Source organism: Rhodoferax sp. SPJ21 (genome assembly GCF_058216335.1).
The window spans coordinates 170,570-216,903 of the sequence record NZ_JBYZMO010000005.1; the positions used below are offsets into that span (position 1 = coordinate 170,570).

The 46,334-nt window shown below is 62.1% G+C and carries 47 protein-coding genes (1 of these 47 cut by a window edge); 31 read left to right on the forward strand and 16 right to left on the reverse strand.

Translation table 11 applies throughout. The annotated features are described in order from the left end of the window. Positions 1-679, forward strand: the 3' portion of a protein-coding gene (locus AC4BBN_RS21795) for a LysR family transcriptional regulator (protein ID WP_490594128.1). 215 nt of this gene lie to the left of the window's left edge; only the last 679 of its 894 coding nucleotides appear in the window; the start codon falls outside the window, past its left edge; its stop codon occupies positions 677-679. Here AC4BBN_RS21795 and AC4BBN_RS21800 read toward each other — a convergent pair. Next, complete coding sequence (locus AC4BBN_RS21800) at positions 669-1,997, reverse strand: glycerate kinase type-2 family protein (protein ID WP_490594129.1); 1,329 nt, start codon at positions 1,995-1,997, stop codon at positions 669-671. The two genes, AC4BBN_RS21795 and AC4BBN_RS21800, sit on opposite strands and share 11 nt — an antisense overlap. Positions 1,998-2,003: 6 nt before the next feature. After that, positions 2,004-3,302, reverse strand: a complete 1,299-nt coding sequence (locus AC4BBN_RS21805) for an MFS transporter (protein ID WP_490594130.1) — start codon at positions 3,300-3,302, stop codon at positions 2,004-2,006. 268 nt (positions 3,303-3,570) lie between these two features. On the opposite strand from AC4BBN_RS21805, the gene AC4BBN_RS21810 reads away from it, so the two are divergent. Both AC4BBN_RS21810 and AC4BBN_RS21815 read left to right on the forward strand, forming a co-directional pair. Then, entirely contained in the window at positions 3,571-3,777 is a 207-nt protein-coding gene (locus AC4BBN_RS21810; RefSeq protein ID WP_490594131.1) for a hypothetical protein, read from the forward strand. Positions 3,778-3,792: 15 nt separating this feature from the next. Continuing rightward, complete coding sequence (locus AC4BBN_RS21815) at positions 3,793-4,722, forward strand: glutathione S-transferase family protein (protein WP_490594132.1); 930 nt, start codon at positions 3,793-3,795, stop codon at positions 4,720-4,722. On the opposite strand, the gene AC4BBN_RS21820 is transcribed toward AC4BBN_RS21815, so the two are convergent. Next, on the reverse strand, positions 4,719-5,450 hold the full coding sequence (locus tag AC4BBN_RS21820; RefSeq protein WP_490594133.1) for a DUF1223 domain-containing protein: 732 nt from the start codon (positions 5,448-5,450) through the stop codon (positions 4,719-4,721). The genes AC4BBN_RS21815 and AC4BBN_RS21820 overlap by 4 nt on opposite strands. Before the next feature lie 181 nt (positions 5,451-5,631). On the opposite strand from AC4BBN_RS21820, the gene pgm reads away from it, so the two are divergent. Together pgm and AC4BBN_RS21830 are read left to right on the forward strand one after the other, a co-directional pair. Beyond that, positions 5,632-7,272, forward strand: a complete 1,641-nt coding sequence (gene pgm / locus AC4BBN_RS21825; RefSeq protein WP_490594134.1) for a phosphoglucomutase (alpha-D-glucose-1,6-bisphosphate-dependent) — start codon at positions 5,632-5,634, stop codon at positions 7,270-7,272. A 94-nt stretch (positions 7,273-7,366) separates the two neighbouring features. Beyond that, complete coding sequence (locus AC4BBN_RS21830; protein WP_490594135.1) at positions 7,367-8,104, forward strand: sulfite exporter TauE/SafE family protein; 738 nt, start codon at positions 7,367-7,369, stop codon at positions 8,102-8,104. A gap of 1 nt (position 8,105) precedes the next feature. Here the strand turns inward: AC4BBN_RS21830 and AC4BBN_RS21835 are convergent, their stop codons facing one another. The 3 genes from AC4BBN_RS21835 to AC4BBN_RS21845 are packed head-to-tail and all read right to left on the reverse strand — an operon-like array spanning position 8,106 to position 11,487. Continuing rightward, positions 8,106-9,551, reverse strand: a complete 1,446-nt coding sequence (locus AC4BBN_RS21835; RefSeq protein WP_490594136.1) for an aldehyde dehydrogenase family protein — start codon at positions 9,549-9,551, stop codon at positions 8,106-8,108. Next, positions 9,548-9,970, reverse strand: coding sequence for a YybH family protein (locus tag AC4BBN_RS21840; protein WP_490594137.1), 423 nt, complete (start codon positions 9,968-9,970; stop codon positions 9,548-9,550). The genes AC4BBN_RS21835 and AC4BBN_RS21840 overlap by 4 nt, the downstream gene beginning before the upstream one ends. Positions 9,971-9,975: 5 nt before the next feature. Further along, positions 9,976-11,487 (reverse strand): purine-cytosine permease family protein, encoded by a 1,512-nt coding sequence (locus tag AC4BBN_RS21845; RefSeq protein WP_490594138.1) that lies wholly within the window; start codon positions 11,485-11,487, stop codon positions 9,976-9,978. Between the two features lie 201 nt (positions 11,488-11,688). On the opposite strand from AC4BBN_RS21845, the gene AC4BBN_RS21850 reads away from it, so the two are divergent. The 8 genes from AC4BBN_RS21850 to AC4BBN_RS21885 all read left to right on the forward strand — a co-directional run bounded on the left by AC4BBN_RS21850 (position 11,689) and on the right by AC4BBN_RS21885 (position 19,621). Then, entirely contained in the window at positions 11,689-12,621 is a 933-nt protein-coding gene (locus tag AC4BBN_RS21850; RefSeq protein WP_490594139.1) for a LysR family transcriptional regulator, read from the forward strand. Positions 12,622-12,628: 7 nt separating this feature from the next. After that, on the forward strand, positions 12,629-12,976 hold the full coding sequence (locus tag AC4BBN_RS21855) for a winged helix-turn-helix domain-containing protein (RefSeq protein WP_490594140.1): 348 nt from the start codon (positions 12,629-12,631) through the stop codon (positions 12,974-12,976). A 42-nt stretch (positions 12,977-13,018) separates the two neighbouring features. Continuing rightward, complete coding sequence (gene modB, locus AC4BBN_RS21860; protein ID WP_490594141.1) at positions 13,019-13,693, forward strand: molybdate ABC transporter permease subunit; 675 nt, start codon at positions 13,019-13,021, stop codon at positions 13,691-13,693. Positions 13,694-13,716: 23 nt separating this feature from the next. Continuing rightward, on the forward strand, positions 13,717-14,451 hold the full coding sequence (gene modA, locus AC4BBN_RS21865) for a molybdate ABC transporter substrate-binding protein (protein WP_490594177.1): 735 nt from the start codon (positions 13,717-13,719) through the stop codon (positions 14,449-14,451). After that, a complete protein-coding gene (locus AC4BBN_RS21870) occupies positions 14,448-15,227 on the forward strand; it encodes an ABC transporter ATP-binding protein (protein ID WP_490594142.1) in 780 nt (259 codons plus the stop codon). Before modA ends, AC4BBN_RS21870 begins: the two co-directional genes overlap by 4 nt. A gap of 105 nt (positions 15,228-15,332) precedes the next feature. After that, entirely contained in the window at positions 15,333-17,690 is a 2,358-nt protein-coding gene (locus AC4BBN_RS21875) for a Tex family protein (protein ID WP_490594143.1), read from the forward strand. A gap of 78 nt (positions 17,691-17,768) precedes the next feature. After that, positions 17,769-18,596, forward strand: a complete 828-nt coding sequence (locus AC4BBN_RS21880; RefSeq protein ID WP_490594144.1) for an HDOD domain-containing protein — start codon at positions 17,769-17,771, stop codon at positions 18,594-18,596. Between the two features lie 68 nt (positions 18,597-18,664). Next, complete coding sequence (locus tag AC4BBN_RS21885) at positions 18,665-19,621, forward strand: alpha/beta hydrolase (protein WP_490594145.1); 957 nt, start codon at positions 18,665-18,667, stop codon at positions 19,619-19,621. Here AC4BBN_RS21885 and ygfZ read toward each other — a convergent pair. Continuing rightward, positions 19,604-20,509: a CAF17-like 4Fe-4S cluster assembly/insertion protein YgfZ gene (gene ygfZ, locus AC4BBN_RS21890; protein WP_490594146.1), complete on the reverse strand. Its 906-nt coding sequence runs from the start codon at positions 20,507-20,509 to the stop codon at positions 19,604-19,606. The two genes, AC4BBN_RS21885 and ygfZ, sit on opposite strands and share 18 nt — an antisense overlap. 50 nt (positions 20,510-20,559) lie before the next feature. Here ygfZ and mltG point away from each other — a divergent pair, with 50 nt between their 5' ends. The 6 genes from mltG to AC4BBN_RS21920 all read left to right on the forward strand — a co-directional run bounded on the left by mltG (position 20,560) and on the right by AC4BBN_RS21920 (position 25,227). Then, positions 20,560-21,543, forward strand: a complete 984-nt coding sequence (mltG, locus tag AC4BBN_RS21895; RefSeq protein WP_490594147.1) for an endolytic transglycosylase MltG — start codon at positions 20,560-20,562, stop codon at positions 21,541-21,543. Beyond that, positions 21,540-22,196 carry a dTMP kinase gene (tmk, locus tag AC4BBN_RS21900; RefSeq protein ID WP_490594148.1) on the forward strand — a complete coding sequence of 219 codons (657 nt, stop codon included), beginning with the start codon at positions 21,540-21,542 and terminating at the stop codon, positions 22,194-22,196. Before mltG ends, tmk begins: the two co-directional genes overlap by 4 nt. Then, positions 22,193-23,194 carry a DNA polymerase III delta subunit-related protein gene (locus AC4BBN_RS21905; protein ID WP_490594149.1) on the forward strand — a complete coding sequence of 334 codons (1,002 nt, stop codon included), beginning with the start codon at positions 22,193-22,195 and terminating at the stop codon, positions 23,192-23,194. The genes tmk and AC4BBN_RS21905 overlap by 4 nt, the downstream gene beginning before the upstream one ends. Positions 23,195-23,215: 21 nt before the next feature. Then, positions 23,216-23,575 (forward strand): PilZ domain-containing protein, encoded by a 360-nt coding sequence (locus AC4BBN_RS21910; protein ID WP_490594150.1) that lies wholly within the window; start codon positions 23,216-23,218, stop codon positions 23,573-23,575. Between the two features lie 201 nt (positions 23,576-23,776). Further along, positions 23,777-24,571 carry a TatD family hydrolase gene (locus AC4BBN_RS21915; protein WP_490594151.1) on the forward strand — a complete coding sequence of 265 codons (795 nt, stop codon included), beginning with the start codon at positions 23,777-23,779 and terminating at the stop codon, positions 24,569-24,571. Further along, positions 24,568-25,227 (forward strand): ankyrin repeat domain-containing protein, encoded by a 660-nt coding sequence (locus AC4BBN_RS21920; protein WP_490594152.1) that lies wholly within the window; start codon positions 24,568-24,570, stop codon positions 25,225-25,227. The genes AC4BBN_RS21915 and AC4BBN_RS21920 overlap by 4 nt, the downstream gene beginning before the upstream one ends. A 9-nt stretch (positions 25,228-25,236) precedes the next feature. On the opposite strand, the gene AC4BBN_RS21925 is transcribed toward AC4BBN_RS21920, so the two are convergent. From AC4BBN_RS21925 to smpB, 6 genes are all read right to left on the reverse strand, one after another. Beyond that, complete coding sequence (locus tag AC4BBN_RS21925; protein ID WP_490594153.1) at positions 25,237-25,539, reverse strand: copper-binding protein; 303 nt, start codon at positions 25,537-25,539, stop codon at positions 25,237-25,239. A gap of 131 nt (positions 25,540-25,670) precedes the next feature. Beyond that, entirely contained in the window at positions 25,671-27,044 is a 1,374-nt protein-coding gene (locus tag AC4BBN_RS21930; RefSeq protein WP_490594154.1) for a multicopper oxidase family protein, read from the reverse strand. A gap of 1 nt (position 27,045) precedes the next feature. Continuing rightward, positions 27,046-28,026, reverse strand: coding sequence for a hypothetical protein (locus tag AC4BBN_RS21935; RefSeq protein ID WP_490594178.1), 981 nt, complete (start codon positions 28,024-28,026; stop codon positions 27,046-27,048). Positions 28,027-28,138: 112 nt separating this feature from the next. Next, complete coding sequence (locus AC4BBN_RS21940) at positions 28,139-28,555, reverse strand: hypothetical protein (protein WP_490594155.1); 417 nt, start codon at positions 28,553-28,555, stop codon at positions 28,139-28,141. 21 nt (positions 28,556-28,576) lie between these two features. Further along, a complete protein-coding gene (locus AC4BBN_RS21945) occupies positions 28,577-30,106 on the reverse strand; it encodes a methyl-accepting chemotaxis protein (protein ID WP_490594156.1) in 1,530 nt (509 codons plus the stop codon). Positions 30,107-30,212: 106 nt separating this feature from the next. Further along, positions 30,213-30,686: an SsrA-binding protein SmpB gene (smpB, locus tag AC4BBN_RS21950; protein WP_490594157.1), complete on the reverse strand. Its 474-nt coding sequence runs from the start codon at positions 30,684-30,686 to the stop codon at positions 30,213-30,215. Between the two features lie 60 nt (positions 30,687-30,746). On the opposite strand from smpB, the gene AC4BBN_RS21955 reads away from it, so the two are divergent. Further along, positions 30,747-31,187 (forward strand): type II toxin-antitoxin system RatA family toxin, encoded by a 441-nt coding sequence (locus AC4BBN_RS21955; RefSeq protein ID WP_490594158.1) that lies wholly within the window; start codon positions 30,747-30,749, stop codon positions 31,185-31,187. After that, complete coding sequence (locus AC4BBN_RS21960; protein ID WP_490594159.1) at positions 31,184-31,519, forward strand: RnfH family protein; 336 nt, start codon at positions 31,184-31,186, stop codon at positions 31,517-31,519. Before AC4BBN_RS21955 ends, AC4BBN_RS21960 begins: the two co-directional genes overlap by 4 nt. A gap of 14 nt (positions 31,520-31,533) precedes the next feature. Here the strand turns inward: AC4BBN_RS21960 and AC4BBN_RS21965 are convergent, their stop codons facing one another. After that, complete coding sequence (locus tag AC4BBN_RS21965) at positions 31,534-32,019, reverse strand: DUF4124 domain-containing protein (protein WP_490594160.1); 486 nt, start codon at positions 32,017-32,019, stop codon at positions 31,534-31,536. 130 nt (positions 32,020-32,149) lie between these two features. On the opposite strand from AC4BBN_RS21965, the gene guaB reads away from it, so the two are divergent. The 5 genes from guaB (at position 32,150) to AC4BBN_RS21990 (ending at position 37,737) form a co-directional block, all read left to right on the forward strand. Beyond that, positions 32,150-33,619, forward strand: a complete 1,470-nt coding sequence (guaB, locus tag AC4BBN_RS21970) for an IMP dehydrogenase (RefSeq protein ID WP_490594161.1) — start codon at positions 32,150-32,152, stop codon at positions 33,617-33,619. A 72-nt stretch (positions 33,620-33,691) separates the two neighbouring features. After that, a complete protein-coding gene (gene guaA, locus AC4BBN_RS21975) occupies positions 33,692-35,308 on the forward strand; it encodes a glutamine-hydrolyzing GMP synthase (protein WP_490594162.1) in 1,617 nt (538 codons plus the stop codon). A gap of 23 nt (positions 35,309-35,331) precedes the next feature. Then, positions 35,332-35,526 carry a hypothetical protein gene (locus tag AC4BBN_RS21980; RefSeq protein ID WP_490594163.1) on the forward strand — a complete coding sequence of 65 codons (195 nt, stop codon included), beginning with the start codon at positions 35,332-35,334 and terminating at the stop codon, positions 35,524-35,526. Positions 35,527-35,586: 60 nt separating this feature from the next. Further along, on the forward strand, positions 35,587-36,708 hold the full coding sequence (gene tadA / locus AC4BBN_RS21985) for a tRNA adenosine(34) deaminase TadA (RefSeq protein WP_490594164.1): 1,122 nt from the start codon (positions 35,587-35,589) through the stop codon (positions 36,706-36,708). A gap of 24 nt (positions 36,709-36,732) precedes the next feature. After that, on the forward strand, positions 36,733-37,737 hold the full coding sequence (locus AC4BBN_RS21990; protein ID WP_490594165.1) for an LD-carboxypeptidase: 1,005 nt from the start codon (positions 36,733-36,735) through the stop codon (positions 37,735-37,737). Positions 37,738-37,744: 7 nt separating this feature from the next. Here the strand turns inward: AC4BBN_RS21990 and AC4BBN_RS21995 are convergent, their stop codons facing one another. Beyond that, entirely contained in the window at positions 37,745-38,086 is a 342-nt protein-coding gene (locus AC4BBN_RS21995) for a hypothetical protein (protein WP_490594166.1), read from the reverse strand. 239 nt (positions 38,087-38,325) lie between these two features. On the opposite strand from AC4BBN_RS21995, the gene AC4BBN_RS22000 reads away from it, so the two are divergent. The 4 genes from AC4BBN_RS22000 (at position 38,326) to AC4BBN_RS22015 (ending at position 42,743) form a co-directional block, all read left to right on the forward strand. Continuing rightward, on the forward strand, positions 38,326-39,255 hold the full coding sequence (locus AC4BBN_RS22000; protein ID WP_490594167.1) for an FHA domain-containing protein: 930 nt from the start codon (positions 38,326-38,328) through the stop codon (positions 39,253-39,255). A gap of 111 nt (positions 39,256-39,366) precedes the next feature. Next, the gene (locus tag AC4BBN_RS22005) at positions 39,367-40,062 is read left to right on the forward strand and encodes a flagellar brake protein (protein ID WP_490594168.1); all 696 of its coding nucleotides are present in this window, start codon (positions 39,367-39,369) and stop codon (positions 40,060-40,062) included. A 566-nt stretch (positions 40,063-40,628) separates the two neighbouring features. Further along, positions 40,629-41,663, forward strand: a complete 1,035-nt coding sequence (locus AC4BBN_RS22010; protein ID WP_490594169.1) for an NADP-dependent oxidoreductase — start codon at positions 40,629-40,631, stop codon at positions 41,661-41,663. A 420-nt stretch (positions 41,664-42,083) separates the two neighbouring features. Continuing rightward, on the forward strand, positions 42,084-42,743 hold the full coding sequence (locus AC4BBN_RS22015; RefSeq protein WP_490594170.1) for a BON domain-containing protein: 660 nt from the start codon (positions 42,084-42,086) through the stop codon (positions 42,741-42,743). Between the two features lie 878 nt (positions 42,744-43,621). Here the strand turns inward: AC4BBN_RS22015 and AC4BBN_RS22020 are convergent. Next, positions 43,622-44,341, reverse strand: coding sequence for a Crp/Fnr family transcriptional regulator (locus AC4BBN_RS22020; RefSeq protein ID WP_490594171.1), 720 nt, complete (start codon positions 44,339-44,341; stop codon positions 43,622-43,624). A 1,017-nt stretch (positions 44,342-45,358) separates the two neighbouring features. On the opposite strand from AC4BBN_RS22020, the gene AC4BBN_RS22025 reads away from it, so the two are divergent. Beyond that, a complete protein-coding gene (locus tag AC4BBN_RS22025; protein ID WP_490594172.1) occupies positions 45,359-46,216 on the forward strand; it encodes a L,D-transpeptidase in 858 nt (285 codons plus the stop codon). Positions 46,217-46,334 lie beyond the last annotated feature (118 nt).

Below are 46,334 nucleotides of genomic sequence, written 5' to 3' on the forward strand. Positions count from 1 at the left end.
GGACTCGGTACAGGACATAGCGGCACTGGCCGCCTCGATGCGCGGCACCGTGGCTGGCGGGCTGCGCCTGGGCACCATCATCGACCCGGACTCCATCCGCCTCGGGGCCTTGCTGACGGCGCTTCTGCAGTATTACCCGCAGGTAGACGTGTCGCTGCAGCACGGTATCTCGGGCGGGGTGCTGCAAATGCTCCGAGACGGAGAGGTGGACGCCTGCTTCTACCTCGGGCCACTGAAGGACACCGACATCGCCGTGCGCCAGCTGCTGCTGGAGCATTACGTGGTCATCGGGCCAGCCGCCTGGGCCGAGCGCTTACATACAGCCGGCTGGGAGGAACTGGCCGCCATGCCCTGGCTGGCGTCGCCCCCAGGTGGCTCGCAGTACGGCCTGGTGACCCAGATGTTTGCGGAGCGGGGTTTGGCCTACCGCACCGTGGTGCAGGCCGACCAGGAGGCATCGATTCTGGAGCTAGTGCAGGCCGGCGTGGCCCTGGGCCTGATGCGTGAACGCACGCTGGCCTCGGCGCTGGAGACCGGGCAGGTGGTGGCTTGGCAGGGTGCGCGCCTGGCCTGCCCGCTGTCGCTGCTGTACCGACGCTCAAAAGAAGATTCGGCAACCTTGCAGGCCTTGCTGGCCACCATCGATAGGGTGTGGCCGGGGGATGGCGTCAGCCCTTAGCTGCGTCGATCACGATGGCGCGAAAGTCGTTCACATTGGTCAGCGTGGGGCCAGTGATGACCGAGTCGCCCAGCCCCTGGAAGAAGCCGTGGCCGTCGTTACGGTCCAGGCTGGCCTTGGGGTTGATTCCCTGGGCCCAGGCGCGCTCCAGGGTGTCCGGTGCCAGCGTGGCGCCGGCGATTTCTTCCACACCGTCCACGCCGTCGGTATCGCCCGCAATCGCATGCACGCCGGGCAGGCCGTCCAGCGCCACCGCCAGTGACAGCAAGAATTCCACATTGCGCCCGCCACGGCCGTTGCCGCGCAGGGTGACCGTGGTTTCACCGCCCGACAACAGCACGCAAGGCGTCTGGAAGGGCTGGCCGTGCAGCACGACCTGCCGGGCCATACCGGCCATGGCCTTGCCCAGGTCGCGCGCCTCGCCCTCCAGGCTGTCGCCCAGGATGTAGGGCGTGTAACCGGCCGCACGCGCCACCTGGGCAGCGGCCTCCAGTGCGATCTGCGGCGCGGTGATGGTGCGGGTAAGGTTGGCGTCCAGCCGTGCATCTTCGGGCTTGATGCTTTCGCCCTGGCCGCTTTCCAAAAGCGTGCGTGCCGCAGGTGGCAAGGCAATCTGGTAGCGATTGACGATGGCCAGCGCATCCGCGCAGCTGCTGGCATCCGCCACCGTGGGGCCGGACGCGATATTGCTGGGCGCGTCGCCCGGCACGTCGGAAATCAGCAAAGTGTGTACGCGCGCAGGGTAACAAGCTGCGGCCAGCCGCCCGCCCTTGATGCCGGACAGATGCCGGCGCACGCAGTTCATCTCGGAGATGCTGGCGCCACATTCCAGCAGCGCGCTGTTCACGGCCTGCTTGTCGGCCAGCGTTAAACCCTGGCCGGGTTCCACCAGCAGCGCCGAACCGCCGCCCGATATGAGGGCGATGACCAGGTCGTCAGCGCTCAGGCCCGCCACCAGCTGGCGTATGCGCTGGGTGGCGTGTGCACCGGCCGCGTCGGGCACTGGGTGGGCGGCTTCGACAATCTCGATGCGCTGGCAAGGCACGGCGTAGCCGTAGCGGGTGATGACCAAGCCCTCCAGCGGGCCGTCCCAATGCGCTTCCAGGCTGTGCGCCATGGCCGCCGATGCCTTGCCCGCACCGATCACGATGGTCCGGCCCTTGGGGCGGGCGGGCAGGTGCGGCGGCAGGCACAGCGCGGGCTGTGCGGCGGCGATGGCGGCGTCAAACAGGCTGCGCAGCAGAGCGCGGTGGTCGGCGGAAGAGGGCGTCACGGGGCGGTTTCCTTTCCGCACGATTGTCGGTGCAGCGCGGCGCATGCCGATTCAACGCCCTGCTTGCTTGCGGGTGGCCAGCAGTACCAGGATGCCGCCCAGGAACAGGCTGCCGGCCAGCACATACAACCCCGCCGTGGTGCTTCCGGTGGCGTCCTTGATGCTGCCCACCATGAAGGGGCTGACGAAGCCGGCCAGGTTGCCCAGCGCGTTGATCAGGGCGATACCAGCGGCGGCCGCCGAGCCGCGCAGCATGGCGGTGGGCAGGGTCCAGAACAAGGGCAGGCTGGTCAGAATACCCATGGTGGCCAGGCTGAGTGCGGCCATAGCCAACACAATGTCGTTGCCAAATAGGCCACTCAGCACCAGGCCCAGGCCGCCAATGAAGGCCGCGCCAGAGGTATGCAGGCGGCGCTCGCCGCTGCGGTCCGAGCTGCGGCTGGCGACCACCATGGCCACAGCGGCCAGGCCATAGGGAATCATGGTCAGCAGGCCCACGTCCAGCACGTCCTTGACGCCCGCGCTCTTGATCAGCTGCGGCAGCCAGAAGCTGATGCCATACAGGCCCATGATGCTGCAGAAATAAATGCTGGCCATCAGCCACACCTTGGGGTTGCCAAACACCTGCTTCAGGCTGTGGTCGCCCCGGCCGCTTTCGTCACGGCGGATGTTGTCTATCAGCAGCTGCTTTTCCTCCTTGGTCAGCCATTTGGCACCAGCGATGGAGTCCTCCAGGTAGAAGAAGACGCAGATGCCCATGAGGATGGAGGGAATGCCTTCCAGCAGGAACAGCCACTGCCAGCCATGCCAGCCGTTTACACCGGCAAAAGCCTGCATGATCCAGCCTGACAGCGGCCCGCCCACCACACCCGACAGGGCAATGGCGGTCATGAACAAAGCCACCACGCGGGCACGCCGCTCCATGGGGAACCAGTAGGTCAGGTACAGGATGATGCCGGGGAAGAAGCCAGCCTCGGCAATGCCCAGCAGGAAGCGCAGCACATAGAACATAGCCGGCGTGGTGACCAGCATCATGGCGGACGAAATCACGCCCCAGGTCACCATGATGCGGGCAATCCACACCCGGGCGCCGGTGCGGTGCAGGATCATATTGCTGGGCACTTCAAACAGAAAGTAACCCACAAAGAAAATGCCCGCACCCAGGCCGTACACGGTTTCGCTGAACTTCAGGTCGGTCAGCATCTGCAGCTTGGCAAAGCCAACGTTTACCCGGTCCAGATAGGCCACGACGTAGCAAAGAAACAGGAAGGGAATCAGCCGCCAGGCGACTTTGTTGTACGCCGATTTTTCGAGCGCGCTGCCCGAGGCGGTGGAGGGTAGGGGGGCCATTGTTGTTTGTCTCCGTAAGAGGGAAATGTGTCTGCTGCCATCAGCTTGCGCGCAGTCTAGTGGCGTCTGCTCTGGACATCGCATGACATATCGGCAACCACATCTGGATGCGGCGGAATACCCTTGCTGGACAAGGACTTACGCGGCTCCTCAAATTGCCCATTAGCGCAAACCCCTAGGCGCACCCCGTGCCAGGTGCCCAGGTAAACCCTGGGTAAAAACGGCCGAACCGTGGCGAACCGAACCTGCTTTCGTTACAGTGGTTGGCATGTTGAACCCTAAAACCATCGCCAGGCTTGAAAACACCATCTGGGTCCTGTTGTACGGCGGGTTTCTGACCCTGGTGCTGGGCCTGTTCACCCAGCGCGCAGACGACGAGCTCGGCCTGAACCTGGTGGTGGGCGGTGGTGCTGCTGCGGCACTGGGCGCGGTGCTGATCTATGTACGCTCCCGCGTACGCTCTAGCGACGAATAGCGGAAGGTATTTGCCATGGCCGACCTGATCCTGCACCACTACACCATCTCGCCGTTCTCTGAAAAAGTCCGCAAGGTACTGGCCTACAAGCAGCTGGACTGGCAGTCGGTCACCGTGCCCAGCATCGCGCCCAAGCCGGACGTGGTGGCCCTGACTGGCGGCTACCGCAAAACCCCGGTGCTGCAGATCGGCGCCGACATTTACTGCGACAGCGCGCTGATCTGCGACGTGCTGGAGCATCGCCAGCCCAGCCCATCGCTGTCGCCCCCGTCGCACAAGGGCCTGGCCCGGGTGCTGGCGCAGTGGGCAGACACCACCTTGTTCACCGCCGCCATGGCCTATTGCTTCCAGCCGCGCGGGCGCGAACAGCTGTTTGGCCACGCGCCGCCAGAGGTGGGCCTGGCTTTCGCCGAGGACCGCGCCAAGATGCGTGGCGGCGTGCCGCACCTGCGCCCGGGCGATGCCACGTCGGCCTACAAATCCTATTTACGCCGGCTGGCCAGCATGCTGGAAGACTTGCCCTTTCTGGTGGGCACAGCGCCCTGCCTGGCGGACTTTGCCGCCTACGCGCCGTTATGGTTCACCCGCTTTAACGTGCCAGCGCTGGCGCCCATTCTGGATGCCACGCCGAACGTGCTGGACTGGATGGACCACATGGCGGCGCTGGACCACCCGCCCGTACAACAGCTGAGTGCGGAGGATGCCGTCGCGCTTGCTGCGCAATCCACGCCGCTGCCGCTGGCGCCCGAAGTGTTCCAGGACGACCATGGCATCCCGCTGGGCAGCCGGGTCAGCATCCAGGCCGAAAGCTTTGGCCCAGAAGCCAGCGAAGGCGAGCTGGTGGCCGCCACCCGCATGCACATCACCCTACGCCGCGAAGATGGGCGGGCCGGCACCGTGCATGTGCACTTCCCGCGCATAGGCTATGTGCTGAAGGCAATTTAACAAGGCGCAGTGATGGCCTGCAGCGTCTTGCCCGTCTGCGGGTCGAACACCACCAGATTGATCTGCCGGCTGTGATCCGGTGTGCTGGTAATGCTGCGGAAAGTCAGTCGCTGCGCAGCCTCGCCGGTGTAGACGCCTGCACCGGTGTATTGGCGCACCACAAAATCGTGCTGCAGAAATTCGCCCGCGTTTTCACCGGCCTGCACCTTGGAGCTGTAGCCGTTCTCCGTCACCGTCCAATACGCCGACCAATGTGCGGGCGCACCGGCCACCGGCGTCACCGTGGCCTCGAACTGGTCAGGCCCCAGCTGGCGCAGGCTGATCTGGGCCAAGCCGGGCTCGGCGGCCTGCTTGTCCAGCGTGCCGCCCCAGTTTCGCCAGTCCTTGCCGTCCAGTACCGCCTGCGGCGTGTAGATGGAGCTTTGCCGGTTCCACGCGGCCACCTGACGCTGCCGCACCGTGTGGGCGGGTGTGGCGAACCGGTCCACCCAGCCCAGCTGGTCCCAGTAGCCCACATGGAAGGCCTGCACCACGGCTGACTGGCCCTTCAGGTGGCTGAGCCACCGGTCGGCCGGCGGGCAGGAGCTGCAACCCTCAGAGGTGTACAGCTCCACCACCGGCAGCTTGTTGCGGCCAGACTGCAGGCTGCAAGTATTCTCTGAAGAAAAAGCGGCTCCAGCGCAGACAATACCTGCGCTAGCAGCTACGAACTTGATAGCACCCCACATAGACGGCTCCTGAAAATAGTCATAGGCTTTGGTCGCAGCAGGCCGCAAAGTCTTACAGGCTTACAACTGGAAACACATGCGCAGGTAGATACCCTGCGATCGGCCAAGCTCCAGAGCTTGGGCACCGGATTGCTGTGGTTCAATATTGTCGAGAACCACCCATCCAAGAACAGGACACTCCATGCCCAACAGCCCTCTGGCCGGACACATTGCGCCCACATCCATGCTGGTCAACCTGCCCCGGCTGGTAACCGCGTACTACAGCCTACAGCCAGACCCGGCCGAGTCCACCCAGCGCGTGGCTTTTGGCACCTCGGGTCACCGGGGCAATGCATTCAATGCCAGCTTCAATGAACACCACGTGCTGGCCGTGACCCAGGCCATCTGCATGTACCGTGAAAAAAACGGCATCACCGGCCCGCTGTTTCTGGGCATAGATACGCATGCGCTGTCCGAGCCGGCCGGTGCCACCGCGCTGGAGGTGCTGGCCGCCAACGGCGTACAGGTCATGCTGGCGGTGAATGACGACTACACGCCAACCCCCGCCGTGTCGCACGCCATCCTGGTCTACAACCAGGGCCGCACTACCGGCCTGGCCGACGGCATTTTGATGACGCCGTCGCACAACCCGCCCGAAGACGGCGGCTACAAGTACAACCCCACCAACGGCGGCCCGGCCGACAGCGACATCACCGGCTGGATCGAAAAAGCCGCGAACGAAATTCTGCAAAACAAGCTCCAAGGCGTGAAGCGCATGCCCTACGCCCAGGCGCTGAAGGCCAGCACCACGCACCGCCACGACTATCTTGGCCATTACGTGGCCGACCTGGGCAATGTGATCGATATGGATGCCATCCGCAGCGCCGGTGTGCGCATGGGCGTGGACCCGCTGGGCGGCGCAGGGGTGCACTACTGGGCCCGCATCGCCGAGAAATACCAGCTTAACCTGAGCGTGGTGAGCGAGCAGGTGGACGCCACCTTCCGCTTTATGAGCGTGGACTGGGACGGCCGTATCCGCATGGACCCTTCCAGCAAGAGCGCCATGGCTTCGCTGATCGGCCTGAAGGATAAGTACGACATCGCCTTTGCCTGCGACACCGACCACGACCGCCACGGCATCGTGACCAAGAGCGGCGGCCTGATGCAGCCCAACCACTACCTGGCGGTGTGCATCGACTACCTGTTCCAGAACCGCCCCGGCTGGAGCGCCCAGGCCGGCGTGGGCAAAACCCTGGTCAGCAGCAGCATGATCGACCGTGTGGCGGCCCGCCTAGGCCGTAACTTGTACGAGGTGCCGGTGGGCTTCAAATGGTTCGCAGCCGGCCTGTGCGATGGCTCGCTGGGCTTTGGTGGCGAAGAGAGCGCCGGCGCGTCCTTCCTGCGCCGCGACGGCAGCGTGTGGACCACCGACAAGGACGGGCTGATTCCATCCCTGTTGTCGGCCGAGATCATCGCCCGCACCGGCGACGACCCGCACCAGGCCTACCAAAAGCTGACCCAGGCCTTCGGCGCACCCGCCTATGACCGCATCGACGCACCGGCCACGCCCGAGCAGAAGAAGAAACTGGGCAAGCTCACGCCACAGCAGATCACCAGCTCGGAACTGGCGGGCGAAGCCATCACCCAGGTGCAAACCACGGCCCCCGGCAACGGCGCCAGCCTAGGTGGGCTGAAGGTGTCCACCGCCAATGGCTGGTTTGCCGCGCGCCCGTCTGGCACGGAAAACATCTACAAGATCTACGCCGAAAGCTTCCACGGTGAAGAGCACTTGCGCCGCATCACCCAGGAAGCGCAGGGCATTGTGGACAAGGCGCTGGCGTAACATAGCCACACTTTTGCTATGGTTTGGATAGCTTCTCGCGTAGGTAAATACTGCGCCAGAAGCTATTTTTATATATGAAATTTGAGGGGCCTGTGTGCTTGTATTGATTCTGGTGGCCGGGCTGTGGGCCGGTTTGCAAAATTCGCTGGCCGGTGGCGGCTCTTTTGTGACCTTGCCCGCGCTGATCTTGTCGGGCATGTCGCCTCTGGCGGCCAATATCACTTCCACGGTGGCGCTGTTTCCGGGACAGGTGACGTCCGGCTTTGCGGGCCGCAAGCTGGTCACGGGCGCGGGGACATTGCCGTTCTGGGCATTGCTGCTGGTAAGCGTGTTGGGCGGGGCGCTGGGCGGCCTGTTGTTGTTACACACCCCGTCGGACATCTTTACCCGCCTGGTGCCCTGGCTGGTACTGTTTGCCACCACGGTGTTTGCCTGGGGCAGCTTCTTTCGCAAGCCGGGTGAGGCTTCGGTACACATTGGCCCTGCGGGCGCGGCGTTGGCGCAATTTTTTATCGCCATCTACGGCGGCTATTTCGGCGGTGGCATTGGGTTTCTGATGATGGCGGCACTGACCATGGCCGGCTTGCCCACCCGCAATGCCGGCGCCACCAAGAATGCGCTGGCCGGGGTGATGAACGCCTCTGCCGTGGCCTTGTTCATCACCTCGCCGCAGGTGCAATGGCAGCCCGCGCTGGTGCTGGGCGCAGGAGCCATCGTTGGCGGCCTTGTCGGCTCCTGGGCGCTACACCGGGTGAACGAGCGCTACCTGCGCATCGCCATCGTCTGTATCGGCGTGTGCCTGACCATCGGCCTGTTCGCCAAACCTCTATGAACTAGCTGGGTGCCACGGTGTGGCGCAGCTCCTGAAAAGCCTGCAAACCCCAGGGCCCCAGTTCCCGGCCCAGGCCGCTGTGCTTGAAGCCACCCCAGCTGGTTTGCGGGAAGATCAGCTGTGGCGTATTGATCCACACCGTGCCCACCTCGAGCCCGGCAGCCACCTGGCGTGCGCGCGCCACGTCGCCCGCGACGATGGTGGCCACTAGGCCGTAGTCGCTGTCGTTGGCCACCGCCACGGCTTGGGCATCGCTGTCGATAGCGCGCACGCAGGCCACCGGACCGAAGACTTCTTCTTGCCACAGGGCCCGACTGTGCTCGGCGTGGCTGAACACCGTGGGCGCGATGGCGAAGCCGCCCAGGCCGGGCAGGGCGCTGCCGCCGGTGAGCAGCCGGGCACCGTCGGCTACGCCGGTCTGTATGCGCAGCAGCACGGCCTGCTGCTGTTTGCGGCTGATGATGGGCCCCAGCGTGGTGTCGGCATTCTGCGGGTCGCCGTGGCGCAGCGCTTGGGCGGCGGCCACAAAGCGCTCCACAAAGTCGGCGTACAGCGGCCGCGCTACGCTGATGCGCGAAGTCGCCGAGCACATCTGCCCGGCGTTGAAGAAGGCCCCGCCCACGGCCAGGTCCACCGCCTGGTCCAGGTCGGCATCGTCTAACACCAGCAACGAAGATTTGCCGCCCAGCTCCAGGCTGACGCGCTGCATGCGCGGCCCGCAAGACTGCAAGATGCGCTGGCCGGTGGAGTTGCTGCCGGTGAAAGACACCTTGGCAATGGCCGGGTGCTGTACCAGCGCCTGGCCCACAGCCCCAGCGCCATAGACCAGGTTGACCACGCCCGGTGGCAGCCCGGCGCTTGCGAAGATCTCCAGCAGAGCGATCTCGGCCAGGGGCGTGAGCTCGGACGGCTTCAGCACCACGGTGCAGCCCGCCGCCAGCGCCGGGGCCAGCTTCCAGGCGGTGGTGACCATGGGGAAGTTCCAGGGCACGATCAGGCCCACCACTCCAACCGGCACCCGCTCCAGCGTGGCCTGGAAAGCACCGTCCGGCAAGGCCACGGCCTGGGGCAGTAAGCCGGTACCGGTGCTACACAGGTCGGCGTAATAGGCCAAAGTAGCCACCACGTCCGACACGTCCAGCCCGGCTTCAAAGGCGGGTTTGCCGCTGTTCAACTGCTGCAAGGCTTCCAGGCGCGGGCGCTGGGCCTCCACCTGCTCGGCCATGCGGCGCAGCAGGGCACCGCGCTCGGCGGGTGCGGTGCTGCGCCAGGCCGGCAAGGCCCGCTGGGCGGCGCGCACGGCGGCATCCACCTGGGCAGTGCTGGCGCAGGCCACCTGGGCGATGGGTGCGCCAGTGACCGGGTTGGATATGCCGAACAGCTCGGCCTCGCCGGTGTGCCATTGGTTGTCAATCAGCACGCCCGTCACAGCTGTCTGCGCGCTCATACTGTCACCTCGGCGGCCACCGGCATGGGCGACAGGTGCTCGTGCACCGCCAGCCACTGGCCGTCGGCATAGCGCTGGAAGACGATGGTTTCGCGCTCGTCCAGGGCTATTTCTCCATCGTGCGTGCCCACCACGGTGTGTACCTGGTGGCAGAACACGCCCACCTCACCCAGCATCTGCACCGTGGCATCTTGCGAGCGGCACGACAGCACCCGAAAGCCGATGGCGCGCTCCCATTCGGCCCACAGCGCCTGGTAGGCCGCCCGCGTGGGCAGCACCGTGGCGTAGGTATGGAAGATAAAGCTGGCCTCAGGTGCAAAGGCCGCAAAGTAAGCCTGCGTATCGTGGCGAGAAAATGCATCTACCAACGTTCGGGCAGCTTGCAGTACGCCATCGGCGTGCGAAGGGGTTGTTGCCATGTTGCTCACGCGCGATATCCGACTGGGTTGCCCACCGCAACGGCCTGCTCTTCTGTGCGGGTGGGGGCAAAGTGCTGGGTCTTCAGCTCACGCTCGCTTTGCGCCACCACCACGGCCTCGGCGGCCAGGTCGAGCGAGCGGCTCAGGCCGTAATACACCAGGCCTGACAACACCAGGCCGACCAACCAACCCAGGTCCACGCCGCCTAACGCTTCAGCCGCCGGTCCGGTGTAGATGCCGGGCAGCACGAAGAAGGGCACGGTGGCCACAAAGCCAAGCAGGTAGGCCGCAATACCCCGTGCACCCCACAGGCCGTAGATGCCCTCGGGTTTAAACAAGTGGCTGATGGCGTAGCGGCCCCGGCGCACAAAGAAGTAGTCCACCAGGTTGATGGCCGTCCAGGGCACCAACAGGTAGAGCATTACCGTCAGCACGGCAAACAGGATGCCGATCGCGTCGCCGCTGATCGACAGCGAGATCACCAGCCACACCAGCGCCAGCGCCAGAATCGTCAGCACCCGCAGGCCTTTGCTGGGCGTGACCTTGCGTAATGAATCGATGGCCGTCACCACGGTCAGCATGCCGCTGTAGGCGTTCAGCCCCATGGTGGCCACCATCGCCGCCACCGAAGCCAGCGCGATGGCCGTGCCAAAGCCGGGGAACACCGCATTGCCCGAGGCATGCAGGGCCACCAGGCCGTCGGCTGCGCCCAGATGGGTTGCCAGCCAGGCACCTAGCGCAATCAGCCAGATGGCAGACGTGGACGCGCCCAGAAACACCGAGGCAATGATGGCCGACGGCCTGGTGTTGCGCGGCAGATAGCGCGAGTAGTCCGACACATAGGGTGCGTAGGTAATGTTGTAGCTGGCGCTGGCCGCAATCTGGGCCACAAATGCCACCCAGGTAAAGCCGCTGACAGCCGGAGCCGTGCCGCCCGCATGGCCCAGCAGGATGGCCAGCGTCAGCACTACATACAGCGGCAGGCTGATGACAAAGCACCACTGGAAGATGCGGTGCAGCCAGTCGTGGCCGTAGATGGCCAGCAGTGTGCCGACCACGGTGATCACCATCGCCACCTGGGTCTCGCCCCAGCCAAAAATCCCGTGCAGCCCACCGGCAACGAGCACCGTGTCCACTACATTGAAGCCAACAAATGTGAACAGCGTGCCGATCAGCACCAGCACCACCCCGCGGTAGCCAAACTGCGCCCGCGACTGGACCATTTGTGGCAGACCCAATTCGGCCCCCTGAGAGGCGTGGAAGGCCATGAACAGCGTACCGAACAAAATGCCGATAGCTCCTGCCAGCGCGGTGTAGCCCAGCGACAAGCCCATGCCCGGGCCGATGAAGCCGATTGCGATGGTGAAGAACTGGAAGTTACCCAGGAACCAGAACGGCCCCTGGTGGCTGACCTTGCCGTGGCGCTCGTTCTCAGGCACATAGTCGATGGAGCGGGTCTCGATGCCGCTCGCGGGGCCGGGAGGTTTGGGCGCGGTGCCGGAGGGATGTGCTGCCATGTTGCGGTGTTCCTTGGTGTTATGCGGGTGTCGAAATAAGCGCATTGAATGCCGTGGGAATGATAGGAATGGATGCCGCTTCGGGTCCATGTCAGCCTGCGTATGTAAACATCGATCCGCATCGATGTAAAAATAGTGGGAACCCTGTGAGTGCAGGGACCGCGTGTACCTATCCTTCTAATTTTTTAAGCGCCACATCCTATGCTGACCACCGTTTCCGACATGGACCTGCGGTTGATCCGCGTCTTTTTGGCCATCGTGGAGGCAGGCGGCCTGTCGGCAGCACAGGCCAGCCTGAATGTGGGTCAGTCCACCCTCAGCAGCCAACTGGCCACGCTGGAGACGCGCCTAGGCTTCACCCTGTGTGAGCGCGGGCGCGGCGGCTTCCGGCTGACCACCAAGGGCGAGCGCTTCGTGCAGTTGGCCCAGCGCCTGGTGTATTCGCTAAACGATTTCAGCGCCGAGGCCCGCAACATGGACCGCCAACTGGTCGGCGCACTGACCGTCGGCCTGATCGGCCATGCGCCCATGAACCAAAACGTGCGCATCGGCCAGGCGATTGCGCGTTTTCGCCAGCGCGACGAGGCTGTACGCTTTTCGCTGCTGGTGCGCGGCCCTAGCGAGCTGGAGGTGCTGCTGCTGGGCGGGCAGATCCAGGTGGCGGTGGGCTACTTTTGGCACCGCGTGCCCACTCTGGACTACACCCCCTTGTTCGTCGAGCGCCAGATTGCCTACTGCAGTCCCTCTCACCCGCTGGCCGCCCGCGCGGGCCAGGTGGCTCTGGAGGACCTGGTCGATGCCGACTGGGCCTGGCGCAGCTACCCGCTGCCCGAAGCCCGCCTGTCGGCCCCGAGCCGGCGTGTCACCGCCGTGGCCGACAATATGGAAGCTGTGGCCGTACTGGTACTGTCGGGCCGCCACCTGGGCTATCTGCCCGAGCATTTTGCGGCTCCTTATGTGCAGGCCGGCCTGCTGCTGGCACTGAACCCCAAAGAGCTGCACTACAACGTCACCTTCCACATGGCTGCGAAAAAGCGCGCCTACCTGGACGACATAGCCCGGGCCTTCATCGAAGACATGCGGCATGTGCACCTGGGCCTGCTGGCAGACGAAGATGTGCCCCAGAAAGAATAGGGCCACCATGCAATCCACCGTCCAGTTCCGCCTGCGTATTTACCGCGATGCCAGCATTGCCATCGGGCCGGGCAAGGTCGATCTGCTCGAAGCCATTGCCGCAACCGGTTCCATCTCCGCGGCCGCCCGGCAGCTAGGCATGTCTTACCGGCGCGCCTGGGTGCTGGTGGACGAGATGAACCGCGCCCTGGTGTCGCCCGCCGTGACCACTGCGGCTGGCGGCGCGCAGGGCGGGGGCACCGCGCTGTCGCCCCTGGGTGAACAGTTGGTGCAGCACTACCGCGCAGTGGAGCAGGCCGCCCGCACGGCAGCCGCTGCCGACATCGCCGCGCTGCAGGCGCTGCTGGCGCCCTGAACATTTCTTTCTCGCTATATACGGCTGGATACAATGCCTGCCATGCCCGCGCTCCTCGCCTCCATGGACTGGTTCCCCCTCGTCTTGTCGCTGAAAGTGGCGGCGGTGGCGACCTTGCTGGCAACGCTGCTGGGCGTCGCGCTGGGCTGGGTATTCGCCCGCAAGCAGTTCCCCGGCAGCACCGTGCTGGAGGCCTTTTGCATGCTGCCGCTGGTGCTGCCGCCCACCGTGATCGGCTACGCAATTCTGGTGGCCGCCGGGCGGCGCAGTCCGCTGGGCAGCTGGCTGCGGGCGCACTTGGATTACACGATTATTTTCAGCTGGCATGGCGCGGTGGTGGCGTCCAGCGTCGTCGCTTTACCGCTGGTGCTCAAGTCGGCCACTGCAGCGTTTGCGGGCGTGGACCGCTCGCTGGAAGCGGCTGCCAGCACGCTGCGCCAATCGGCTTTCTCGGTTTTCATGCGCGTCACGCTGCCGCTGGCCTGGCCGGGCATCCTGGCCGGCACGCTGCTGGCGTTTGCGCGGGCCATGGGCGAGTTCGGCGCCTCGCTGATGGTGGCTGGATCGATCCCGCAGCAGACGCAAACCCTGTCCATGGCCATCTACGACGCGGTACAGGCCGGGCAGGACGACAGGGCGCTGCTGCTGGTGCTGGTGACCTCGGTGCTGTCGATTGCGGTGCTGGTGCTGTCGAACCGATTTTTTTCTCTACGCTAACTGTCACGTTAAGGAAACCCATGATGCGTCTTTTCAGCCTGCTGTTGCTCTTGCCGTTTGCCGTGGGTGCCCAGCAGATCACAGTCTCCACCGCCGCCAGCCTGACCGATGCGTTCAAGGAACTCGGTCCCAAGTTCGAGGCCATCCAGCCTGGCGCCACCGTGCGCTTCAACTTTGCGGCCTCTGGCGTGCTGCTGCAGCAGATCAACCAGGGTGCGCCGGTGGACGTGTTCGTCAGCGCCGACCAGGACACCATGGACCGGGGCGCAGCCCAAAAACTGATCGACACCGACACCCGCAAGGACTTCGTCAGCAACAGCCTGGTGCTGATCGAGCCCGGCAAAGATGGTCTGGGCCTGAAAAGCCTGCAAGACCTGGCCGGCGCCAGCGTACGCAAGATCGCCATCGGCAAGGTCGCCACCGTACCCGCCGGCCGTTACACCAAGCAGGTGCTGGACAGCGCCCACCTGTGGACCGCCCTGGAGCCCAAGTTCGTGCAGGCCGACAACGTGCGCCAGGTGCTGGACTATGTGAGCCGTGGCGAGGCCGAGGCCGGCTTCGTCTACCGCACCGATGCCACGCTGCTGGGCGACAAGGTGAAGATCGTGCTGACCACCACCGGCCACAGTCCCGTGTCATACCCCTTAGCCATCGTTGCCGACAGCAAGCAAAAGGCCTTGGCCAAGAACTTCATCGCCTTCCTGTTCACCGATGCGGCGCAGCAAGTTCTCGCTAAATACGGCTTCGCTAAACCTTGATCGACATAGACATCCAGCTCACGGTCGCCGACCGCCGCCGGCGCTTTGACCTGGCCGTGCGCTTTTCGACAGACGCGCCGTTTGCAGCTCTGTATGGTCCCTCGGGCGCGGGCAAGTCCCTGACCCTGCAGGCCATTGCCGGCCTGCTCAAGCCCCAACGGGGCCATATCCGACTGGACGGCCGCAGCTTGTTTGACGCAGGGCAGGGCGTGTACATCCCACCGCCCCAGCGCCGCGTGGGCTATCTGCCGCAAAACTACGCGCTGTTCCCACATCTGTCGGTGCATGAGAACATTGCCTTCGGCCTGAAGTCCTGGCGCAAAAAGCGCCTTTTGCCGATTGAGCAGACCCATGTGCAGGCCTTGATGGACAGCTTCGGCCTGGCCGCCCTGGCAGACAGCCGGCCCATCACCCTGTCTGGCGGGCAGCAGCAACGTGTGGCGCTGGCCCGCGCCCTGGCCTGCCAGCCGCAGGTGCTGCTGCTGGACGAACCCTTTGCCGCCTTGCACCCCAGTCTGCGCCACAGCCTGCGCGAAGAGCTGGCCCAGGTGCGCCGCCAATGGGGCATACCGGCGCTGATGATTACCCACGACGTAGAAGACGTGCTGGCCCTGGCCGATGTGGCCTTTGTCTTCGAGCAGGGCCAGGTGGTGCAGCAGATTGATCTGCAGGACGCCAGCAGCCGCAGCCTGGCGCGGCAGGAGCTGGGCGGAGCAGGCCCTGCAGAGCCCACGGCTTTGCAACATAAGGTACGCAGTTTGCTATTGAATAAATAGCTGCTTGTGCAGGTTCTATCTGCGGCAGAGCTACTTTTTATATACAAAATATAGGGCAGGGCGGCTGTGGCAAACTCACGCCCCTTGCCTTATTAGTTCCCGCCCATGCAGAAAATCATCCGCCAGCTGGCCACCGAGATCCAAGTCCGAGAAGAACAAATCCGCTCCGCTGTAGAGCTGCTGGACGGCGGTGCCACCGTACCGTTCATCGCGCGCTACCGCAAGGAAGTGACCGGCGGGCTGGACGACATCCAGCTGCGCGAGCTCGAAACCCGCCTCGGCTACCTGCGCGAGCTCGAAGACCGGCGCGAGGCTATCGTTTCCAGCATCGAAGAGCAGGGCAAGATGACCGACGCGCTGCGCGTAGCGATCTTTTCCGCCGCCACCAAGCAAGAGCTGGAAGACCTGTACCTGCCCTTCAAGACCAAGCGCCGCACCAAGGGCCAGATCGCCCGTGAAAACGGCATCGAGCCGCTGGCCGACAAGCTGTTTGCCAATCCCACGCTGGTGCCGGCCGATGAAGCCCAGGCCTTCGTCAAAGCTGAAAAGGGTGAAAACGGTGACGACTTCACTACCGTGCAAGCCGTGCTGGACGGCGTGCGCGACATCCTCAGCGAGCGCTGGGCCGAAGACGCTGCGCTGATCCAGAACCTGCGCAGCTGGCTGTGGAATGAAGGCCTGCTGCGCAGCAAGCTGGCCGCAGGCAAGGACGAAAACAACCCCGACATCGCCAAGTTCCGCGACTACTTTGACTACGACGAGCCGATTGGCCGCGTACCCTCGCACCGCGCACTGGCCGTGTTCCGTGGCCGTGGGCTGGAATATCTGGACGCGAAATTGGTGCTGCCGGTCGAGCCGGAACCGGGCAAGCCGTCCCTGGCCGAAGGCCGCATTGCCATCCACCTGGGCTGGAGCCACCAGGCCCGCCCGTCCGATGATCTGATCCGCAAATGCGTGGCCTGGACCTGGCGCGTCAAGCTCAGCCTGTCCACCGAGCGCGATCTGTTCGCCAAGCTGCGCGAAGACGCCGAGAAAGTGGCCATCAAGGTGTTCGCCGACAACCTGCGCGACCTGCTGTTGGCCGCACCGGCCGGCCCGCGCGTGGTGCTGGGGCTGGACCCGGGCATCCGCACCGGCGTGAAGGTCGCCGTGGTGGATACGACGGGCAAGCTGGTGGAAACCGCCACTGTGTTCCCGCACGAGCCGCGCAAGGACTGGGAAGGCTCGCTGCACACCCTGGGCAAGCTGTGCGCCAAACACGGCGTGAACCTGATCGCCATCGGCAACGGCACGGCCAGCCGCGAGACCGACAAACTGGCCGCCGACCTGATCAAGCTGCTGGCCAAAATGAGCGAGCAAGCTGGTCTGCCGCCGGTGGAGGTGCAGAAAGTGGTGGTCAGCGAAGCCGGCGCGTCGGTCTATTCGGCCAGCGAATTCGCTTCTCAAGAAATGCCCGATGTAGACGTAAGCCTGCGCGGCGCCGCCAGCATTGCGCGCCGCTTGCAAGACCCGCTGGCCGAGCTGGTGAAGATAGACCCCAAATCCATCGGCGTAGGCCAGTACCAGCATGACGTGAGCCAGAACGACCTGGCGCGCAGCCTGGAAGCCGTGGTGGAAGACTGCGTGAACTCGGTGGGTGTGGACCTGAACACCGCCAGCGTGCCGCTGCTGAGCCGCGTCTCCGGCCTGTCCGCCAATGTGGCCAAGGCCGTGGTGCGCTGGCGCGAAGCCAACGGCGCTTTCAAAAACCGCAAGCAGCTGATGGACGTGAGCGGCCTGGGCGCCAAGACCTTCGAGCAAAGCGCCGGCTTTTTGCGCATTCGCGGTGGCGACAACCCGCTGGACATGACCGGCGTGCACCCCGAGACCTACCCGCTTGTCGAGCAAATCATTGAAGTGACCAAGAAGCCGGTCAGCGAGCTGATGGGCCGCGCCGAGATGCTGAAGACCCTGCGGCCCGAGCTGTTTGCCAACGAGAAATTCGGCGTCATCACCGTCAAGGACATCCTGGGCGAATTGGAAAAACCCGGCCGCGACCCGCGCCCGGACTTCAAGGTGGCCCGCTTCAACGACGGCGTGGAAGACATCAAGGACCTGGTCGAAGGCATGGTGCTGGAGGGCACGGTCAGCAACGTGGCGGCCTTTGGCGCCTTTGTGGACCTGGGCGTGCACCAGGACGGCCTGGTCCACGTCAGCCAGCTCAGCCACAAGTTCACCACCGACGCACGCGAGGTCGTCAAGACCGGCGACATCGTCAAGGTGCGCGTGGTCGAGGTCGATGTGGCCCGCAAGCGCATCGCCCTGAGCATGAAGCTGGGCGAAGCACCGGCCCGCCGGGATGGCCCTCGCGACAACCGCTTCGAAGGCGCCAGCCGTGGCCAGCAGCAGCCGCGCCGCGACAACGGCCCGGCGCCCCAGTCCGCCATGGCGTCGGCCTTTGCCAAGCTGCAGCCCAAGCGCTGATCGACTCGGTAAACCCCGCGCGACCATAGCGCACAGCAGGCGGTTTGCCGTACCATGTATACAAATGGAGACACAACCATGGAGTTGAAAGCGCTGCTGGCCTCTGAGCTGGCCTTGCCCTATGCGCCCAAGGTGGTGGCCATGTTTCTGAACGAGCTGGCCCATCCGGACCCCAACCTGCGGGTGCTGGGCCAACTGGTCGGCGCAGACCCGGTGCTGACCGTGCGCCTGCTGGCGCTGGCCAATGCAGCTGGCACGCCCATGGCTGGCCATGTCTACAGCATCCCCGAGGCGTTGGCCATCCTGGGCACCGAGCAATTACGCGGCCTGGCGCAAACTGCCACGCACAGCCTGGGCCCGCAGACGCTGGCCAGTTTGTCGCTGCCGCAGTTCTGGCATTTCAGTGTGGACGTGGCCAAGCTGTCCCGCGCATTGGCCGGCACCATACGCAACAACCCCTGCACCGCCTATGCGGTTGGGCTGGTACATGCGGTGGGCGAATTGGCAATGCACATCGCCATGCCCGAGGAGATGGAGGCGCTGAACCAGACCCAGCCGCCATTCGACCTGCGCCGTGCCCGGCTGGAACACAAGCGCCTGGGCTATAGCTATGCCGATGTATCCGCCGGCCTGGCGCGCCAATGGCAGCTGCCTGAGCGCCTGGTGGACGCGCTGCAGTACCAGATCGCACCGTTCGACAACGAAAGCTACGAACCCCTGGCGGGCGTGCTGCACCTGGCCGCCTGGCGGGTACGCGCCAAAGAGGGCGCGCTGGACGACAACGCGCTGGCCGTCAGCTTTCCCGGAGAAGTCGGCGTGCCCCTGGGGCTGGACATCGACATCGTGCTGCAGCAAGACCCGCTGGACTGGCACGACCAGAGCGCACCGTTCCTGCCGCGTCTCTAGTTCTATTTGCTATTTATTTGATAGCTACTTGCGCAGGATTTACCTGCGTCAGAGCCGGTTTTAACTACATGCCTTCTGATTCCCACCTGACTGCGCAGATGCGTTCCGTGTTGAGCCGCATGGCCCGTGCCCGGCGCCCAGCACTACACAGCCTGACTCCGGAGCAGGCGCGTGCCGCCTATGCCCAGGGGGCGGGCGTGCTGGAGATCCCTTCGCCCGCCCTGGCCCGAGTGCAAGACTTGCAGATTCCGGCGCGCGATGGCCATGCGCTGCAGGCCAGGCTGGTAGCGCCGTCTTTCGAGCCGCTGCCAGTGCTGCTGTACCTGCACGGCGGCGGCTTTACCGTGGGCAGTGTGGCCACGCACGACATACTGTGTCGCGAACTCAGCCGCTTGAGCGGCTGCGCCGTGGTCTCGCTGGACTACCGGCTGGCGCCGGAGCACCGTTTTCCCACCGCCGTGCACGACACCTGGGACGCGCTGGCCTGGCTGGCCGCCGAATCCCACCGCCTGGGTCTGCAGCCCGGCAAGGTGGCCGTGGCCGGGGACAGCGCCGGCGGCACGCTGGCTGCCGTGGCCGCCATCCAGGCGCGCGACGCGGGCCTGCCGCTGGCGCTGCAAATGCTGTTCTACCCGGGCACGACCTCGCATGGCGATACCGCATCGCACACCCGCTTTGCCAGCGGTCTGGTGCTGGAGCGTGAACACATTGATTTCTTTTTCGGCCAGTACCTGCGCAGCCCGGTGGACCGGGAGGACTGGCGCTTTGCGCCGCTGCAGGCACAGGACGTAGAGGGCGTGGCCCCAGCCTGGTTCGGCCTGGCCGAATGCGACCCGCTGGTAGACGAAGGCCTGCAGTACGCCGACAAACTGCGCCTGGCCGGCACGCCGGTGGATTTGGAAATCTACCGTGGCGTGACCCACGAATTCATCAAAATGGGCCGCGCCATCCCTGAGGCGCGCCAGGCCCATGCCGATGCGGCCAGGGCCTTGCGCGCAGCGTTTGCTTTAGATGTCGGCGAGTAGCTCGTAGGGCAGGGGCAGCAGGCTCAGTGCGGCGCCATCCGCTGCGCCCACATGCAAGCTGCCGTCCTGCATGGCGGCCAGTTGCAGGGACACGATGGCATCCCAACCACCCTCCGGCGCTGCAGCCGCTTGCACCACCACGCCGCAAGGCTGCTCGGCATCGCTGGAATGGAAGATTTCCTGCCCCGGCAGCATGGCCAGGTCGGCATGGCCTATGGCCGCACGGCGCTTCAGCGTGCCACGGAACTGGCTGCGTGCCACAACTTCCTGGCCGGGGTAGCAACCTTTTTTGAAGTTCACCCCGCCGACCGACTCATAGTTCAGCATCTGGGGCACCAGGGCTTCAAAAATCGGCTGTGACACGGTGGCCACGCCACTGCGCACCTCGCTCCACAGCCACAGCTCTGGGCTGAGCGCAGGGCCGGCGGGCGGCGGGGTTTGGGCGGGCGCAATCCACAGCGCGCGAGCCTGGCCATCGGCCGGGTACAGGGCGATGGTGGTGGCGTCGCCAGCGCTGGCCAGGGTCCAGGCGGGCTGGGCGGTAGCAATGCCGTCGCCTACCAGGCCGTACAGCGCGAAGTCGGCCGTGGCGTCGGTCAGCTTGGCTTTGGCGCGCATCACAAACATGCTCAGGCGCTTCAGCGTGGGGGCCAGCAGGTCACGGTGGCATAGCAGCAGGATCTCGGTCGGGCTGCTTTTGAAGCCGATAAAGCTGGCCTGCATGCGGCCCTTGGCGTTGCAGAACGCAGCCAGGCGGGCCTGGTCCTGGCCCAGCAGGGCAAAGTCCTGGGTCAGCTGGCCGTGCAGAAACTTGGCGGCGTCAGCGCCTTCGGCGCGTATCACGCCCAGGTGGGACAAGGGTGCAATTCCGATAGGTAAGGTGGTCATGGGCTGAATTATCATCAATGGCTATTTGTCCGGTTTCACAAAGGTCTACTGTGCGTCGCCTGTTTTTGAGTTTGTTGCTGGTCGTGGGCGTATGCGCGGCAGTGGCCGCATGGTGGTTGCACCAGCCCTTGTCCCTGACTAGCGCTACGCTGGATCTGTCCATCGAGCCCGGCACCAGCCCGCGTGGCGTGGCCCAGGCGGCGGTGGATGCGGGCGTGCAAACCCCGGCCGTGCTGCTGTTCACCTGGTTCCGCGCCTCGGGCCAGGCCCGCCAGATCAAGGCCGGCAGCTATGAAATCACCAGCGGCACCACGCCCCTGGAGCTGCTGTCCAAACTGGTACGCGGCGACGAAGCCATGCGCGCCGTCACCCTGGTAGAGGGATGGAACTTCCGGCAGGTGCGCACAGCACTGTCACGGGCCGACCAGCTCAAGCCCGATAGCGCCGTGCTGAGCGACGACTCCGTGATGACAGCCCTGGGCCGCCCCGGCGTGGCGCCCGAGGGCCGTTTCTTCCCCGACACCTATACCTATTCCAAGGGCAGCAGCGACCTGGCCGTGCTGAAACGGGCGCTGCACGCCATGGACAAAAAGCTGGAGGCCGCCTGGGCCCAGCGTAAAGCGTCCACCCAGGCGCGTACGCCGGACGAGGCCCTGATCCTGGCCAGCATCGTCGAGAAAGAAACCGGCCAGCCGGGCGACCGCCCCATGGTGTCCGGCGTGTTCAACAACCGGCTGCGCATAGGCATGCCGCTGCAGACCGACCCCACCGTCATCTACGGCCTGGGCGCGAACTTTGACGGCAATCTGCGCAAACGCGACCTGCAAACCGACGGCCCCTACAACACCTATCTGCGCGCAGGCCTGCCGCCCACGCCCATCGCCATGCCGGGCAAGCAAGCCCTGCTGGCGGCGGTGCAGCCGGCCCCCACGGCGGCGCTGTACTTTGTGGCGCGTGGCGACGGCAGCAGCCAGTTCAGCGCCACGCTGGAAGAGCACAATCGCGCGGTGAGCAAATACATCCGAATGAAATGACCCAGCACGGCCTTTTTATCAGCATCGAAGGCATAGACGGTGCGGGCAAATCCAGCCATATCGAGGCCCTGGCCGCGGCGTTCCGGGCGCAGGGCAGGGCGGTCACGCTGACGCGCGAGCCCGGCGGCACGCCGCTGGCCGAAAAGCTGCGCGCCATGGTCTTGAACGACAGCATGGACCCGCTGACCGAAGCCCTGCTGGTCTTCGCCGCCCGCCGCGACCACCTGCAGCAGGTGATAGAGCCGGCGCTGGCGCGTGGTGACGTGCTGGTCTGCGACCGCTTTACCGATGCCACCTTTGCCTACCAGGGCGGCGGGCGCGGCTTCCGGCTCGACGTGCTATCACAATTAGAGCGCTTTGTGCAGACAGTATCTGCGCCAGAGGCAGATTTCATCCGCAATCCTGATCTGACCCTGTGGTTCGAGCTGGCGCCTGAAATCGCCGCCGAACGGCTGGCCGGCGCCCGGATGCCCGACCGATTTGAATCCCTGCCCACCGAATTCTTCCGCCGCGTGTCAGACGGCTACGCACGCCGCGCTGAAGGCTCGCCAGCCCGCTTTGCGCGCATCGATGCTGCGCAGCCGCGCGAGGCCGTCTGGCAACAAGTGCACGCGGTGCTGGTGCAGCGCGGTTACCTGGAGGCCCGCGTATGAGCGAAGCCCTGGTGCCCCCGTGGGTGGCGCGGCAGCGCAGTACCCTGCTGGCCCAGCGCGGCCACGCCTGGCTGCTGCAGGGACCGTCCGGCCTGGGCCAATACCGGCTGGCGCTGGAGCTGGTGCGTGCCTGGCTGTGCGATGCGCCCGGCGAACACGGCGCCTGCGGCCAGTGCGCCAGCTGCCACGCCATCGACGTACATGGCCATGCCGACCTGTGCCTGCTAATGCCCGAAGCCATGATGCTGGAGCTGGGCTGGCCGCTGAGCGAAAAAGCCCAGTCGGAGATCGACAACAAGTCGCGTAAACCCAGCAAGGAAATCCGCGTCGATGCCATGCGCGATGCGGTGGAGTTCTCGCAGCGCACCAGTGCGCGTGGCCGAGGCAAGGCGGTGCTGGTGTATCCGGCCGAGCGCATGAACCACATCACGGCCAATGCGCTGCTGAAAACCCTGGAAGAACCACCGGGTGACGTGAAGTTTGTGCTGGCCACGGGCGCCGCCCACCAGCTACTGCCCACCATCCGCAGCCGCTGCATGGGCCACAACATGGTCTGGCCCGACACGGCCGAATCCACCACCTGGCTGCAGGCCCAGGGCGTACCTGCCGCCGATGCACCGGTGCTACTGGCTGCCGCCGGTGGCCGCCCCGAAGATGCGCTGCAGTGGGCCCAGGCCGGCCGCACGGCACAGAGCTGGTCTGCGTTGCCACGCGCCGTGGCCCAGGGCATATTGACCACGTTTGCCGACTGGGCCCCGGCCCAGGTGGTGGACGCGTTGCAAAAGCTTTGCCACGACCTGCTGCTGGTGCGCGTGGGCGCTGCGCCGCGCTTTTTTGCCGCCAAGGATCTGCCGTCGGCACCGTCCGGCAAACTACTGACCCAGTGGGCCAAAGACCTGAACGCCACTGCACGTACGGTGGAGCACCCGTTCAACGCAGGGCTGCTGCTGGAGTCTTTGGTGGGCCGAGCCCAAAACGTCCTAAACTCGCGTCTTTAACGCTATCCATGGTGCTTGCCAATGAGCAGTAACAACGCCTCGCCCCGTCCCAGCGTCATCCAGCTTGCCATCAAGGAAAAGGGTGCGCTGTATGCCGCCTACATTCCGATGTTTACCCAGGGCGGACTGTTTGTGCCGACCACGCGGGAATACCAGCTGGGCGACGATGTGTACGTGCTGTTGTCCCTGCCCGATGACCCGCAGCGCCACCCCATTGCCGGGCGCGTGGCCTGGGTCACGCCACCGCGCGCCGCCGGCAACCGCACCCAGGGCGTGGGCATCCAGTTCCCCAAGGACGAAAAAGCCCGCTTGCTCAAGCTCAAGATCGAAGAGATCCTGGGCGCCCACCTGGCCTCGGACCGGGCTACGCAGACCATCTAGTTGCGCATCCCCAGGCTGCAGTGCTGCGCATCTTTCGCCCACCCCCCTCGCATCGGTTTGAAAAACCGATGCGACAAGCAGGGGGCAACACCTGCAGCCTGGCTAAGCCAGTTCTGCGGTGTTCCTGGAAGGGCTGCGTTCTGGCTCAAAGCTGGTTTTAGGCCTTACGATTTCCTATTTTTCGCCCGCTGGGCGACCGCCATGTTCACCGATTCCCATTGCCACCTCAGCATGCCCGACCTGGTCGCGCAGCTCCCCGCCATCCGTACCGCCATGGTCGCCGCGCGTGTAGACCGCGCCCTGTGCATCTGCACCACGCTGGAAGAGTTTGCCGACGTGCATGCCCTGGCCACCGGCTACGACAACTTCTGGTCCACGGTGGGCGTGCACCCCGACAACGAAGACGTGCAGGAGCCCACGCTGGACGATCTGTTGCAGCGCGCCGCCCTGCCGCGCGTAGTGGCCATAGGCGAAACCGGGCTGGACTATTACCGCCTGGGCGAGCGCACCGTGGCCGATATGGAATGGCAGCGCGAGCGCTTCCGCACCCACATTCGCGCCGCACGCCAGACCGCCAAGCCGCTGGTGATCCACACCCGCAGCGCCTCGGACGACACCCTGGCCATCCTGCGGGAAGAGGGCGAAGACGGCTCGGCCGGTGCGGCAGGCGGTGTGTTCCACTGCTTCACCGAGACCGATATGGTGGCGCGCGCTGCGCTGGACCTGGGCTTTTACATTTCCTTCTCGGGCATCTTGACGTTCAAGACGGCGCAGGACATACGCGATGTGGCGGCCCTGGTGCCCATGGACCGCATCCTGATCGAGACCGACAGCCCGTATCTGGCGCCCGTGCCCTTCCGTGGCAAAACCAACAATCCTTCGTACGTGCCCTATGTGGCGCAGCAGATCGCGCAGATCAAAAACATCCCGGTGGAAGAAGTGGCGCATGCCACCAGCGCCAATTTTGACCGGCTGTTCAGCGGAGTTTTGGCATGATGCAGTACTTTAAGAAACTGGCTTATCTACTTGTTTTAATAAGCTTTAGTGTTGCGCATGCGGGCTCTTTTGAGGACTTTTTCACCGCCATCAAACGCGACAGTGCCAGCGACGTGCGGGCCCTGCTGCAGCGCGGATTCGATGGCAACACCAGCAACGAGCAAGGCCTGTCCGGCCTGTTCCTGGCCATCAAGAACGAGTCCTACAAGGCGGCTGACGCCTTGCTGGACTGGCCCCAGATCGCAGCCGAAACCCGCAACCGCAAGGACGAGAGCGCGCTGATGATGGCCGCGCTGGCCGGCGAACTGGATCTGTGCAAGAAGCTGATCGACAAGGGTGCCGACGTCAACAAGGTCGGCTGGGCGCCGCTGCACTACGCCGCCACGCGCGGGCAGGTGGCCGTGATGCGCCTGCTGCTGGACAACGACGCCTATATCGACGCCGCGTCGCCAAATGGCACCACGCCGCTGATGATGGCGGCGCGCTACGGCAGCATTGACGCCGTGCGCCTGCTGCTGGACGAAGGCGCTGACCCGTCGCTGAAAAACCAGCAAAAGCTCAGCGCCATCGATTTCGCCCAGCTGGGCGTCCGGCCAGACGCGGTGACCGCCATCTCGGCCGCCGTGCGGGCAAAGCAGCCCAAAGGGACTTGGTAAGACCTTTGACTAGGGAGCGATACGCTCCAGCGTCACCACCGTTAGCGCGCCGTTCACGTCCTCGGCGGTGAATTGCACGCGGTCGCCGGCCTTCACCTTGTCCAGCAAGGCCGGGGCTTTCACCTTGAACACCATGCTCATGGCCGGCATGTCGAGGTTTTTGATTTCGCCATGTTTCAGCGTGATCTTCTGGGCGGACAAGTCCACCTTGCGGACCTCGCCATCCACCAGGGGCAGAGCGGCCTGGGCCAGCACGCCAGCACTGAAGACGGCAGATGCGAGAGCGGTAAAGAGTCGGTAGCTATTGCGCATGTGAATTTCTTTCAGGCTTGGCTGGAATGTGTGCGCGGCTTTTGGCAGCGCTGTATGGTTTAAGCGAAACAGGGCTCTGGCGCAGGTAGATCCTGCGGGAGTAGCTATGGTTTTAATAGTGGACATGGAACTCAATGGTTTTCATGGCTGCTGCCGGGTTTGCGGATTTGCACGGCCTCACCCGGTGGTGTTGGGGCCGGGCGTACCGGCTCCGTCAGGGCGCCGGTCCATTCGAACGCCTGGCTGGCGCGGGGCTGGGTGTACCAGCCTGGGTCGGCGTAGCTACCCGGCTTTTGGTCTTTGCGTACCTTCAGCGTGGTGAACATGCCGCCCATTTCCAGCGGGCCGTAGGGGCCGGTGCCGGTCATCATGGGCAGGGTCTGGTCGGGGATGGGCATTTGCATCGCGCCCATGTCGGCCATGCCGCGCTCGCCCATCAGCATGTAGTCGGGCACCAGCTTCTGGATCTTTTGCACCAGGCCCCGGTGGTCCACGCCGATCATATTGGGCACGCTATGGCCCATGGCGTTCATGGTGTGGTGGCTTTTGTGGCAGTGCAGGGCCCAGTCGCCTTCCTCGTCGGCCACGAATTCCAGCTGCCGCATCTGGCCCACACCAATGTCGGTTGTGACCTCAGGCCAGCGGGCGCTGGCAGGTACCGGGCCGCCATCGGTGCCGGTGACCATGAACTCGTGGCCGTGCAGGTGGATGGGGTGGTTGGTCATGGTCAGGTTGCCGACACGGATGCGCACCTTGTCCCCCAGGCGCACGTTCAGGCTGTCTATGCCGGGGAAGGCGCGGCTGTTCCAGGTCCACAGGTTCTGGTCCAGCATGGTGTTGGGCCGGGGCGTGGTGCTGCCAGGGGCGATGTCGTAGGCGTTCAGCAGAAAGCAAAAGTCGCGCTGCACGCTGCTGATTTGCGGGTGGCTGGCCTTGGGGTGCGTGACCCAGAAGCCCATCATGCCCATGGCCATCTGCACCATTTCATCCGCATGCGGGTGGTACATGAAGGTGCCGGGCCGGCGCGCCACAAATTCGTAGACAAAGGTTTTGCCGACCGGTATCTGCGGCTGCGTCAGCCCGCCCACGCCGTCCATGCCATTGGGCAGGCGCTGGCCGTGCCAGTGGATGGTGGTGTGTTCGGGCAGGCGGTTGGTGACGAAGATGCGCACCCTGTCGCCTTCCACCACCTCAATGGTGGGGCCGGGCGACTGACCGTTGTAGCCCCATAGCGTGGCGTTCATGCCAGGGGCGATTTCACGCACCACTGGCTCTGCCACCAGGTGGAATTCCTTCACTCCGGCGTTCATGCGCCAGGGGCAGGTCCAGCCATTCAGGGTGACCACCGGGTTGTAGGGCTGGCCGGTGCTGGGCTGCAGCGGCGGCGCGGTATCGGGTGTGGTGGCGATCACCGGCTCGGGCAGGGCGGCCAAAGCAACCCGGCTGACGCTGGCAGCTGCTACGGCGGAGAAAGCAGCGCCGCCGAAAAAGGTTCTACGGTCCATGTCAATGTCCTTGCGATGTGGGTGCCTCGGCACTGGCGCCAGAGGTGGAGGGCGACAGCGCGGCGGGCGACGTGTCGTTGAGGGCAGCCTGCAGATCGGCCTCGGCCAGCCAGAAGTCGCGCTGGGCTTCCAGAGCGTTGTTGGCGGCCAGAACCTGCTGGCGGGTATCGGCCAGCAGCTCCCACACACTGGCCAGCATGCCGCTGTAGCGCAGCACCATCTCTTCCTGGATCAGTTGGCGCAGCGGCACCACGTCGTCGCGGTAGTGCACGGCCAGGTCATACGCGGTGCGGTAGCCAAAGTAGGCCTCACTGGTTTCAGTGGTTTCGTAGGCTTTGGTGTCGTCCACCACGCTGGCTGCCTTGGGGAGGTCGGGCAGGTGTTCGGCCAGGATAAAGCCGGTTTGCATGCTCCGCAGGCCCAGCAGGCGGCTGAGTTGTGCACGCGCGCTGAAGGCTTTTTGTTCTGCGCGGGCCAACTGCGTTGTGGCGTCGGACAGATAGAGCTGTTCGCGCGCCTGCTCCAAGCGGCTCCAGTTGCCGGTACGGACCATACGCCTGGCCAGCTCGGCGCCGGCCTCGGCCGCCTCTTTGGCATCTCGCAGATAGCGGGCACTTTGCTGGGCGGCCACGGCGTTGATCCAGGCCTTGCGGGTGTTGGTGGCGAGCTGCATCACGTCCCTGGCTGCCAGCGGCTGGGGGGTGTTGCGCAGCGCGATGCGCACGGCGGCTTCGGCCTGCAGCAGCTCGGGCCCGTCCCCTAGGCTGCCATCGGGTTGGGGGGCGGCGGTTCGCATACTGCGTTCCCACTTCAAAACATCCGCGTGGCCTCTGGGAAACTGGCCGACCTGGGCGTTGGCCGCCTTCCAGTCGCGGGTCTGCATCTCCACGTCGGCATGGGGCTCTGAAACCTGGGGCGCCGCCGCTGAAGGCAGCTGGGCAAATACGGGCGCGCACAACAGCGCGCCCGCCACGAAAGACATTTTTTTCACACAATTCTCCTGAACAACACAAGCGAGGTGGCCGGCAGGCCACCGTGATCCGCCCCGCACAGGTGCCATCAGGCAACGTACAGACGGACTACGGCTAGCGAGTTCAGGAAATGGGTGGTTTTAGCGCCAGTGCGGCGGCGGCGCTGGCATACGGCGTGCCGCCCGCATGGGGCCGCACATGGGGTGTCCAGGCCAGAGCAGGGACCGGTATGGACGCCACCGTTGCCACGGAATGGCAGACCTGGCACAGGCTGCAGCTGCCATCGCCGCAGTGGGCCGCAGCGTCGGGATCAGGCTGGCTGGAGTGGCCGGCGCAATCCATGTGTTCGGCTGGCATATCCTCATCAAAATCAGCGCTAGCGCTGGTAATAGCTGCGCCAGTAGCTATATTTTGCATAGCAGATGGATGGGGCTTCAGCATTTCCAAAGCCATGGCATCACCCACCCAGGCGCGCAAGGGCAGCGAGATGATGAGCAGAAACCAGAGCCAATAACGCATGCCCAGGATGATACGGCGCACGCGCTGAAGTTCCCGCACTGATCAAGCCAGTTTGAAAACGGCCACGGCTTGCACCAGGCCGTCGGCCTGGGTCTTGAGCCCGCTGGCGGCAGCGGCCATTTCTTCGACCAGGGCTGCGTTCTGCTGGGTGGCCTGGTCCATCTGGGTCACGGCTTCACCGACCTGTGAAACCCCGGCGGACTGTTCGTTGCTGGCCCGGCTGATTTCGCCCATGATGTCGGTGACCTTGCGAATCGCGCCCACCACTTCGGTCATGGTGCTACCGGCCTGGTCTACCAGACTGGTTCCCCGGGCCACCCGCTCCACACTGTCGCCGATAAGCAACTTGATCTCCTTGGCCGCGTTGGCGCTGCGCCCGGCCAGGCTGCGCACCTCGCTGGCCACCACAGCAAATCCGCGACCTTGTTCACCCGCACGCGCGGCTTCCACAGCAGCATTCAAGGCCAGGATATTGGTCTGGAAGGCAATGCTGTCGATCACGCTGATGATGTCGGCAATCCTGGTCGAACTGTCGTGTATGCCCTTCATGGTCTCCACCACCTGGCCCACCACTTGACCGCCTTGCACAGCCACGGTGGAGGCGTTCTGCGCCAGCTGGTTGGCCTGCTGGGCATTGCTGGCGTTTTGTTTGACGGTGGAGCCCAGTTCTTCCATGGACGCTGCGGTCTGCTCCAGCGCGCTGGCCTGGCTTTCGGTACGTGCGCTTAGGTCGTTGTTGCCCTGCGAAATTTCAGCACTGGCCGTGGCCACACTTTCAGCATTGCTTTTGACGCGGTGCACGATGCCCGCAAAGTTGGTTTGCATATGCGCCATGGATTTGAGCAGTTGCACGGTTTCTTCGTTGCCGGCGGGGTGCACAGCGACCGACAAGTCCCCATTGGATAGCTGGTCGGCGATGTGCATGGCGTGGGCCATAGGTTGCCCCAGGTATTTGGCCAACCAGAGCGCCGCCGCCACCAGCACGGCACTAGACAGGGCCAGGGCCAGACCGATTTGCATCACGGATTGGTTGGCCTGGTCTTGCGCCTCCTGGTTCATGTCGTGGCCGCTTTTCTCGATAGCGTCAGATTGTTCGGCCATTTGCTTTTCCAGGTCGGTGAAGGCTTTCTGGAAGGCGGGCACAGCAGCTTGTGCTGCGGCCAGATCGGTGGATGCCTGGCCCAGTACTACAGCGGCAGAGTCTGTGTAGCTCTTCACCATCGGCAAGGTCTTGTCGATGACGGCCTTGACCTCAGGCGAAATGGGCAGGCCTTGCAGGGTCTTCAGCGCATCGTTAAATGTCTTGGCGTGTTCGGGCAGGCCCTTCTTCGCCTCTTCGATCTGGGCTTCGTCCTTGCTCGTGGCTCCCAGCAGGGCTAACAACACGTCGCCACGCACGGCGTCGTGCATCATGTCTGCCTCCTGGCTGCTTTGCAGCGCAACTTCCATGTCGATGGAGCTGTTGATGGCGGCAGTCAGGCGTTTGGCATTGAGCAAACTTATGCCCCCCACCAATCCGGCCATAAGAATACCGACCAAACCCAGAGAAAGAATTTGGTTACGCAATTTCATGGTGACCTTTCGTTGCACAGTGCCATTCCCATGCTAACGAACATCCAGGGCAGAAGCCAGTGGCTTTTACCAGGGGATAAACGGCTGTAGCGCCGCCCAGACGCGCCTAGCGCTGGCGGGACTTCATGGCGCGTTCCACTTCGCGCTTGCCTTCGCGGTCCTTGATGGTGTCGCGTTTGTCATGCTCGGCCTTGCCTTTGGCCAGCGCAATTTCACATTTGATCTTGCCGCCTTTCCAATGCAGGTTCAGCGGCACCAGGGTGTAGCCCTTTTGTTCGGTCTTGACTATCAGCTTCTTGATCTGCTCCTTGTGCAGCAGCAGCTTCTTGGTACGCACTTTGTCCGGGCTGATGTGGGTGGAGGCCGAATTCAAAGGGTGTATCTGGCAGCCGATAATGAACAGCTCGCCATTGCGCACGACGACATAGCCGTCGGTCAGCTGCACCTTGCCTTCGCGCAGCGACTTGACCTCCCACCCTTCAAGCACTAGCCCGCACTCAATGCGCTCCTCAAAGAAGTAGTTGAAAGCGGCCTTTTTATTGTCGGCAATGCGGGTGTTGGTATCGGGTTTTTTGGCCATGGGGTACAAGTCGGAAAGCGTGCGGTGCAGGTTTTACAATTCCGCGCAGCCTTCCATTCTATGAAAAACGTCCATAAGTCCGTCTTGATCTGGTACAGCGCCGAGGAAATGTTCAAACTTGTGACCCAAGTTGAGCTATATCCGCAGTTTTTACCCTGGTGCGACCACGCCTCTGTGCTGGCCCGGGATGAGAACGGCATGACCGCCGAAGTAGGTATTGCCTTCAGCGGCCTGCACCAGAAGTTCACCACCCAAAATACCCATGTGCCGGGGCGCCGGGTAGGTATGAAGCTCGTCAAAGGTCCGTTTTCCAACCTGGACGGCGACTGGCAATTCACACCCGTGGGCGACGGCCAGCAACGCGCCTGCCGCGTGGACCTGCAATTGAACTACGGCTTTGACAGTATGGCCTTGTCGGCCCTGGTGGGCCCCGTGTTTGATCGCATCGCCGGCAGCCTGGTGGATGCTTTTGTCAAACGCGCCGAGCAGGTGTACGGGTGAATATCCACATCACGCTGGTGTATTCGCCGGCGCCGCGTGAAGTATTCGAAACTATCTTTTCGTTGGTGCAAGGCGCCAGCCTGGAAGATGCCGTGCGTGCTAGTGGTGTATTGACGCGGTTCCCCGACATCCAACTTGCCGAAGCTGCACTGGGGGTTTGGGGCCGTAAGGCGCAATTGGAGCAAGTGCTGGAAGACGGCGACCGGGTGGAAATTTACCGGCCCCTGACAGCAGACCCCATGGAAGCCCGGCGTACACGCTTCAAACGCCAGGGTGCACGTACCACCGGTTTATTTGCCCAGAAGCGGGCAGGGGCTAAATCAGGTTACTGAGTTGGCTTTGCAGATTACTTGCAATCGGCGTTAATCACGTCCTGGATGCGCTGTGATTCGGCGTTGCGCGCTGCGTCGTCCAGGATTTCCCGCTCACCTTTTTCATTGACGCGCGCGATGCGCATGCCTGAGTCGTAATTGGCTTTGGACTGGCGCGCTCGGGCGCAATTTTCAGCCTTGGCTGCGGCATTTTTATCAGTCTCGGCCTTGCGTTTGGCGGCCTCGGCGTCATCCGCTTGCTTCTTTTTCTCCTCCAAAGCCTTGTCCACGCCACTGATCTTGGGGGCGGATGCAGCCGAAGCCGGCAGTTCTGGCGTTGCGGCCTTCAACTTCAGTGAGCCGCCCGGCTGCTTCAAAATATTCTTGGCCGGAATGTCGGGCGGCGGCGGGCGGTCGCTAAAAACCTTGCTTCCAGCGTTATCTATCCACTGCCATTGCGCAAAAGCCGCCAACGACAGCCCACATCCCAAAGCGACTACGAGCGTTTTGTGCAATTTCATACTGCTAGTTTAGCGGTCGCATGCCTGCGTGGATATGAATGCTTTGGCCCTACAGCTTCTCCGGGCGCTGCTGTCTCGCAAAAAATACCCCTGCGGCGGGCTAGTACAATACGACTTTTGGAGCTTTGATATGCGCCTGCTAGGAAAAGCGCTCACTTTCGACGATGTGTTGTTGGTGCCAGCGTTCTCCCAAGTCCTGCCCAAGGACACGTCTCTTGCGACCCGTCTATCCCGCAACATTACCCTGAACCTGCCCCTGGTGTCTGCCGCCATGGACACGGTGACAGAAGCCCGCCTAGCTATCGCCATGGCACAAGAGGGCGGCATGGGTATCGTGCACAAGAACTTCACCCCCAAGCAGCAAGCCGCTGAGGTGCTGAAGGTCAAGCGCTACGAATCCGGCGTGCTGCGCGACCCGGTCATCATTACCCCGAGCCACACGGTGCGCCAGGTGATCGATATGTCGGCCCAGCTGGGTATCTCAGGCTTTCCTGTCTGTGATGGCGGCAAGGTGGTCGGCATTGTCACCAGTCGCGACCTGCGCTTTGAAACTCGCTACGACGTGCCTGTCAGCCAGATCATGACGCCACGCGAAAAGCTGGTCACCGTGACAGAAGGCGCTTCCTTGGCAGAAGCCAAGGCACTGCTGAACAAATCCAAGCTCGAACGATTGCTGGTAGTGAACGACGCATTCGAGCTCAAGGGCCTGATCACCGTCAAAGACATCACCAAGCAAACCAGTTTCCCCAACGCGGCACGTGATGCCCAAGGCCAGTTGCGCGTGGGCGCGGCAGTCGGCGTGGGTGAAGGCACCGAAGAGCGCGTCGAAGCCCTGGTGCGCGCTGGCGTGGACGCTATCGTGGTGGACACCGCCCATGGCCATAGCAAGGGTGTGATCGACCGTGTGCGCTGGATCAAGCAAAACTACCCTCAAATCGACGTGATCGGCGGCAACATCGCAACCGGCGCAGCCGCCTTGGCGCTGGCTGAAGCTGGTGCCGATGCGGTCAAGGTTGGCATCGGCCCCGGCAGCATCTGCACCACCCGCATCGTTGCGGGCGTAGGTGTGCCACAAATCATGGCCATCGACAACGTGGCCACCGCCCTGCAAGGCTCCGGTGTACCGTTGATTGCCGACGGTGGCATCCGCTATAGCGGCGACATCGCCAAGGCCATTGCGGCTGGCGCCAGCACCGTGATGATGGGCGGTATGTTCGCCGGAACCGAAGAGGCTCCAGGTGAGGTCGTGCTATTCCAGGGCCGCAGCTACAAGAGCTACCGTGGCATGGGCAGCATTGGCGCCATGCAGCAAGGCAGTGCAGATCGCTACTTTCAAGAAGTCAGCACGGGTAACCCGAACGCCGACAAGTTGGTGCCAGAAGGCATTGAAGGTCGTGTGCCCTACAAAGGCTCTATGGTGTCCATCATTTTCCAAATGGCCGGCGGTATCCGCGCCAGCATGGGATATTGCGGCTGCGCCACGATCGACGACATGAAGAACAAGGCTGAGTTTGTGGAGATCACCTCTGCCGGCATCCGCGAAAGCCATGTCCATGATGTGCAGATCACCAAAGAAGCCCCGAACTACCGCTCGGAATAAGGCATTCGGTAAGTAACCCCATCCGGGCAGCCCACGCGCTGCCCGTTTTTGATTTTGACCCCACGTCCGCCCATGTCTACGCACCAAAAAATCCTCATACTTGACTTCGGCTCCCAAGTCACTCAGCTTATCGCCCGCCGCGTACGCGAAGCCCATGTATTCTGTGAAGTCCATCCCTGCGATGTGACGGACGAGTGGATTCGCAATTACGCCGCCGATGGCAAGCTGAAGGGCATCATCCTGTCCGGTAGCCACGCCAGCGTGACCGAAGAAAGCACTGACCGAGCGCCCCAGGTGGTGTTCGAACTTGGCCTACCGGTGCTAGGCATTTGCTACGGCATGCAGACCATGGCCCAGCAACTGGGTGGCAAGGTGGAAACCGGCCACACCCGCGAATTCGGCTTTGCCTCCGTGCGCGCCCGCGGCCACACCGCTTTGTTGAAAGATATTGCCGACTTCACTACGCCGGAAGGCGAGGGCATGCTGAATGTGTGGATGAGCCACGGCGACAAGGTGACCGAGCTGCCACCGGGCTTCAAGCTGATGGCCAGCACCGACGGCTGCCCGATTGCCGGCATGGCCGATGAGGCGCGTAATTTCTACGCCGTGCAATTCCACCCCGAAGTCACGCACACCGTGCAAGGCCAGGCGCTGCTGAACCGCTTCGTGCTGGGCATCTGTGCCACCAAGCCCGACTGGGTGATGGGCGACTACATCAGCGAAGCCGTAGCGCATATCCGCGAGCAGGTCGGCGACGAAGAGGTAATTCTGGGCCTGTCCGGCGGCGTGGACTCATCGGTGGCCGCAGCCCTGATCCACCGCGCCATCGGCGACCAGCTGACCTGCGTCTTCGTGGACCACGGCCTGCTGCGCTTGAACGAGGGCGACATGGTGATGGACATGTTCGTCGGCAAGCTGCACGCCAAAGTGATCCGCGCCGATGCTTCCGATCTGTTCCTGGGCAAGTTGGCCGGGGTGAGCGACCCCGAAGCCAAGCGCAAGATCATCGGCGGCGAGTTCGTCACCGTCTTCAAACAAGAGGCCGCAAAGCTGAAAGGCGAGGGCGCCAAAGGTGCCAAATGGCTGGCCCAAGGCACGATTTACCCCGACGTGATCGAGTCCGGCGGCGCCAAAAGCAAGAAGGCCGTCACCATCAAGAGCCACCACAACGTCGGCGGCCTGCCCGCCGAGCTAGGCTTGAAACTGCTGGAGCCGCTGCGCGAGCTGTTCAAGGATGAGGTGCGCGAACTCGGCGTAGCCCTGGGGCTGCCTTACAACATGGTCTACCGTCACCCATTCCCCGGGCCCGGCCTGGGCGTGCGGATTCTGGGTGAAGTGAAGAAAGAGTACGCGGATCTGCTGCGCCGTGCCGACGCTATCTTCATTGAAGAACTGCACAACTTCAAGGACGAAGCCACGGGCAAGACCTGGTACCAGCTGACCAGCCAGGCCTTCACCGTGTTCCTGCCGGTGAAGAGCGTGGGCGTAATGGGCGATGGCCGCACCTACGATTACGTGGTGGCCCTGCGCGCCGTGCAGACCAGCGACTTCATGACTGCCGACTGGGCCGAGCTGCCCTACGCGCTGCTGAAGAAGGTATCTGGCCGCATCATCAACGAAGTACGTGGCATTAACCGCGTGACCTACGACGTATCCAGCAAGCCACCAGCCACCATTGAGTGGGAATAAGCCGGATACACCGGGCCTGGAGCATGCGCGCCATTTTTAGCCTCCTGGGTTTGCTGCTGGTAGTGCTGTTTCTTGGTCTGCTGGCCAAGAACCAGCTGGCGCCTGCGGTGCAAACGCCTCAGGCGGCCGTCTCTGCGCAGAATATGCCTCAGCAAGTCAAACAAGCCGTGGATGCTGCCTTGCAGCAGCCACGTGCCGTGCCCAATGAAAACCCTTGATGTTTTTGGCAGTTGGCGCAGGTTTTATCTGCGGCAGCCGCTACTTAATTCATAGCAAATATGGTCTTGAGCGACGCCGATGCAATGCAGCTGGCCTTGGCTGAAGCAGATCTTGCCGCCGCTGCAGGCGAGGTTCCCGTCGGCGCCGTGGTAGTGAAAGATGGAAAGGTGATTGCCAGCGGCCGTAATGCGCCCGTGGATGGCCATGACCCTACAGCCCATGCCGAAATCGTCGCCCTGCGTGCGGCAGCCCAGGTGCTGGGCAATTACCGGCTGGACGGCTGCGAAATGTTCGTCACGCTGGAGCCCTGCACCATGTGCAGCGGAGCCATGCTGCACGCACGGCTGCAACGCGTGGTGTTTGGTGCGGCCGACCCGAAGACCGGCGCCGCCGGATCGGTATTGAACGTATTTGCCCACCCTCAGTTGAACCATCAGACCCGGGTGCAAGGTGGTGTGATGGCAGAAGAATGCGCCCAACTGCTGCAAGACTTTTTCCAGCACCGGCGTGCTGCGCAACGACAGGCGCGCCATGTGCTGCGTGAGGATGCTTTGCGCACGCCAGAAGGGCGGTTTACCGATCTGGTCGATTTTTCATGGACTACGCAGTACATCAGCGACCTGCCAGCGCTTGCAGGCTTGCGCATGGCGTATGTGGATGAGGGGCCTCAGGCTGCGGGCCTAAACTATGTTTGCCTGCACAGTAAGACCGGGTGGGGCTACCAGTACCGGCAGATGCTGGCACCATTGCTGTCCGCAGGGCACCGGGTGCTGGTGCCCGACCTGATTGGGTTTGGCCGCAGCGACAAGCCCAAGAAAGAGGCTCAGCACAGTCTGGACTGGCATGGTCGCATCCTGCGGGAATGGATGCAGCACCTGGCGCTGCACCACGTTGTGCTAGTCGTGCAGGCGGCAGATCCCTTAGGCCAAGCCTTGCTGACAGCGATGCCCGAGGTTTTTCACGGCTTGTTGGTGTTGCAGCCTGCCGCCGCACACGAGGCAGACAATGCACCGTTTCCAGACCTGGGGCACCGTGCAGCTCCGCGTGCATGGGCCCGCAGGGCAGCAGAGCAGGGCGCTGCAGCTGCAACCGGCATATCGCATGAAAAAATGCGGCAACTGGCTTGCCCGCCGGGCTCGCAAGCGGCGCAACAGGCTGCTATCTATTTCAACCTAGCCTGATTGGCCAATGGGATACTCCTGCGCGTGACCAAACATATCTATATTTATTCTCCCTCTGGCGCAGTGCGCGACAAGGCTGCTTTCAAGCGCGGCGTAGCCCGGCTCAAAACCCTGGGCCATACGGTTGAAATCGACACCGATGCCCTAAAGAGCCATATGCGCTTCGCCGGCGACGATGCCACCCGCGTTGCCGCCATCCACCGTGCGGCCGCTAGCGGTGCCGACGTGGCACTGATTTCACGCGGCGGCTACGGGCTGACGCGCTTGCTGGGTCAGATTGACTACGCGGCCGTGGCCCATGCCATCCACCACGGCACGCAGTTTGTCGGTTTTAGCGATTTCACGGCTCTGCAAAATGCGGTGCTGGCCCAAACCGGTGCCATCACCTGGGCAGGGCCGGCACTGGGCGAAGACTTCGGCACGGCGGAGCTGCCGGACGACATCATGGAAGCCTGTTTTGACGACTTGGTCGAAGGGCAGGGCGAGGGCGCCGGCTGGCGACTGGGTCGCGAAGATGCCCAACTCGCTATTGATTCAGTAGCTGTCGGTGCTGATGCTGATTGCGCTAGCGGCAGTTTTTATATCAAAGATGCCACGTTGTGGGGCGGCAATCTTTCGGTCCTCGTGTCGCAGATCGGTACGCCGTATTTCCCGGACATCCAAGGCGGCGTGCTGTTTCTAGAAGACGTGGGAGAGCACCCCTACCGCATCGAGCGCATGCTGACCCAGTTGCTGTATAGCGGTGTGCTGGCGCGCCAAAGTGCGGTGGTGCTCGGGCAGTTCACCAGTTTTACCAAGGTGCCGCATGATGGCAACTTCCGAATGGCAACCGTGCTGTCCTGGCTGCGCAGCCAGCTGAAAGTGCCAGTCTTGACGCAGCTACCCTTTGGACATGTCCCCACCAAGGTCTTGCTGCCGGTCGGTGCCAAGGTGGAACTGGCCGTGGAAGGGCGCGAAGCACTGATCGTATGGGGTCATTTACCCTCTGGATGCACGGATACCAGTCACGACCACAGCCATCACCACTGAAAGTCGTTCAAGTGCCCAGGGAGCTGGGGCGAGCTTTCAGGCTTCTGGGTAACGAGCCGTGGAACAGCCGAGTGACATGCTCCATCTTGGCGCGCGCATCTATTTCTCCACTCTGGCTGGCCAAGGTGGCCATCAGGTCCGCACGCAGGTACCACAAGACCTGCACATCCTTGGCGTTGCGTATCTTGCGTTCCAAGTAAGAGGGTTCTGACGCTTCTGGGGTCAGGCAAGACAGCATCGTCGAGCGAATCAACTCCAACTGCTGCTCCTGCCGACCATCCACCCGGCCAGACTCCGGGCGGAGAAAGCTGAACAGGCTGAACAGTACGGAGTTTTTAGGGGCGGCCATGGGCAGACAAGCGGGTATTACACAAGAGATAGGACCCTGCGTTTATACCAAGACCTAATGCCCGCGCGCAGCGTTTATGAAGCCAGTCATCATTTGCCGGCTTGATACATACTTGGGCCGTGTGCTCTCCCACCATTGCCCTCGAATACTGTAGATCTAGGCTGCGGAACAACGCTTTGCACGCATAATTTCACGTAGCTATCGGATTTTCTTTTCGCAACTACTACACCGCTACCACTATGGGCGTTCAGGCTACCGTCGTATTTGTCGATCTCACCGGAAGTACTGCTTTCTATGAAGCTCTGGGCAATGCCAAAGCGGCCCAAACGGTGACGCGGCTGACGCAGTGGATAAGTGATGTCTGCGCGGCCTACCAGGGCCGCGTGGTGAAAAAGTTAGGCGATGGCGTATTGGCCGTCTTTGTGGGGGCAGAAAACGCGGTGCGCGCAGTGATCGACATCCAGCGTGGCCACCAACTTCGACTGCTGAAATGGCCGGCAGTGATTCGCATGGAAATCAAGGCCGGCATAGCCTATGGCGAGGTGGTGGAGGTGGAGGGGGATTGCTATGGCGACGCTGTCAATGTTGCCTCACGGTTGAGTGATCTTTCGGGCGCCAATCAGGTCTGGGTGACCGAAGCCTTGGTCGATGAGTTGGGTGACGACGCTGGTCTGCGCTTTTTGCGCCTGGGGCCGGTGAGCATAAGGGGCAGGGCAGAACCCTTGCCGTTGTACCGGCTCGAATGGCAGGACGGCGCGGTGTCAGAATTTTTGACCATGCAGGCCACGTTGCTGCAAACCGAGCACCCCGTCGAGCGCTCCGCTGGGCAAATCCATCTGTCTTATTTGGACCACAGCAGCAGCTTTTCGTCCGCAGCCATGCCTGTGCACCTGGGGCGGGCGGAGACTGCCGAATTCTTCATCGAGGACCCCCGCGTATCCCGCCTGCACGCCAGGATTGAATGGCGTAACGGGGCATTCTTCCTGACCGATATGAGCAGCTTTGGCACTTGGGTTCGGTTTGCCGGTAGCGATAACGATGTACCTTTGCGTCGCAATGACTGCGTGTTGCATGCATCCGGCGAAATTGCACTCGGCGTACCTTTTAATGATTTCAGTACGCCCACGGTGCGCTTCTCGCTGTCGCAATCGCATTTCTCTTTTTTTTAAACTGCACGGTGGGTTTGCGGTGCCAACGAGCAACCAAGCCTGCGGGACTAAAATTTGCGGCATGGATATAGCGCCATACTTCATCGCTGGGTGGCCGGCCAAGCAGTACATATGACCAAGAAGAACACCATTGAATTTGAAGACATGAATCTACAAGTCGGCGTACGACTCCAGATTCTTTTGAACCATAGCGACAACTCCGTGGCGCACTACTCGACGCTGATCGGCTATGTTGCCGGCGAATATCTGTTGCTCACGATTCCACAAGACAGCCGTGCCATGGTTGGCTTGCAACAAAGTATGACGGTGGTCATACGGGTGTTTACGGGCGTATCCGTTTTTACCTTTGAAAGCAGAATCGAGGCTTTGGTGCAAACGCCTCGCGCCTTCATGTTGCTTGCGTTTCCCGTCGCGATCCAAAAAGTAGGTTTACGCAAAGCCGTTCGTGTCAAAGCAAATTTACCCGTGCGCGTAAAAAGCCCGGTAGATGCAGAAGACGTTACAACAGCCACGCTGTCTGACATCAGCCTTTCAGGTGCCTTGATCTCCACCAGCAAGCCCTTAGGCACTATGGGAGACATGGTATCTATTGAGTTTTCACTGACTGACCAAACGGTAGACCAACTAGTCACCATCACAACGACAGCTTCAATCCGTAGTCTGCAGCAATCGGCCGGTAGTACTGCAGACGGGGCCACATTCCAGACTGTGTATTCCCACGGCATCAACTTCCACGATATTGACGCAGCCAAGCAAGTCGTGCTCCAAAATTTTGTGTATGAAACATTGCTGGTGCATCGCAGTTGAGGCTGGATCGTCTTACGGGACGATCCAGCAATTCCATTTATTAACATAATATACATCGTATTAAGTAATTACAACCACGAAGGCAGTCGGATTGATTGCTGCGCACGCACGTAGGTTGCGCGGTGCTGCACGGCTCTGTTGGCGATCTGGCTCCGACTACTGCCAAAGACCAGATCTCGATGCTTGTGGCGAGGCATCGTCCGATCCGCGACACAGGCTGGCAGCACGCTGACCGAGGCCAGATCCACGCATCAGAGTGTTGCATACCGTACAGACGGCGGATGTCATTTGACCTAAGTTCGATACTGAAACCGGTGGCTTCCCCCATTTATTTACGGAAGGATGTCGTGGTTCAAGCCGTTGGCCTGAATACAGGTACTGCCATACACAAGTGCCACGGTAGACCTAACAAGGGCAATCCAAGTCTATCCCGCGAACCAACGCAAGGCCATAACCGCTGGCGATCCTGCGCAATAGCGGCGCGCGTTCACACCTAAAACCGATACAACCCGCCGGGGTACTTGCGGCGGTGAAGGTAAATTGATTTAAAAAAAGGAGGCTGACCTATGTCACAAAGCACCACTGTCAATCGACGCGTAGTTTTAAGCGCCCGACCAATCGGCGCGCCGAATGCAGAGGACTTCCGAATAGAACGCAGTCCTGTGCCGCACGCGGTGGACCATCAGGTTCTGTTACGCACGCTGTACTTGTCACTGGACCCTTATATGCGCAGCCGGATGAGTGATGGTCCTTCATACGCCGCACCCGTAGCTATCGGTGATGTCATGGTGGGTGCCACGGTATCGCGGGTAGAGGTATCACATCGCAGCGACTTCAACGTGGGTGACCTGGTATTGGGATACACCGGTTGGCAGGACTATGCATTGTCCGATGGCAAAGGTCTTAGATTGCTCTATCCCGAGGAATCACACCCCTCTCGTGCCCTGGGCGTGCTGGGAATGCCAGGCTTTACTGCGTACATGGGGTTACTGGATATCGGCCGTCCTGAGGCTGGGGAGACCGTTGTTGTTGCCGCCGCAAGCGGGCCAGTGGGTTCGGTAGTCGGCCAAGTCGCCAAACTTAAAGGCTGCTATGTCGTGGGCATTGCGGGTGGTAAAGAAAAGTGCCGCTATGTGATAGACGTCCTGGGTTTCGACTACTGCGTCGATCACCGCGCAGACGACTTAGCCGGCCACTTGGCGGCCTCATGTCCGAAAGGCATTGATGTGTACTTCGAGAATGTCGGCGGCCTGGTGTTCGATGCCGTATTGCCTCTGCTTAACCCGAAAGCCCGCATCCCGGTGTGCGGGTTGGTCGCCACCTATAACGCCACGGAGATGCCGCCAGGTCCAGATCGATTGGGCCTGCTCGTGGGAACCTTACTGAGCAAGCGCATAAAGATGCAGGGGTTCATTGCATTCGACGATTACGGGCCACGTTGGAGTGAGTTTTCTGGCGCGATGGGCGAATGGGTAAGGGAGGAAAAAATCAAGGTTCGAGAAGATATCGTCTTCGGTTTGGAGAACGCACCGGAAGCCTTCATTGGACTACTTCAAGGCAAGAACTTCGGTAAGCTCATTATTCAATTGGCTCACGAATAAGCAACTCCATTACACACCCAATCCCATCTGGTGCGCATGCAGATGCCGCCATGCGCATCCTAGGGCGCGTGTGTGCTCCATGACTTCGCGGGCAGCGTCGATCTGCGGCCAAGGAATGACAGTTTGAATAGTACACGTTGGAAGCCGTCGGCATTCACACTGGTCCGGCCTACTCCAAGTTTGTTGCGCAGCGACGTAACCACACGCGGCCATACATATCCACATAGCATTAGAACCAGAACTCAATTTATCGCCTGCCTGGAATCTAATGTTCCAGGCTCCCGTCGTCAAGACGATTGCGCCCACCCTGCCCTACCCATCGTATTTCAACCAAGTCATTAGATTTCACGCAAAGAGGCTTGGCGCACAGAGCGTTCGCCATCACACACCTACAGTCTTCATATATACCGGAGGCCAATCATGAAATCTGATAGTCAACTCAAACACGATGTCCTTGATGAACTCAAATGGGAACCAAGCGTTAATGCAACAAACGTAGGTGTGGAGGTTCGCGACGGCATTGTCACCCTTGCCGGCCGCGTCGAAAGCTTCTCGGAGAAATGGCATGCCGAACGCGCTGTGCAGCGGGTGCATGGCGTGAGAGGCCTGGCTGTAGACGTCAATGTCGAACTGCCTGGCCTACGTCAGCATACAGATGCAGATATAGCAGCAGCAGCCAGAAACATCTTAGACTGGGCTACGAATATTCCTAAGAAATCGATCTCGGTCATGGTTGAAAATGGCTGGTTGACACTTTCCGGAACGGTAGATTGGTCGTACCAGCGCCTGGCTGCCGCGCAGGCTGTACGGCATCTACTGGGCGTCACAGGTCTCAGCGACCAGATTGTCCTGAAATCCGTGCCAGCTAGTGACCCCCACGCGGTCAAAGTCGCGATCGAAGCTGCATTGAAGCGTCGCGCGGTCGACAGCGCAAACTCGATTTCAGTCACCATGTTGGGCACGGAGGCCACCTTGACGGGTATGGCGGGAAGCTGGTCCGAACGCGAATTTGCCGAAGAAGCCGCATGGTGCACTGCGGGAGTCAGGTCGGTGGTTGATAGGATCTCAGTCACCTACTAGTAAGTCACGACAGCCAACTGCAGCGGCAGTGGGCGTGAAGTCCGGACATTTCGAAAGACCAAAACGCGAAGGTTAAATTCAGAAAGTACGCCGGTGAATGTTATCCAGCCGAACAGCGCAAAATATAAAAGCGGCAGTAAAGAAGCATGTTAGCCAGACACTTCGACCTGCTGGCGCTAACGCCGACTGCTCAGTGCATGCATTCTCATCAATAAATTAAGGCGACCTTTGCGTGGAAGAAGCTCAATCAAGTGATTCTGTACGTTAGGCAAAATGTTCTTTCGAGCTGGCGGCTGGCCACGACGGCAAGTTATGCGCAATCCAAATGGCACCGCCCAACCATGCAGTTGGCTGTATCGCCATAGGTACCACCAACTTTCTACGGCGAAGATGCCCTCCTCCGTGCAGCCATTGGCATAGAAAATCAGCGAAAGATGCCTTGCTGCGGTTCGTATGGCGGTCACATCAAACCGGTCAGCGAGTTGCTCCGTAACGCCCAGGACGCGTTGTTTGCATCCGTATAGGTGTAACCCAACGACTTGGTGGGTGTGGCTCACTTTAGCGGACTGGCTGAGCCACCGTGCCCGAACCGCCACCCTGAAGACAATCATGGCTAAATACGCTCATGTCTTCTCACCGGATAAGTGCCGGGTCTTGGATTCTATTCACCAGTTGCGGGTCGGCGGGAGCATACCGCCCACTACAAGCAGGTCGCTTCATGGCGAGTTTCCGGGGTTTTTTGAATACTTTAGTCACGTAACACAGCGTAGTGACGCTATGCGATGTTGTCCGTGCGCTATCGTACCCCGCCGCCCGCGCACGATCTGCGAAGCCAAACCGCTATGGTCCTGGGCAGCTGCGCCGGACCTCAGTCGACTCTATGTGGCAAGTTTATGTGGCAGTAGTCGGTCGTACTCCTTCTTGACCACGGCGTAGCACTCACATGATCGCTGCTCCAAGCCGTCCCGATCAACTACGGTGATATGACCGCGGACATAACGAATCAAGCCCGCATTCTGCAATTTCATGGCACCTTGCGTAACGCCCTCTCGGCGAACACCGAGCATGTTGGCGATAAGTTCTTGAGTCATCACGAGCTCACTGCCTTGAAGTCGATCCAGACTCAGTAAAAGCCAACGGCACAGTTGCTGGTCTAATGAATGGTGGCGATTGCACACTGCAGTTTGCGCCATCTGCGTAATAAGGGCTTGTGTATATCGCAACAGCAGGTGCATCGCCGGCCCGGTGCGGTTGAACTCGTTTTTCATAAGCTGAGACTTCAATCGGTAGCCCATCCCCGCACTTTGCACGACCGCACGACTGGGCGTCGACTCACCGCCCATAAATAATGACACGCCTACAAGCCCTTCGCAGCCGACCACGGCAATCTCAGCAGAGGCGCCATTCTCCATTACGTATAGGAGAGACACGATAGCGTCTATGGGGAAGTACACATGACTCAAGGTTCGGCCAGATTCGCATATCACTTGACCCAAAGGCATCTTTACCAGTTCAAGTTGGGGGAACCAACGTTCTCTCTCGGCATTCGGCAACGCGGCCAGTAGTCTATTGTCGATGGGGTTAGGTGAGATAGCCATTCAGATGCTCCATAACTATTCGTGGGTGCAACGCTGATGTGGCTCTGCGCTCAAGTGCTTTGAATATTAGCTCCTACCCATCGACCATTTGTACGTCTATTGATAGATAGACCAATTCGCGGCGTGCACCTGCGCAAACAATCGCTGAATGAGGCGTGCAATACGCGGTGTTCACCTACAGACATAGCGCCGAGTTGGCATTTTCTGGAAATTTCAATGGTCAATCGGCAATTGCCACTCTAGTCAGGTTTGGATGCCACCCTGAATGATCGCCGTCATGCAACCAGGTTCGGCTATACCAACATAGGCTGAAGAATGGAATGCAACGGATTCGGCTCTGAGATTTATGTGGTCTGGCGCACAGACCTTCGCCCACCGGTGCGCAGACGATAGGGCATCTTTTCCAATGGATACCAATCGATGAAAACCTATATGCGACTCGGGCAGGATGTTCTGGATGAGCCCGAATGCAAGCCCTCAGTCCATGCCGCGCAAATCGGCTTCGAACTAGAAGATGTGTGGTGACCCTTGCCCGCCTGGTGGAAAGTTATGCGTAAAAATGGACGACCAAGATGGATGTGAGGCTTCCCGCGCTTGGGATGCGCGCCGATGCCGACATTACCCCTTCGGCCGAGACGGCCATCGGTTGGATTGCATCGGAGCCAAACGGCGTAATCCGAGTTCTAGTTGAGAGAAGCTGGATCACCCTGAGCGGCGAATGGGCGCAGGCCTCCATGACAAGGCTCGGGCAGGCTACATCTGCCAGCCTGATCACACAGCACGCCACCCACAGATGGCCGGTACAGCCGGGAAAGCGTCTGAATGTGATCTTTGGGGTGGAGATACCGCCAAGTGCTTGATGTGCACGCGTTCGAGCGACGTCAGCGCCCGTCATGGCAACGTTGGTTAAGAGAGCTTGTCCTACTTGCCTGCTGCGCCTTCATTCTGCAGGCTCCGGTTCGGGCAGAACCGGTGGAACCCAACCAAGTAGAACTCGACGCGGTAACACGGATCTTCATGAAGGAAGTCGATCATCTTCTCTCTGTACCCACTGCTGACCAGGCGCTTTATGCCAACCGCCTGCAGCAGTCGCTGGTTGCGGCTAGCCTGAACGAGTTACCTACACAGGCTTTTGTCGTTGTGGATCGCAACCCGCAAGTCCAGGCTGTATTCGTAGTCGTGCGGCTGCGCGGTGGTAGCCTACACTGGATCGGCGCCACGTCGGTATCGACCGGCAAGCCAGGCCGGTTTGAACATTTCTATACGCCCCTCGGGGTCTTCGCACATTCGTTGGACAATCCCGACTTCCGTGCCGAAGGCAGCTTCAATAAGAACCATATTCGCGGCTACGGCCTGCGTGGAAGACGGGTCTTCGATTTCGGCTGGCAGATCGGCGAACGCGGTTGGGGCAAAGGCGGCGTGAGCCAGATGCGGCTCCAGATGCATGCCACCGACCCTGATGTGCTGGAGCAGCGCCTCGGCCAGGCGGACTCGGAGGGCTGTATCCGGATTCCCGCCACACTGAATCTTTTCCTCGACAGGCTGGGCGTATTGGATTCGGACTACACGGCCGCGATCGTCAACGGCAACCCGTTGTGGGTCATCCAGCATCAGGGTGCAACGCTGCCGTGGCCCGGCCGCTACCTGGTGATCATCGACTCCCGGGCTAGCGGACGGCCCTCCTGGTCGCCAGCACCTGGGCTGCGCAAAGCAATCAAGCCAGCTTCGGCACCAGTGGTTACGCCGTTTCGCGTCAGCCCCGGGGCCGTCATAAAGCCGTCTACGCCTATCGATAGGCCGGCTCAGTCAGAGTCAAACGTTGTCGTCCATATCCTCCTGGCTACAAGGCTGCTATTTGTAGACAGCCATGCTTAGCAGGCTGCTGAAATACCGCCCACCGACATGCACGCCGACCCCGCCGTTGCCGGAATTTTGAGGATTCGGCGCGCAACGAAGGTCAGACTGCTCGCTTCGAAGCCGATTCGGGCCTTCT

What these genes read in the sequence shown, in the direction of transcription:
- AC4BBN_RS21800 (WP_490594129.1), bottom strand. Translation starts at nt 1,997, where the DNA reads ATGCGCCGCGCTGCACCGACAATCGTGCGGAAAGGAAACCGCCCCGTG.
- AC4BBN_RS21805 (WP_490594130.1), bottom strand. Translation starts at nt 3,302, where the DNA reads ATGGCCCCCCTACCCTCCACCGCCTCGGGCAGCGCGCTCGAAAAATCG.
- AC4BBN_RS21810 (WP_490594131.1), top strand. Translation starts at nt 3,571, where the DNA reads ATGTTGAACCCTAAAACCATCGCCAGGCTTGAAAACACCATCTGGGTC.
- AC4BBN_RS21815 (WP_490594132.1), top strand. Translation starts at nt 3,793, where the DNA reads ATGGCCGACCTGATCCTGCACCACTACACCATCTCGCCGTTCTCTGAA.
- AC4BBN_RS21820 (WP_490594133.1), bottom strand. Translation starts at nt 5,450, where the DNA reads ATGTGGGGTGCTATCAAGTTCGTAGCTGCTAGCGCAGGTATTGTCTGC.
- pgm (WP_490594134.1), top strand. Translation starts at nt 5,632, where the DNA reads ATGCCCAACAGCCCTCTGGCCGGACACATTGCGCCCACATCCATGCTG.
- AC4BBN_RS21835 (WP_490594136.1), bottom strand. Translation starts at nt 9,551, where the DNA reads ATGAGCGCGCAGACAGCTGTGACGGGCGTGCTGATTGACAACCAATGG.
- AC4BBN_RS21840 (WP_490594137.1), bottom strand. Translation starts at nt 9,970, where the DNA reads ATGGCAACAACCCCTTCGCACGCCGATGGCGTACTGCAAGCTGCCCGA.
- AC4BBN_RS21845 (WP_490594138.1), bottom strand. Translation starts at nt 11,487, where the DNA reads ATGGCAGCACATCCCTCCGGCACCGCGCCCAAACCTCCCGGCCCCGCG.
- AC4BBN_RS21850 (WP_490594139.1), top strand. Translation starts at nt 11,689, where the DNA reads ATGCTGACCACCGTTTCCGACATGGACCTGCGGTTGATCCGCGTCTTT.
- AC4BBN_RS21855 (WP_490594140.1), top strand. Translation starts at nt 12,629, where the DNA reads ATGCAATCCACCGTCCAGTTCCGCCTGCGTATTTACCGCGATGCCAGC.
- modB (WP_490594141.1), top strand. Translation starts at nt 13,019, where the DNA reads ATGCCCGCGCTCCTCGCCTCCATGGACTGGTTCCCCCTCGTCTTGTCG.
- modA (WP_490594177.1), top strand. Translation starts at nt 13,717, where the DNA reads ATGCGTCTTTTCAGCCTGCTGTTGCTCTTGCCGTTTGCCGTGGGTGCC.
- AC4BBN_RS21875 (WP_490594143.1), top strand. Translation starts at nt 15,333, where the DNA reads ATGCAGAAAATCATCCGCCAGCTGGCCACCGAGATCCAAGTCCGAGAA.
- AC4BBN_RS21880 (WP_490594144.1), top strand. Translation starts at nt 17,769, where the DNA reads ATGGAGTTGAAAGCGCTGCTGGCCTCTGAGCTGGCCTTGCCCTATGCG.
- AC4BBN_RS21885 (WP_490594145.1), top strand. Translation starts at nt 18,665, where the DNA reads ATGCCTTCTGATTCCCACCTGACTGCGCAGATGCGTTCCGTGTTGAGC.
- ygfZ (WP_490594146.1), bottom strand. Translation starts at nt 20,509, where the DNA reads ATGACCACCTTACCTATCGGAATTGCACCCTTGTCCCACCTGGGCGTG.
- tmk (WP_490594148.1), top strand. Translation starts at nt 21,540, where the DNA reads ATGACCCAGCACGGCCTTTTTATCAGCATCGAAGGCATAGACGGTGCG.
- AC4BBN_RS21905 (WP_490594149.1), top strand. Translation starts at nt 22,193, where the DNA reads ATGAGCGAAGCCCTGGTGCCCCCGTGGGTGGCGCGGCAGCGCAGTACC.
- AC4BBN_RS21910 (WP_490594150.1), top strand. Translation starts at nt 23,216, where the DNA reads ATGAGCAGTAACAACGCCTCGCCCCGTCCCAGCGTCATCCAGCTTGCC.
- AC4BBN_RS21915 (WP_490594151.1), top strand. Translation starts at nt 23,777, where the DNA reads ATGTTCACCGATTCCCATTGCCACCTCAGCATGCCCGACCTGGTCGCG.
- AC4BBN_RS21920 (WP_490594152.1), top strand. Translation starts at nt 24,568, where the DNA reads ATGATGCAGTACTTTAAGAAACTGGCTTATCTACTTGTTTTAATAAGC.
- AC4BBN_RS21925 (WP_490594153.1), bottom strand. Translation starts at nt 25,539, where the DNA reads ATGCGCAATAGCTACCGACTCTTTACCGCTCTCGCATCTGCCGTCTTC.
- AC4BBN_RS21930 (WP_490594154.1), bottom strand. Translation starts at nt 27,044, where the DNA reads ATGGACCGTAGAACCTTTTTCGGCGGCGCTGCTTTCTCCGCCGTAGCA.
- AC4BBN_RS21935 (WP_490594178.1), bottom strand. Translation starts at nt 28,026, where the DNA reads ATGTCTTTCGTGGCGGGCGCGCTGTTGTGCGCGCCCGTATTTGCCCAG.
- AC4BBN_RS21945 (WP_490594156.1), bottom strand. Translation starts at nt 30,106, where the DNA reads ATGAAATTGCGTAACCAAATTCTTTCTCTGGGTTTGGTCGGTATTCTT.
- smpB (WP_490594157.1), bottom strand. Translation starts at nt 30,686, where the DNA reads ATGGCCAAAAAACCCGATACCAACACCCGCATTGCCGACAATAAAAAG.
- AC4BBN_RS21955 (WP_490594158.1), top strand. Translation starts at nt 30,747, where the DNA reads ATGAAAAACGTCCATAAGTCCGTCTTGATCTGGTACAGCGCCGAGGAA.
- AC4BBN_RS21965 (WP_490594160.1), bottom strand. Translation starts at nt 32,019, where the DNA reads ATGAAATTGCACAAAACGCTCGTAGTCGCTTTGGGATGTGGGCTGTCG.
- guaB (WP_490594161.1), top strand. Translation starts at nt 32,150, where the DNA reads ATGCGCCTGCTAGGAAAAGCGCTCACTTTCGACGATGTGTTGTTGGTG.
- guaA (WP_490594162.1), top strand. Translation starts at nt 33,692, where the DNA reads ATGTCTACGCACCAAAAAATCCTCATACTTGACTTCGGCTCCCAAGTC.
- AC4BBN_RS21980 (WP_490594163.1), top strand. Translation starts at nt 35,332, where the DNA reads ATGCGCGCCATTTTTAGCCTCCTGGGTTTGCTGCTGGTAGTGCTGTTT.
- tadA (WP_490594164.1), top strand. Translation starts at nt 35,587, where the DNA reads ATGGTCTTGAGCGACGCCGATGCAATGCAGCTGGCCTTGGCTGAAGCA.
- AC4BBN_RS21995 (WP_490594166.1), bottom strand. Translation starts at nt 38,086, where the DNA reads ATGGCCGCCCCTAAAAACTCCGTACTGTTCAGCCTGTTCAGCTTTCTC.
- AC4BBN_RS22000 (WP_490594167.1), top strand. Translation starts at nt 38,326, where the DNA reads ATGGGCGTTCAGGCTACCGTCGTATTTGTCGATCTCACCGGAAGTACT.
- AC4BBN_RS22005 (WP_490594168.1), top strand. Translation starts at nt 39,367, where the DNA reads ATGACCAAGAAGAACACCATTGAATTTGAAGACATGAATCTACAAGTC.
- AC4BBN_RS22010 (WP_490594169.1), top strand. Translation starts at nt 40,629, where the DNA reads ATGTCACAAAGCACCACTGTCAATCGACGCGTAGTTTTAAGCGCCCGA.
- AC4BBN_RS22015 (WP_490594170.1), top strand. Translation starts at nt 42,084, where the DNA reads ATGAAATCTGATAGTCAACTCAAACACGATGTCCTTGATGAACTCAAA.
- AC4BBN_RS22020 (WP_490594171.1), bottom strand. Translation starts at nt 44,341, where the DNA reads ATGGCTATCTCACCTAACCCCATCGACAATAGACTACTGGCCGCGTTG.
- AC4BBN_RS22025 (WP_490594172.1), top strand. Translation starts at nt 45,359, where the DNA reads ATGAAGGAAGTCGATCATCTTCTCTCTGTACCCACTGCTGACCAGGCG.